This window comes from Streptomyces tibetensis (assembly GCF_040647715.1).
Lineage (GTDB): Bacteria > Actinomycetota > Actinomycetes > Streptomycetales > Streptomycetaceae > Streptomyces > Streptomyces tibetensis_A.
Map to the genome: position 1 here is coordinate 267,843 of NZ_JBEZCR010000007.1, position 55,953 is coordinate 323,795.

At 71.1% G+C, this 55,953-nt stretch carries 53 protein-coding genes, 2 tRNA genes and 3 pseudogenes (1 of these 58 cut by a window edge); 29 read left to right on the forward strand and 29 right to left on the reverse strand.

Annotated elements, in window-relative coordinates:
• Both cydC and AB0B29_RS20630 read left to right on the forward strand, forming a co-directional pair.
• On the forward strand, positions 1 to 1,948 hold a 1,948-nt coding region (gene cydC, locus AB0B29_RS20625), incomplete at its 5' end, for a thiol reductant ABC exporter subunit CydC (protein ID WP_362241598.1).
• 101 nt (positions 1,949 to 2,049) lie between these two features.
• Positions 2,050 to 3,111, forward strand: a complete 1,062-nt coding sequence (locus AB0B29_RS20630; protein ID WP_362241600.1) for a M23 family metallopeptidase — start codon at positions 2,050 to 2,052, stop codon at positions 3,109 to 3,111.
• 19 nt (positions 3,112 to 3,130) lie between these two features.
• Here AB0B29_RS20630 and AB0B29_RS20635 read toward each other — a convergent pair whose 3' ends face one another.
• The 4 genes from AB0B29_RS20635 to AB0B29_RS20650 all read right to left on the reverse strand — a co-directional run bounded on the left by AB0B29_RS20635 (position 3,131) and on the right by AB0B29_RS20650 (position 7,681).
• Positions 3,131 to 4,000, reverse strand: coding sequence for a Cof-type HAD-IIB family hydrolase (locus AB0B29_RS20635; RefSeq protein ID WP_352097382.1), 870 nt, complete (start codon positions 3,998 to 4,000; stop codon positions 3,131 to 3,133).
• A gap of 172 nt (positions 4,001 to 4,172) precedes the next feature.
• Entirely contained in the window at positions 4,173 to 5,075 is a 903-nt protein-coding gene (locus AB0B29_RS20640) for an LLM class flavin-dependent oxidoreductase (RefSeq protein WP_362241604.1), read from the reverse strand.
• Positions 5,076 to 5,185: 110 nt separating this feature from the next.
• On the reverse strand, positions 5,186 to 5,734 hold the full coding sequence (locus AB0B29_RS20645) for an RNA 2'-phosphotransferase (protein ID WP_362241607.1): 549 nt from the start codon (positions 5,732 to 5,734) through the stop codon (positions 5,186 to 5,188).
• Positions 5,735 to 5,923: 189 nt separating this feature from the next.
• Positions 5,924 to 7,681: an SDR family oxidoreductase gene (locus AB0B29_RS20650; protein ID WP_362241610.1), complete on the reverse strand. Its 1,758-nt coding sequence runs from the start codon at positions 7,679 to 7,681 to the stop codon at positions 5,924 to 5,926.
• A gap of 168 nt (positions 7,682 to 7,849) precedes the next feature.
• On the opposite strand from AB0B29_RS20650, the gene AB0B29_RS20655 reads away from it, so the two are divergent.
• From AB0B29_RS20655 to AB0B29_RS20680, 6 genes are all read left to right on the forward strand, one after another.
• Entirely contained in the window at positions 7,850 to 8,818 is a 969-nt protein-coding gene (locus AB0B29_RS20655; protein WP_362242009.1) for an ABC transporter ATP-binding protein, read from the forward strand.
• Positions 8,808 to 9,725, forward strand: a complete 918-nt coding sequence (locus AB0B29_RS20660) for an ABC transporter permease (protein WP_362241613.1) — start codon at positions 8,808 to 8,810, stop codon at positions 9,723 to 9,725. The genes AB0B29_RS20655 and AB0B29_RS20660 overlap by 11 nt, the downstream gene beginning before the upstream one ends.
• Positions 9,722 to 10,633 carry an ABC transporter ATP-binding protein gene (locus tag AB0B29_RS20665; RefSeq protein ID WP_097217810.1) on the forward strand — a complete coding sequence of 304 codons (912 nt, stop codon included), beginning with the start codon at positions 9,722 to 9,724 and terminating at the stop codon, positions 10,631 to 10,633. Before AB0B29_RS20660 ends, AB0B29_RS20665 begins: the two co-directional genes overlap by 4 nt.
• 9 nt (positions 10,634 to 10,642) lie before the next feature.
• Entirely contained in the window at positions 10,643 to 11,362 is a 720-nt protein-coding gene (locus AB0B29_RS20670; protein WP_362241616.1) for an ABC transporter permease, read from the forward strand.
• Between the two features lie 101 nt (positions 11,363 to 11,463).
• Positions 11,464 to 11,727 (forward strand): hypothetical protein, encoded by a 264-nt coding sequence (locus AB0B29_RS20675; RefSeq protein ID WP_362241619.1) that lies wholly within the window; start codon positions 11,464 to 11,466, stop codon positions 11,725 to 11,727.
• Between the two features lie 283 nt (positions 11,728 to 12,010).
• Positions 12,011 to 12,100 (forward strand) — tRNA-Ser (locus AB0B29_RS20680).
• Between the two features lie 86 nt (positions 12,101 to 12,186).
• Here the strand turns inward: AB0B29_RS20680 and AB0B29_RS20685 are convergent.
• The 9 genes from AB0B29_RS20685 to AB0B29_RS20725 all read right to left on the reverse strand — a co-directional run bounded on the left by AB0B29_RS20685 (position 12,187) and on the right by AB0B29_RS20725 (position 22,049).
• Positions 12,187 to 13,005, reverse strand: coding sequence for an HAD family hydrolase (locus tag AB0B29_RS20685; protein WP_362241622.1), 819 nt, complete (start codon positions 13,003 to 13,005; stop codon positions 12,187 to 12,189).
• Positions 13,002 to 14,279, reverse strand: coding sequence for a serine--tRNA ligase (gene serS / locus AB0B29_RS20690; RefSeq protein WP_362241625.1), 1,278 nt, complete (start codon positions 14,277 to 14,279; stop codon positions 13,002 to 13,004). Before serS ends, AB0B29_RS20685 begins: the two co-directional genes overlap by 4 nt.
• A gap of 541 nt (positions 14,280 to 14,820) precedes the next feature.
• Positions 14,821 to 15,753 carry a prephenate dehydratase gene (gene pheA, locus AB0B29_RS20695; protein WP_362241627.1) on the reverse strand — a complete coding sequence of 311 codons (933 nt, stop codon included), beginning with the start codon at positions 15,751 to 15,753 and terminating at the stop codon, positions 14,821 to 14,823.
• A gap of 63 nt (positions 15,754 to 15,816) precedes the next feature.
• Positions 15,817 to 17,112, reverse strand: a complete 1,296-nt coding sequence (efeB, locus tag AB0B29_RS20700) for an iron uptake transporter deferrochelatase/peroxidase subunit (RefSeq protein ID WP_362241630.1) — start codon at positions 17,110 to 17,112, stop codon at positions 15,817 to 15,819.
• A 6-nt stretch (positions 17,113 to 17,118) separates the two neighbouring features.
• Entirely contained in the window at positions 17,119 to 19,125 is a 2,007-nt protein-coding gene (locus tag AB0B29_RS20705; RefSeq protein ID WP_362241632.1) for a copper resistance CopC/CopD family protein, read from the reverse strand.
• 13 nt (positions 19,126 to 19,138) lie between these two features.
• Entirely contained in the window at positions 19,139 to 19,612 is a 474-nt protein-coding gene (locus AB0B29_RS20710; protein ID WP_362241635.1) for a copper chaperone PCu(A)C, read from the reverse strand.
• Complete coding sequence (locus AB0B29_RS20715; protein WP_362241638.1) at positions 19,609 to 20,262, reverse strand: SCO family protein; 654 nt, start codon at positions 20,260 to 20,262, stop codon at positions 19,609 to 19,611. Before AB0B29_RS20715 ends, AB0B29_RS20710 begins: the two co-directional genes overlap by 4 nt.
• 95 nt (positions 20,263 to 20,357) lie before the next feature.
• On the reverse strand, positions 20,358 to 21,101 hold the full coding sequence (locus AB0B29_RS20720; protein WP_362241640.1) for a YcnI family copper-binding membrane protein: 744 nt from the start codon (positions 21,099 to 21,101) through the stop codon (positions 20,358 to 20,360).
• 117 nt (positions 21,102 to 21,218) lie between these two features.
• The gene (locus AB0B29_RS20725) at positions 21,219 to 22,049 is read right to left on the reverse strand and encodes a hypothetical protein (protein WP_362241643.1); all 831 of its coding nucleotides are present in this window, start codon (positions 22,047 to 22,049) and stop codon (positions 21,219 to 21,221) included.
• 244 nt (positions 22,050 to 22,293) lie between these two features.
• Between AB0B29_RS20725 and AB0B29_RS20730 the strand changes: the two genes are divergently transcribed.
• The gene (locus AB0B29_RS20730) at positions 22,294 to 22,758 is read left to right on the forward strand and encodes an ATP-binding protein (protein WP_362241646.1); all 465 of its coding nucleotides are present in this window, start codon (positions 22,294 to 22,296) and stop codon (positions 22,756 to 22,758) included.
• 86 nt (positions 22,759 to 22,844) lie between these two features.
• On the opposite strand, the gene AB0B29_RS20735 is transcribed toward AB0B29_RS20730, so the two are convergent.
• From AB0B29_RS20735 to AB0B29_RS20745, 3 genes are all read right to left on the reverse strand, one after another.
• Positions 22,845 to 25,838 (reverse strand): glycine--tRNA ligase, encoded by a 2,994-nt coding sequence (locus AB0B29_RS20735; protein WP_362241650.1) that lies wholly within the window; start codon positions 25,836 to 25,838, stop codon positions 22,845 to 22,847.
• A 231-nt stretch (positions 25,839 to 26,069) separates the two neighbouring features.
• Complete coding sequence (locus AB0B29_RS20740) at positions 26,070 to 27,527, reverse strand: aminopeptidase P family protein (protein ID WP_362241653.1); 1,458 nt, start codon at positions 27,525 to 27,527, stop codon at positions 26,070 to 26,072.
• A gap of 82 nt (positions 27,528 to 27,609) precedes the next feature.
• On the reverse strand, positions 27,610 to 29,124 hold the full coding sequence (locus tag AB0B29_RS20745; RefSeq protein ID WP_362241655.1) for a PP2C family protein-serine/threonine phosphatase: 1,515 nt from the start codon (positions 29,122 to 29,124) through the stop codon (positions 27,610 to 27,612).
• Between the two features lie 504 nt (positions 29,125 to 29,628).
• Here AB0B29_RS20745 and AB0B29_RS20750 point away from each other — a divergent pair.
• On the forward strand, positions 29,629 to 30,294 hold the full coding sequence (locus tag AB0B29_RS20750; protein WP_362241657.1) for a bifunctional DNA primase/polymerase: 666 nt from the start codon (positions 29,629 to 29,631) through the stop codon (positions 30,292 to 30,294).
• Between the two features lie 55 nt (positions 30,295 to 30,349).
• Positions 30,350 to 31,054: a hypothetical protein gene (locus tag AB0B29_RS20755; protein ID WP_362241660.1), complete on the forward strand. Its 705-nt coding sequence runs from the start codon at positions 30,350 to 30,352 to the stop codon at positions 31,052 to 31,054.
• A 250-nt stretch (positions 31,055 to 31,304) separates the two neighbouring features.
• Here the strand turns inward: AB0B29_RS20755 and AB0B29_RS20760 are convergent, their stop codons facing one another.
• From AB0B29_RS20760 to AB0B29_RS20770, 3 genes are all read right to left on the reverse strand, one after another.
• Positions 31,305 to 32,294 carry a DUF5926 family protein gene (locus tag AB0B29_RS20760; protein WP_362241663.1) on the reverse strand — a complete coding sequence of 330 codons (990 nt, stop codon included), beginning with the start codon at positions 32,292 to 32,294 and terminating at the stop codon, positions 31,305 to 31,307.
• Between the two features lie 322 nt (positions 32,295 to 32,616).
• Entirely contained in the window at positions 32,617 to 33,255 is a 639-nt protein-coding gene (locus AB0B29_RS20765) for an ATP-binding protein (RefSeq protein ID WP_362241666.1), read from the reverse strand.
• Between the two features lie 202 nt (positions 33,256 to 33,457).
• The gene (locus AB0B29_RS20770; RefSeq protein ID WP_362241668.1) at positions 33,458 to 34,285 is read right to left on the reverse strand and encodes a glycerophosphodiester phosphodiesterase; all 828 of its coding nucleotides are present in this window, start codon (positions 34,283 to 34,285) and stop codon (positions 33,458 to 33,460) included.
• Positions 34,286 to 34,570: 285 nt separating this feature from the next.
• Here AB0B29_RS20770 and AB0B29_RS20775 point away from each other — a divergent pair, with 285 nt between their 5' ends.
• Both AB0B29_RS20775 and AB0B29_RS20780 read left to right on the forward strand, forming a co-directional pair.
• Entirely contained in the window at positions 34,571 to 36,004 is a 1,434-nt protein-coding gene (locus AB0B29_RS20775; RefSeq protein ID WP_362241671.1) for a S1C family serine protease, read from the forward strand.
• A gap of 63 nt (positions 36,005 to 36,067) precedes the next feature.
• Positions 36,068 to 36,154 (forward strand) — tRNA-Ser (locus AB0B29_RS20780).
• A 187-nt stretch (positions 36,155 to 36,341) separates the two neighbouring features.
• On the opposite strand, the gene AB0B29_RS20785 is transcribed toward AB0B29_RS20780, so the two are convergent.
• Entirely contained in the window at positions 36,342 to 36,683 is a 342-nt protein-coding gene (locus AB0B29_RS20785; protein WP_362241673.1) for a hypothetical protein, read from the reverse strand.
• A 681-nt stretch (positions 36,684 to 37,364) separates the two neighbouring features.
• Here AB0B29_RS20785 and AB0B29_RS20790 point away from each other — a divergent pair.
• The 5 genes from AB0B29_RS20790 to amaP are packed head-to-tail and all read left to right on the forward strand — an operon-like array spanning position 37,365 to position 39,793.
• A complete protein-coding gene (locus tag AB0B29_RS20790; protein WP_362241676.1) occupies positions 37,365 to 37,796 on the forward strand; it encodes an Asp23/Gls24 family envelope stress response protein in 432 nt (143 codons plus the stop codon).
• A gap of 38 nt (positions 37,797 to 37,834) precedes the next feature.
• The gene (locus tag AB0B29_RS20795) at positions 37,835 to 38,062 is read left to right on the forward strand and encodes a hypothetical protein (RefSeq protein ID WP_362241679.1); all 228 of its coding nucleotides are present in this window, start codon (positions 37,835 to 37,837) and stop codon (positions 38,060 to 38,062) included.
• Positions 38,059 to 38,502: an Asp23/Gls24 family envelope stress response protein gene (locus tag AB0B29_RS20800; RefSeq protein WP_362241681.1), complete on the forward strand. Its 444-nt coding sequence runs from the start codon at positions 38,059 to 38,061 to the stop codon at positions 38,500 to 38,502. Before AB0B29_RS20795 ends, AB0B29_RS20800 begins: the two co-directional genes overlap by 4 nt.
• Positions 38,499 to 39,188: a DUF6286 domain-containing protein gene (locus tag AB0B29_RS20805; RefSeq protein ID WP_362241683.1), complete on the forward strand. Its 690-nt coding sequence runs from the start codon at positions 38,499 to 38,501 to the stop codon at positions 39,186 to 39,188. Before AB0B29_RS20800 ends, AB0B29_RS20805 begins: the two co-directional genes overlap by 4 nt.
• A gap of 11 nt (positions 39,189 to 39,199) precedes the next feature.
• Positions 39,200 to 39,793, forward strand: a complete 594-nt coding sequence (gene amaP / locus AB0B29_RS20810) for an alkaline shock response membrane anchor protein AmaP (protein WP_362241686.1) — start codon at positions 39,200 to 39,202, stop codon at positions 39,791 to 39,793.
• Positions 39,794 to 39,829: 36 nt separating this feature from the next.
• Here the strand turns inward: amaP and AB0B29_RS20815 are convergent, their stop codons facing one another.
• Both AB0B29_RS20815 and AB0B29_RS20820 read right to left on the reverse strand, forming a co-directional pair.
• Positions 39,830 to 39,991, reverse strand: a complete 162-nt coding sequence (locus AB0B29_RS20815; RefSeq protein WP_362242051.1) for a hypothetical protein — start codon at positions 39,989 to 39,991, stop codon at positions 39,830 to 39,832.
• 47 nt (positions 39,992 to 40,038) lie between these two features.
• A complete protein-coding gene (locus tag AB0B29_RS20820; RefSeq protein ID WP_362241688.1) occupies positions 40,039 to 40,395 on the reverse strand; it encodes a PRC-barrel domain-containing protein in 357 nt (118 codons plus the stop codon).
• A 159-nt stretch (positions 40,396 to 40,554) separates the two neighbouring features.
• Here AB0B29_RS20820 and AB0B29_RS20825 point away from each other — a divergent pair, with 159 nt between their 5' ends.
• From AB0B29_RS20825 to AB0B29_RS20860, 8 genes and pseudogenes are all read left to right on the forward strand, one after another.
• Positions 40,555 to 41,388, forward strand: a complete 834-nt coding sequence (locus AB0B29_RS20825) for a ribonuclease BN (RefSeq protein ID WP_362241690.1) — start codon at positions 40,555 to 40,557, stop codon at positions 41,386 to 41,388.
• A gap of 483 nt (positions 41,389 to 41,871) precedes the next feature.
• Positions 41,872 to 42,300 carry an ice-binding family protein gene (locus AB0B29_RS20830; protein ID WP_362242013.1) on the forward strand — a complete coding sequence of 143 codons (429 nt, stop codon included), beginning with the start codon at positions 41,872 to 41,874 and terminating at the stop codon, positions 42,298 to 42,300.
• A pseudogene (locus AB0B29_RS20835) lies at positions 42,276 to 42,452 on the forward strand (ice-binding family protein); the annotation flags it as partial. The gene AB0B29_RS20830 and the pseudogene AB0B29_RS20835, both read left to right, overlap by 25 nt.
• Before the next feature lie 71 nt (positions 42,453 to 42,523).
• Positions 42,524 to 42,868 carry a hypothetical protein gene (locus AB0B29_RS20840; RefSeq protein ID WP_362242053.1) on the forward strand — a complete coding sequence of 115 codons (345 nt, stop codon included), beginning with the start codon at positions 42,524 to 42,526 and terminating at the stop codon, positions 42,866 to 42,868.
• 588 nt (positions 42,869 to 43,456) lie between these two features.
• On the forward strand, positions 43,457 to 43,720 hold the full coding sequence (locus AB0B29_RS20845; protein ID WP_362241692.1) for a hypothetical protein: 264 nt from the start codon (positions 43,457 to 43,459) through the stop codon (positions 43,718 to 43,720).
• A gap of 94 nt (positions 43,721 to 43,814) precedes the next feature.
• Positions 43,815 to 44,558, forward strand: a complete 744-nt coding sequence (locus AB0B29_RS20850; protein ID WP_362242015.1) for a GNAT family N-acetyltransferase — start codon at positions 43,815 to 43,817, stop codon at positions 44,556 to 44,558.
• Positions 44,555 to 44,818: a hypothetical protein gene (locus AB0B29_RS20855; RefSeq protein ID WP_362241695.1), complete on the forward strand. Its 264-nt coding sequence runs from the start codon at positions 44,555 to 44,557 to the stop codon at positions 44,816 to 44,818. The genes AB0B29_RS20850 and AB0B29_RS20855 overlap by 4 nt, the downstream gene beginning before the upstream one ends.
• A 131-nt stretch (positions 44,819 to 44,949) precedes the next feature.
• Positions 44,950 to 45,720 (forward strand): glycosyltransferase family 2 protein, encoded by a 771-nt coding sequence (locus tag AB0B29_RS20860; RefSeq protein ID WP_362241697.1) that lies wholly within the window; start codon positions 44,950 to 44,952, stop codon positions 45,718 to 45,720.
• A 111-nt stretch (positions 45,721 to 45,831) separates the two neighbouring features.
• Here the strand turns inward: AB0B29_RS20860 and AB0B29_RS20865 are convergent.
• The 3 genes and pseudogenes from AB0B29_RS20865 to AB0B29_RS20875 all read right to left on the reverse strand — a co-directional run.
• Positions 45,832 to 46,305: pseudogene (locus tag AB0B29_RS20865) on the reverse strand (PIG-L deacetylase family protein); the annotation flags it as partial.
• A gap of 10 nt (positions 46,306 to 46,315) precedes the next feature.
• Positions 46,316 to 46,534 carry a ferredoxin gene (locus tag AB0B29_RS20870; RefSeq protein ID WP_362241700.1) on the reverse strand — a complete coding sequence of 73 codons (219 nt, stop codon included), beginning with the start codon at positions 46,532 to 46,534 and terminating at the stop codon, positions 46,316 to 46,318.
• A gap of 88 nt (positions 46,535 to 46,622) precedes the next feature.
• Entirely contained in the window at positions 46,623 to 47,090 is a 468-nt protein-coding gene (locus AB0B29_RS20875; protein ID WP_362241703.1) for a hypothetical protein, read from the reverse strand.
• A 432-nt stretch (positions 47,091 to 47,522) separates the two neighbouring features.
• Between AB0B29_RS20875 and AB0B29_RS20880 the strand changes: the two genes are divergently transcribed.
• Complete coding sequence (locus tag AB0B29_RS20880) at positions 47,523 to 51,932, forward strand: nSTAND1 domain-containing NTPase (protein ID WP_362241706.1); 4,410 nt, start codon at positions 47,523 to 47,525, stop codon at positions 51,930 to 51,932.
• Between the two features lie 216 nt (positions 51,933 to 52,148).
• Here the strand turns inward: AB0B29_RS20880 and AB0B29_RS20885 are convergent, their stop codons facing one another.
• The 4 genes and pseudogenes from AB0B29_RS20885 to AB0B29_RS20900 all read right to left on the reverse strand — a co-directional run bounded on the left by AB0B29_RS20885 (position 52,149) and on the right by AB0B29_RS20900 (position 54,527).
• Positions 52,149 to 52,721: a GNAT family N-acetyltransferase gene (locus AB0B29_RS20885; protein ID WP_362242018.1), complete on the reverse strand. Its 573-nt coding sequence runs from the start codon at positions 52,719 to 52,721 to the stop codon at positions 52,149 to 52,151.
• A gap of 168 nt (positions 52,722 to 52,889) precedes the next feature.
• Positions 52,890 to 53,149: pseudogene (locus AB0B29_RS20890) on the reverse strand (hypothetical protein); the annotation flags it as partial.
• Positions 53,150 to 53,158: 9 nt separating this feature from the next.
• Positions 53,159 to 53,623: a hypothetical protein gene (locus tag AB0B29_RS20895; protein WP_362241709.1), complete on the reverse strand. Its 465-nt coding sequence runs from the start codon at positions 53,621 to 53,623 to the stop codon at positions 53,159 to 53,161.
• A 37-nt stretch (positions 53,624 to 53,660) separates the two neighbouring features.
• Positions 53,661 to 54,527 (reverse strand): bifunctional DNA primase/polymerase, encoded by an 867-nt coding sequence (locus AB0B29_RS20900; protein ID WP_362241712.1) that lies wholly within the window; start codon positions 54,525 to 54,527, stop codon positions 53,661 to 53,663.
• Between the two features lie 369 nt (positions 54,528 to 54,896).
• On the opposite strand from AB0B29_RS20900, the gene AB0B29_RS20905 reads away from it, so the two are divergent.
• On the forward strand, positions 54,897 to 55,223 hold the full coding sequence (locus AB0B29_RS20905; protein ID WP_362241715.1) for a hypothetical protein: 327 nt from the start codon (positions 54,897 to 54,899) through the stop codon (positions 55,221 to 55,223).
• A gap of 182 nt (positions 55,224 to 55,405) precedes the next feature.
• Positions 55,406 to 55,953, forward strand: partial view of a bifunctional MaoC family dehydratase N-terminal/OB-fold nucleic acid binding domain-containing protein gene (locus tag AB0B29_RS20910; protein ID WP_362241718.1) — the 5' portion only. Its footprint extends 367 nt past the window's final position; only the first 548 of its 915 coding nucleotides appear in the window; the start codon lies at positions 55,406 to 55,408; the stop codon falls past the right edge of the window.

Below are 55,953 nucleotides of genomic sequence, written 5' to 3' on the forward strand. Positions count from 1 at the left end.
GGCCACCACTGCTCTGCCTGTGGCGGCGCGGCCTTCGGAGCCCGGGGCCACCACTGCTCTGCCTGTGGCGGCGCGGCCTTCGGAGCCCGGGGCCACCGCTGCCCTGCCGGTGACGTCCGACGCGACCCGATCGGCCGACACTCGGATCGCCGTGGCCGAGCCGCCCGCCCCGACCCGGTCCGTCGGGCAGTCGGCTCGGGGCGGTGTCCTCACGCGCGTCCGCGTGATGGCCGGTGCCCGGCGCGGGAGGCTGGGACTCGCGCTGCTGCTCGGGAGCCTTGCCCTGGGGAGTGCCGTGGGGCTCATGGCCACCTCGGGTTGGCTCATCTCGCGGGCCTCGCAGCAGCCGCCCGTGCTGTATCTGATGATGGCCGTCACCGCGACACGGGCGTTCGGGATCGGACGGGCCGTGTTCCGCTATGCCGAGCGGCTGGTGTCGCACGACGCCGTGCTGAGGATGCTGGCGGACACCCGGGTCGCGGTGTTCCGCAGGCTGGAGCGGCTGGCACCGGCCGGACTGCGCCGGGCCCGGCGGGGGGATCTGCTCTCCCGGCTGGTCGCGGACGTGGACGGGCTGCAGGACTACTGGCTGCGGTGGCTGTTGCCGGCCGGGGCGGCCCTGGTCGTGTCGGCCGCGTCGGTCGGCTTCACCGCGTGGCTGCTCCCCGAGGCCGGGGCGGCGCTCGCGGCCGGGCTCCTGGCGGCCGGGGTCGGTGTACCGCTGATCACCGGTGCTGTGGCCCGCCGGGCCGAACACAAACTGGCGCCCGCCCGCGGGGTGCTCGCGACGCGCGTGGCCGACCTGCTCACGGGCACCGCGGAACTGACCGTCGCCGGTGCGCTGCCCTCGCGGACCGCCCAGGCCCGCGAGGCCGACGGGGTGCTGACCCGGATCGCCGCGCGGACCGCCACGGCCACCGCCCTGGGAGACGGCCTCACCGCGCTGATCTCAGGGCTCACCGTCACGGCCGCGGCGCTGGCCGGCGCACAGGCGGTCGCCGCCGGGCGGCTCGACGGCGTGGCCATGGCCGTGGTCGTCCTGACTCCGCTCGCCGCCTTCGAGGCCGTGCTCGGAATGCCGCTCGCCGTGCAGTACCGGCAGCGCGTGCGCCGCAGCGCGGAGCGGGTGTACGAGGTGCTGGACGCCCCTGAACCCGTGGGGGAGCCGGAGCGGCCGCGGCAGGCGCCCGCGTCGCCGTTCCCGGTCGTCGTCACGGGGCTGACCGCCCGGCACGCAGGGCAGAACCGGGAGGCCCTCGACGGGCTCGACCTGACCCTCGACGAGGGGCGCCGGATCGCCGTGGTCGGACCCTCCGGCTCCGGCAAGACCACGCTGGCGCAGGTGCTGCTGCGGTTCCTCGACGTGGAGGCGGGCTCGTACACGCTCGCGGGTGTGGACGCGTCCGCGCTGCACGGCGACGACGTACGAGGGCTCGTCGGGCTGTGCGCGCAGGACGCGCATCTCTTCGACAGCTCCCTGCGCGAGAACCTGCTGCTGGCCAGGAAGGACGCCACCGAGGAACAGCTGCGCACCGCGCTGGGCCGCGCCCGGCTGCTGGAGTGGGCGGACAGCCTGCCCGACGGTCTGGACACGCTCGTCGGCGAGCACGGTGCGCGGCTGTCGGGAGGCCAGCGACAGAGGCTGGCGCTGGCCCGGGCACTGCTCGCCGACTTCCCCGTCCTGGTGCTGGACGAGCCCGCCGAACACCTCGACCTGGAGACGGCCGACGCGCTCACCGCCGATCTGCTGGCCGTCACCGAGGGGCGGACCACGCTGCTCATCACGCACCGGCTGGCGGGCCTCGAAGCGGTCGACGAGGTGATCGTGCTGGACCGGGGACGGGTCGTGCAGCGCGGCCGGTACGCGGACCTGCTGTCAGCGCAGGGGCCGCTCCGGGAGATGGCGGAGCGGGAAGCCGCTGCCGAGTCGCTGGTGGGAGCGCGGTAGCGGCCGGGACCGGTGTGCACTGGGCCGTTCGGCGCAGCCGGTCCCCCAGCCGTAGGACCTGAACAGGACCGGGCCCGCGATGCTGGGCGACGATCGCTGACATGCGTTCATGTCGCCGCCGATGGCTGCTGGTTCCGGTCCTGCTGTGTGCGCTGGCCGTGCTGGCGGCCCGGCCGCCGGCGGCGCCCGAGGAGCCCGGCAGCGGTTCTGGCGCGGAGACCGGCATCAGCGCCGAGGTGGCGCGGCTGTACGAGGAGGCCGCGGTGGCGACGCAGCAGTACGAGGCCGGCCGCAAGGAGGCCGAGGAGCAGCGGGCCGAGGTCCAGCGGGCGGAGGAACTCCTGGACGCGCAGCGGCGGCACATCGCCCTTCTGCACGAGGACCTCGGCCGGATCGCCCGGGCCCAGTACCGCGGCAGCGGGGGCTTGCCGGTGGCCGCGTACATGATCCTCGCCGACAGTCCCGACAGCCTGATGCGAGGTCAGCACGCCTTTTCGCAAGCGGATCTCGCCGTGAACAACGCGATCTCCAAGAACCGGCGCGCCGAGGCGCGGCTGGCGGCGGACGAGGCCAGGGCCGCGGACCGGTGGCAGGCGCTGGAGCGTCGCAACACCCAACTCGCGCGTCTTAAGGCGGACATCGAGCAGAAGCTGGAGTCGGCGCGCTCCCAGCTCCAAGGGCAGGCGGACGCCGCGGCCGCCGCCGGGGCGTGCCAGGGAACCGTCCGGCTCGACCAGCCGGAGACGGGGTTCACCGAGGGCGACTGGGTCGCTCCGGTCGAGACGTACGAGCTGTCGGCGTCCTACGGCAGCGGTGGTGCGCGCTGGTCGAACCGGCACACCGGGCAGGACTTCGCAGTGCCGATCGGGACGCCGGTGCGGGCCGTGGGTTCCGGCCGAGTGGTGAGGGTGTCCTGCGGTGGCGCCTTCGGTATGGAGATCGTGCTCGAGCACGCGGACGGCTATTACACGCAGTACGCCCATCTCGCTTCGGTCGCGGTCGACGAGGGGGAGCACGTCAGCCCCGGACAGTGGATCGGCCAGTCGGGCACCACGGGCAACTCCACCGGGCCGCACCTGCACTTCGAGGCCCGGATCACAGCGGAGTCGGGCTCGTCGGTGAACCCGGTCAGTTGGCTGGCGGCGCGCGGGGTGTCCCTCTGAGACGCCCCGGCTCCGGCGGCTACGGCAGTTCCGTCAGCAACTGCTCGATCACGACAGCGACCCCGTCCTCGTTGTTCGCCACCGTCCGGCCCGAGGCGGCGGCGATCACGTCGGGGTGGGCGTTGCCCATGGCGTACGACCGGCCCGCCCAGGTCAGCATCTCCACGTCGTTCGGCATGTCACCGAAGGCGACGACCTGCTCGTGCGAGATGCCGCGCTCGGCGCAGCACAGCGCGAGAGTACTGGCCTTCGACACTCCCGGGCCGCTGATCTCGAGGAGGGCGCTGGGGCTGGAGCGCGTGACGTTGGCGCGGTCACCGATGGCGAGGCGGGCCAGGGTCAGGAAGGCATCGGGGTCGATCTCGGGGTGGTAGGCGAGGATCTTCAGCACCGGCTCCGCGGCGGCCTGGTGATCCGGGCCCAGCAGCTCTTCGGCCGGGGCGAGACTGTCCGGTGTCTCCATGTGCAGCTTCGGGTACGCCGGCTCCTGGTAGAAGCCGTACGTCTGCTCCACCGCATACACCGTGCCCGGTGCCGCGTCGCGCAGCAGCCGTACCGCGTCCAGGGCGTTCTCCCGGGCCAGCTCCCGCACCTTCACGAAGCGGTGGGCACCGGGGCCGCCGTGCAGGTCGACCACGGCGGCTCCGTTGCCGCAGATCGCGAGGCCGTGACCGTGCACATGGTCGCTGACGACGTCCATCCAGCGGGCCGGGCGGCCCGTGACGAAGAAGACCTCGATGCCCGCCTCCTCGGCGGCGGCCAGCGCCGCGACCGTACGCGGGGACACCGACTTGTCGTCGCGCAGCAGAGTGCCGTCGAGGTCGGTGGCGATCAGGCGCGGCGGGAGGGTCTCGGCCGCGGTCTCGGGCTGTCGGGTCGCTGAGGTCACCCGGCCATTGTCCCGCACATGTCTGCACGGGCGTGCGGGGCACCGCGCAGGTGAGTGGATACCGGTGCCACCGGAGCCCCACATGAGCAACCGCTCCGCAGGGGCCCCGCGGTGAGGCCCCGGCCGAAACTCCGACGCAGGCCTCTGCCGAGCCCCGGCGCATCCGTCCGGCTCAGCGCAGCTGCGCCGGTGCCTCCATCGCGATCTGCTCGAAGACCTTCTCGTCCGCGGCAAAGGGCGAGTCAGGAATCGGCCAGTGGATCACGATCTCTGTGAAGCCGAGCTCCCCGTGCCGTCCTGCGAAGTCCACGAACGCGTCCAGGGACTGGAGCGGGCCGACAGGGTCCGGAGTGAAACCGGTGAGCAGTACCCGGTCGAGATCGGTCATGTCGCGGCCGACCTCGGCACAGATGTCGTCGAGTCGCTCCGCCTGCCCCCGAATGGCCTGAACCGACTGCTCAGACGTGCCGTTCTCGTACAGCTTCGGGTCGCCGGTGGTCACCCACGCCTGCCCGAAACGGGCGGCCAGCCGCATCCCGCGTGGCCCGGTCGCGGCCACCGCGAAGGGCAGCCTGGGGCGCTGCACACAGCCGGGGATGTTCCGCGCCTCGTGGGCGGAGTAGAAGTCGCCCTCGTACGACACGGCGTCCTCGCAAAGCAACCGGTCGAGCAGCGGGACGAACTCGGCGAAGCGGTCGGCGCGCTCACGCGGGGTCCACGGTTCCTGGCCGAGCGCGGTGGCGTCGAAGCCGGAGCCGCCCGCGCCTATGCCCAGCGTGACCCGCCCGCCGGAGATGTCGTCGAGGGAGATCAGCTCCTTGGCGAGCGTCACGGGGTGCCGGAAGTTCGGAGAGGTCACCAGCGTGCCCAGCCGCAGCCGGTCGGTGACGCTGGCGGCGGCCGTGAGGGTCGGCACGGCGCCGAACCACGGGCCGTCCCGGAAGGTGCGCCAGGACAGGTGGTCGTAGGTGTACGCGGTGTGGAAACCGAGCTGCTCGGCGCGCGTCCAGGCCGCGCGGCCGCCTTCGTGCCAGCGGCGGTACGGGAGGATCACGGTGCTCAGACGCAGACTCATGACATCGAGCCTAAGGGAGCGCCGGCGGCCACCCCTGTTTCACGTGAAACAGTCACCGTGCGCGTCCGGGTGGATACGGGTACGGTACGCGGTCGGCCGGATGCGGCAGGTCAGCGCGGTTCGGGAAAGCGCAGGTATCGAGCGGGGACGGCTTCGGTCAACCACACCCCGTTCGCGCTGACCTGGAAGACGTGGCCGTCCCGGTGCATGGCGTTCGCGTCGACCGTCAGCACGACCGGCCGGCCCCGGCGGGCTCCGACCCGGGTCGCCGTCTCCCGGTCGGGCGAGAGGTGCACGGCATGGCGGTTCATGGGACGGAGCCCCTCGGCCCGGATCGCATCCAGGTGGCGGGCGACGGTGCCGTGGTAGAGGTGCGTGGGCGGGGTGGCTGACTCCAGGCCGAGGTCGACCTCGACGCTGTGGCCCTGGCTGGCGCGGATGCGGGTGCCCTCGACGGCGAAACGCCGCTTGTCGTTGGTGGCGACGACATGGTCCAGCTCGTCGTGGGTGAACCGGAAACCGTGCGCGGCTGCTGCGGCGATCAAGGTGTCGATCTCGACCCAGCCGGCCTCGTCGAGTGTGAGCCCGATGCGTTCCGGCTGGTGGCGCAGATGCTTCGACAGGTACTTCGACACCTTCACGGTGCGTCTTTCGTCCATCTCACCAGGGTGCGGGAGAGACCCGAATCACGCGATCGAGTTTCACCTCGGAGGTTTGATCCACAGCGAAGTATGGTTATCCACAGGGAAATTGGCGATTCTGTGGACAACTGGGCGCTGCCGCAGGGGATTTGGGCATCGTGTCGCCTCACTCCGCCTTACATCGGCATCGTGTCGCCTCACTCCGCCTTACATCGGCAGCTTCGTCCGCGCCAGGCTTCGCAGTGCCCCCGGTGCCCACCGGCACAACCACCGCGCACCCCGGGCCTCCGGCGTCACCGGCGCCACCGCCTCGTTGCGGGTGACCGCCCGCAGGATCGCACGGGCGACCTTCTCCGGCGGATAGTTCCGCAGCCCGTACAGGCGGGCGGCGCGCTTCTGCAGCCGCTTCTCCTCCTGGGCGTCGACCCCGGCGAAGTGCGCCGTCGACGTGATGGCGGTGTTCACGAAGCCGGGGCAGACCGCCGTCACACCGATCCCGCGTCCGGCGAGCTCCGCGCGCAGGCACTCGCTGAGCATCAGCACGGCCGCCTTTGAGGTGCTGTACGCGGGCAGCGCCCTGGACGGCTGGTACGCCGCGGCCGATGCCACGTTGACGATGTGGCCGCCCTGCCCGCGCTCAGCCATCCGCCGGCCGAAGAGCCGGCACCCGTGGATGACACCCCACAGGTTGACGTCGAGCACCTTCTTCCAGTCCTCCGGGGTGGTGTCGAAGAAGGAACCGGACAGTCCGATCCCGGCGTTGTTCACGAGGACGTCCACCACCCCGTACTCGGTGGTGACCTTGTCGGCGAGCTTCTCCATGGTCTGCTCGTCGGAGACGTCGGCGGTCTCCGCCCAGACCTCGCGGGCGCCCAGCAGGCGGCAGGACTCGGCCGTGCGGGCTGCCGCCTCACCATTCCGGTCGACGGCCACGAGGCGCGCACCGGCCTCGGCGAACGCGAGCGCCGTCGCCCGCCCGATGCCGCTGCCCGCCCCCGTGACCAGCACGAGCTGCCCACCGAACCGCTGGGCGTGCTCGCCGCTGCCCGTCGGCGTGGGCTGCCTGTTCTCGACGGACGTCACGAACTCCTCGATCCACGAAGCCAGTCGGTCGGGGCGGGTCCGCGGGATCCAGTGGCCCGCCTGGATCGTCCTGCGGGTCAAGTGCGGAACCCAATGCTCCAGTTCGTCGTGGAGCCGCTCCGACAGGAACCGGTCCTCCAGGGGCGTGATGATCTGCACCGGCGCGTGGGCGTGCGCGTCCGGGCGTGGCGCGCGCAGCCGGGGCCGGACGTTGTCCCGGTACAGCCAGGCTCCGTGGGCCGCGTCCGACGGCAGGGACGCGGTGGGGTAGGCGCCCCGGGGCACCTTCTCGGCCCGCTCCAGCATCCGTGGCCAGCGCCTGCCGAGCGGGCCGCGCCAGGCCAGCTCGGGCAGCACGGGGGTGTGCAGCAGGTACACGTACCAGGATCTGGCGCCCTGTCCGAGCAGCTGGCCGACCCGGCGTGGGGTGGGCCGCTTCACGCGCCGGTCGATCCAGTGGCCGAAGTGGTCGAGGGACGGCCCGGACATCGAGGTGAACGAGGCGATGCGGCCCCTGGTGCGCTGCACGGTGGTGAACTCCCAGGCCTGCACCGAGCCCCAGTCGTGCCCGACCAGGTGCACCGGCCGGTCCGGGCTCACCGCGTCCGCGACGGCCAGGAAGTCGTCCGTCAGCTTCTCCAGGGTGAACCCGCCCCGCAGCGGCCGCGGCGCCGTCGACCGGCCGTGTCCGCGGACGTCGTACGCCACCACGTGGAAGCGTCCGGCGAGCCGTCCGGCGACCTCGGACCACACCTCCTTGCTGTCCGGGTAGCCGTGCACCAGGACGACCGTCGGCCGCCCCGGGTCACCCATCTCGGCCACGCAGAGCTCCACTTCGCCGGTCCGCACCCTGCGCTCCCGCGCGCCCGCAAGCAACGTCATCCGGCGAATCTGGCAGTTGTTAGAGAGTTCGTCAATAGGAGCTGCCCGGTGGTGGCAACCCTCAAGGAGCAGCTCCCCTAGGGGCCCGTAATACTCAGGGCTGATCCGAAGACAGCTCTGCGGAGTGACGACCGCCACGCCCACGGCCCCTACCTTCGAGGGGTGACTGTGATCGCGACCGAAAGCCTGAGCAAGCGGTTCCCCCGGGTGACCGCGCTTGACCGGCTCTCCGTGGACGTCGGGCCCGGTGTGACCGGACTCGTCGGAGCCAACGGAGCCGGCAAGTCCACACTGATCAAGATCCTTCTGGGTCTGTCCCCCGCCACCGAGGGCCGCGCCGAAGTGCTCGGTCTCGATGTCGCCACCAAGGGCGCCGCCATCCGCGAGCGGGTCGGCTACATGCCCGAGCACGACTGCCTGCCGCCGGACGTCTCGGCCACCGAGTTCGTCGTCCACATGGCGCGCATGTCCGGCCTGCCGCCCGCCGCCGCGCGCGAGCGCACGGCCGACACCCTGCGCCACGTCGGCCTGTACGAGGAGCGCTACCGCCCCATCGGCGGCTACTCGACCGGCATGAAGCAGCGCGTCAAACTCGCACAGGCCCTCGTCCACGACCCGCAGCTGGTCTTCCTGGACGAGCCGACCAATGGCCTCGACCCGGTCGGACGCGACGAGATGCTCGGCCTGATCCGCCGCATCCACACCGACTTCGGCATCTCGGTCCTGGTCACCTCCCACCTACTGGGCGAGCTGGAGCGCACCTGCGACCACGTCGTCGTCGTGGACGGCGGCAAGCTCCTGCGCTCCAGCTCCACCACGGACTTCACGCAGACCACCACGACCCTCGCCGTCGAGGTCACCGACACCGACGAGCACCCGGACGGCACCCGCGCGGTCCGCGAGGCGCTGCACGCGCGCGGGGTGACCGTCGAGGACGGCAGCGGCCTGCCGGGTGCCGGCCACGTCCTGCTGCTCACGGCACAGGGCGAGGAGACGTACGACCTGGTCCGGGACGTGATCGCGGACCTCGGTCTCGGCCTGGTGCGCATGGAGCAGCGCCGGCACCACATCTCCGAGGTCTTCACCAGCAGCGACGAGCGCGAGCAGCGGAAGGAGGCGGTCGGCCATGGCGGTTGAGCACTCCACGGGGACAGCCGCCCCGGCACAGGGCGACCAGACCCGCATCCACAACATCGGCTACCGCACCTACGACGGCCCCCGCCTCGGCCGCGCCTACGCCCGCCGCTCCCTGTACTCGCAGTCCCTGCGCGGCTCCTACGGCCTCGGCCGTTCGGTGAAGTCCAAGGTGCTGCCGATGCTGCTGTTCGTGGTGATGTGCGTGCCCGCGGCCATCATGGTCGCCGTCGCGGTCGCCACCAAGGTCAAGGAACTGCCCGTCGACTACACGCGCTACGCGATCATCATGCAGGCGGTCATCAGCCTGTACGTCGCCTCACAGGCCCCCCAGTCCGTCTCGCGGGACCTGCGCTTCAAGACCGTGCCGCTGTACTTCTCGCGGCCCATCGAGACCGCCGACTACGTCCGCGCCAAGTTCGCGGCACTGGCCTCGGCGCTGTTCATCCTCACCGCGGCGCCCCTGCTCGTCCTCTACGTGGGCGCGCTGCTCGCCGAGCTCGACTTCGCCGACCAGACCAAGGGATTCGCTCAGGGACTGGTTTCCGTGGCACTGCTCTCACTGCTGTTCGCCGGCATCGGCCTCGTCATCGCGTCCTTCACCCCTCGCCGCGGCTTCGGCATCGCGGCCGTGATCGCCGTGCTGACCATCACCTACGGTGCCGTCTCCACCCTCCAGGCCATCGCCGACGCGCAGGGCAGCGGCGACGCCGTGCCGTGGATCGGGATGTTCTCCCCGATCACGATCGTCGACGGTGTGCAGTCCGCGTTCCTGGGCGCGACGTCCGCCTCGCCCAGCGGGGTGGGCCCGAGCACCGCCGAGGGCATCGTCTACGTCGCCGTCGCCCTGGGCCTGATCGCGGCGAGCTACGGCCTCCTGATGCGCCGTTACAAGAAGGTGGGACTGTGACCACGCTCAACATCGACCACGTCTCCCGCTGGTTCGGCAACGTGGTCGCCGTCAACGACATCACCATGACCATCGGCCCCGGCGTCACCGGCCTGCTCGGCCCCAACGGCGCCGGAAAGTCCACCCTCATCAACATGATGGGCGGCTTCCTGGCCCCCTCCACCGGCACGGTCACCCTCGACGGCCAGGCCGTGTGGCGCAACGAGCAGATCTACAAGCACATCGGCGTCGTGCCCGAGCGGGAGGCGATGTACGACTTTCTCACCGGCAAGGAGTTCGTCCTGGCCAACGCCGAGCTGCACGGCCTGGGCGCCAAGGCGGCCCAGAAGGCGCTCGCCACCGTCGAGATGGAGTACGCCCAGGACCGCAAGATCCAGACGTACTCCAAGGGCATGCGCCAGCGCGTGAAGATGGCCTCCGCCCTGGTCCACGACCCCTCGCTGCTCCTGCTGGACGAGCCGTTCAACGGCATGGACCCGCGCCAGCGCATGCAGCTGATGGACCTGCTGCGCCGCATGGGCGACGAGGGCCGCACGGTGCTGTTCTCGTCCCACATCCTCGAAGAGGTCGAGCAACTCGCCTGGCACATCGAGGTCGTCGTCGCCGGCCGGCACGCCGCCAGCGGCGACTTCCGCAAGATCCGCCGCCTGATGACCGACCGGCCGCATCGCTACCTGGTGCGTTCCAGCGACGACCGCGCCCTCGCGGCCGCGCTGATCGCCGACCCGTCGACGGCCGGCATCGAGGTCGACCTCGCCGAGGGCGCGCTGCGCATCCAGGCCGTCGACTTCGGCCGCTTCACGGCCCTGCTGCCGCGGGTGGCCAGGGACCACGGCATCCGGCTGCTCACGGTCTCGCCGTCCGACGAGTCCCTCGAGTCCGTCTTCTCGTATCTCGTCGCGGCGTAGGAGGCCCTGATGTACGACCCCACAGTCGCCCGGCTCACCTACCGGGCCCTGCTCGGCCGACGCCGGGCCCTCATCCTCGGCGCCCTGCCGATGCTGCTGATCGTGATCGCCGTGGCGGTGCGCGGTCTGGCCGGAGCGGACGACCAGACGGCGTCCGACCTGCTGGGCGGACTCGCCCTCGCGACGATGGTGCCCCTCATCGGAGTCATCGCCGGGACGGGCGCGATCGGGCCGGAGATCGACGACGGCTCGGTGGTGTACCTGCTGTCCAAGCCGATCAAACGGCCGACAATCATCTTCACCAAGCTGATCGTCGCGATCGCCGTGACCATGGTGTTCTCCGCGGTGCCGACGCTCATCGCCGGTTTCATCCTGAACGGCAACGGACAGCAGGTCGCCGTCGCCTACACGGTGGCCGCACTGGTCGCGTCCATCGCCTACGCGGCCCTGTTCCTGCTGCTGGGCACGGTCTCCCGGCACGCGGTGGTGTTCGGACTCGTCTACGCGCTCGTCTGGGAGGCCCTGTTCGGCTCTCTGGTGCCGGGCGCGCGCACGCTCAGCGTTCAGCAGTGGTCGCTGGCGGTGGCCCAGAAGGTGTCCGGCGGGGACCTGGTCTCCTCGGACGTGGGTCTGACCACGGCGACGGTGCTGTTGGTCACCGTCACGGTGCTGGCCACCTGGTACGCCGGACAGAAACTGCGCTCCCTGACGCTCGCGGGCGAGGAGTGACGTGCCCCGGCCCTGACGGAGATTTCATCTCTGTCAGGGCACACTGGGCGAACGGGATGTAGGGGAAACCATACGGAAGTTGGACGACTGGGAGGAAGGGAATGGCGGGCGAGAGCGCTCAGTACGACGACCGCGGGACCTACGGTTCCGGGTCCGGTGACGGCACCCGGGACGAGCTCGACGGGGTCGTACTGGACGAGGACTTCATACGCTCCGCCGGGACCTCCGAGCCGTCCGCCCGTGCCCGGATGCTCGCCGCGAAGTGGAGCCGCGAGGAACCGGAGCCGCAACCCTGGCGCTCCGACGAGCCGCCCGCGGGCTGGTTCTTCAGCAAGGTCCGGCGGCGCAGGTGGCGCAGGAAGTAGCCGGCCGCTCCGCCGGTCCGGCCGCCGATTTATTCGGTGGCGTCCAATTCGCCCGGCAGGCAGAGTGGTTGTCGTCAGCGCCGGGCCCGAGCGGTCCGGAGTCACGAGCCGGGAGAGGAGCGGGACGATGTCCATGCACGGCAGTACGTCCAGCTCCCTTCAGGGCAGCCGGCGGCGGGATCCGGAGTAGCCACTACCCCTCCGTGGACCCCGCCCACACGGGGAGCTGCCCGGGGCGGCCGCTTCGAGCACGCGAATCGCACATCGCGTGGGCCGCCCACCCGGAGGATTGGCCGAGTGGTAAGGCACCGGTTTGCTAAACCGTGGTCGGGTCGAAAGGCCCGCGCACGTTCGATCCGTGCATCCTCCGCCACGCACCATCGAGCCCGAGTGCCGGGGCTTGAGTATGGGTACGAGTGCCGGCCTTGAACCACGGGCTCCGACCACCGGGCCCGGGGTTCAGCCCAGCAACCGCTCCAGCACCACCGCGATACCGTCCTCGTCGTGGGAGGACGTCACCTCGTCGGCCACCGCCTTCAGTTCCACGTGGGCGTCCGCCATGGCGACGCCGTAGGAGGCCCAGGCGAACATCGGTATGTCGTTGGGCATGTCGCCGAAGGCGATCGTGTCGGCCGCCTTCAGACCCAGCCGACGAGCCGCCAGGGACAGCCCCGTCGCCTTGGACAGACCCAGCGGGAGCAGCTCGACGATGCCCGCGCCCGCCATCGTGACGGTGACGAAACCGCCGGCGGTGCGGGTCGCCGCCTCGCAGAGCTCGTCGTCGGTCAGCGTCGGGTGCTGGATGTACAGCTTGTTCAGGGGCGCGGCCCAGAGATCCGACGCGTCCGTGAAGGGCGTGGCGGGCAGGGTGCCGTGCACCGCGTAGCCCGGGCCCACCAGGACCTCGCCGTCGAGGCCGTCGCGGCTCGCCGCCAGGTGGAGCGGGCCCACCTCCGCCTCGATCTTGGCCAGCGCCACCCCGGCCAGCTGCCGGTCCAGCGTCACCGACGTCAGCAGGCGGTGCGCGCCGGCGTCGTAGACCTGTGCGCCCTGGCCGCAGACGGCAAGACCCTGGTAGCCGAGGTCGTCGAGGATGTGCCGGGTCCACGGGACGGCGCGGCCGGTGACGACGATGTGCGCGGCGCCCGCGGCGGTGGCCGCGACGAGCGCGTCACGGGTGCGCTGCGACACCGTGTCGTCGGAGCGCAGCAGCGTCCCGTCGAGATCAGTGGCGACGAGCCGGTACGGGAAGGCGTCCGGGGAAGCCGTGTCGCTCACTTGGCCACCGGCTCCAGGACCTCCCGGCCGCCCAGGTACGGACGCAGCACCTCGGGTACGCGCACCGAACCGTCGGCCTGCTGGTGGTTCTCCAGGATCGCCACGATCGTGCGCGGGACGGCGCACAGCGTGCCGTTGAGCGTGGCCAGCGGGCGGACCTGCTTGCCCTCACGGACGCGGATCGACAGGCGGCGGGACTGGAACTCGGTGCAGTCCGAGGTCGAGGTCAGCTCGCGGTACTTGCCCTGGGTCGGGATCCACGCCTCGCAGTCGAACTTGCGGGAGGCCGAGGAGCCGAGGTCGGCCGACGCGACGTCGATGACCCGGAACGGCAGCTCCAGCGAGGTCAGCCACTGCTTCTCCCACTCCAGCAGGCGCTGGTGCTCGGCCTGCGAGTCCTCGGGAGCGACGTAGGAGAACATCTCGACCTTGTCGAACTGGTGCACGCGGAAGATGCCCCGGGTGTCCTTGCCGTGCGAGCCGGCCTCGCGGCGGAAGCAGGGCGAGAAGCCCGCGTAGCGCAAGGGGAGGCGGTCGGCGTCGAGGATCTCGTCCATGTGGTACGCCGCGAGCGCCACCTCGGACGTGCCGACGAGGTAGAGGTCGTCGTCGGCGAGGTGGTAGACGTCCTGTGCCGCCTGGCCGAGGAAACCCGTGCCCGCCATGGACTGGGGGCGGACCAGCGCCGGGGTGAGCATCGGGGTGAAGCCGGCCGCGGTGGCCTGCGCCATCGCCGCGTTCACCAGGGCGAGCTCCAGGAGCGCGCCCACGCCGGTCAGGAAGTAGAAGCGCGAGCCGGAGACCTTGGCGCCGCGCTCGACGTCGATCGCGCCGAGGAGCTGGCCGAGCGCCAGGTGGTCCTTGGGCTCGAAGCCCTCGGCGGCGAAGTCGCGGATCGTGCCGTGCGTCTCGCGGGTGACGAAGTCCTCCTCGCCGCCCACGGGCACGTCCGGGTGCACGAGGTTGCCGAGCCGCTGGAGCAGCTCCTGGGTCTCGGTCGCGGCCGCGTCGCGGTCCGCGTCGGCGGCCTTGACGTCGGCGGCGAGCTGGCCCGCCTTCTTCAGCAGCTCGGCCTTCTCGTCGCCGGCCGCCTTGGGGATGAGCTTGCCGAGCGCCTTCTGCTCGGCGCGGAGCTCGTCGAAGCGGACGCCGGACGACCTGCGCCGCTCGTCGGCAGACAGGAGGGCGTCGACGAGTGCGACGTCCTCTCCACGGGCGCGCTGCGACGCGCGCACACGGTCGGGGTCCTCACGGAGCAGGCGAAGGTCAATCACGCGCCCAAGGCTACCGGTGCGGGATGACCGCCCACGACTCACTATCCTGCTCGCGCCTTACATACCGTTATGAGCGAATTGCGCACAGTGTCAATAAAGAGGGTGCCTCTCCCCGGAACGTGGCATCCGATGGGAGGCATCTTGACTCTAATTCCTTGGGCGCAAAGGGACTTGGGGCCTGAAGTTGTCCACAGCGATCCACGTCCGGCAATGAGTTATCCACAGGCTGTGTGGAAGATCTGTGGACTACGGAATTGATCACTCCGAATGGTCGGACCGTCCCATGAATTCCCGCGACAAACCCCCTCCACTTTCACTTTCGAGTGGAAGTGGGTCACCTCTAAGGGTTACGCAAGGGAAAACAGTGGACGAAGGGTGACCTGCCCGATGATGGGCGCATCAGGGGCCTGTAGGGCGATTTGTCGACTGACTCACGGTTCGTTGTCGACTTGTCCCCAGGTCGAGAAGCGGACCTGTGGATAACTTCTGTGGATAACGACAATCGGCAGGTACGACCAGCGCCGAACGGGCGGGACCCGGACTAGAAACGTCCGTCCTGGCACCGCGCGACCCAGTCCGCCGCCCCCGCGAACTCCTCGTCCGACGTCCCCAGCCGCGGCGGCTGCACATCCGCCGGCCTCATGTCCGCGCGCGGGTAGGAGCCCAGGTAGCGCACCTGGAGACAGATCCGCTTCAGGCCCATCAGGGCGTCGGCCACCCGGCGGTCGGAGATATGGCCCTCGGCGTCGATGCAGAAGCAGTAGTTGCCGATGCCGGCGCCGGTGGGCCGGGACTGGAGCAGCATGAGGTTGATGCCGCGGGTGGCGAACTCGCCCAGCAGGTCACGCAGGCCGCCGGGGTGGTCGTCGCGCTGCCACAGCACGATCGAGGTCTTGTCCGCGCCGGTCGGCGCCGCGGGCCGGGCGGGCCGGCCCACCAGCACGAACCGCGTCTGGGCGTTCTCCGCGTCGTGGATCTGGGTCTCCAGGGCCTCCAGACCGTAGCGGGCGGCCGCGAACTCGCCTGCGAAGGCGGCGTCGTACTGGCCCTCCTGGACCAGCCGTGCGGCGTCCGCGTTCGAGGCGGCGGACTCCCAGTGCGCGTCCGGGAGGTGCTTCCTCAGCCAGTTGCGAACCTGCGGCTGCGCGGCCGGGTGGGCCGAGACGGTCTTGATGTCCGACAGCTTCGTGCCCGGGCGGACCAGCAGCGCGAAGGTGATCGACAGCAGCACCTCGCGGTAGATCATCAGGGGCGCGCCGGCGACCAGCTCGTCGAGCGTGGTGGTGATGCCGCCCTCGACGGAGTTCTCGATCGGCACGAACGCGGCCTCGGCCTCGCCGGCGCGTACCGCGTCGAGTGCGGACTGAACGGACACGTACGGGATGAGCTCCCGGGTGGCGGCCTCGGGAAGCGTGCGCAGGGCGACTTCGGTGAAGGTGCCCTCAGGGCCGAGATACGCATAGCTCGCTGGCATGACCTCACCCTAATGGGCTCGCGGAAGCGCTATCCCCCCACAGGCACACGCAGGGGTGAACTCTCATCCCTCCAGCAACTTCTGCCCCACGTACTCTCCCTCGGCGGCCCCGCCCGGCACAGCGAACAGTCCGCTCGACTCGTGCCGGATGAACTGCGACAGGGCGTCACCGCGGTCGAGCTTGCGCTGCACCGGCACGAAGCCGCGCAGGGGATCGGCCTGCCAGCAGATGAAGAGCAGACCCGCGTCGGGCACCCCGTCGGCGTCGATGCCGTCGTGGAACGAGAAGGGGCGGCGGAGCATCGCCGCGCCGCCGTTCTGGTCGGGTCGGGTGATGCGGGCGTGGGCGTTGATCGGGACGACGAGGTTGCCCTTGGCGTCCGTCTTCTCCAGGTCCATCGCCGTCGTCTCGGTGCCTCCCGACAGGGCTGCCCCGTCGGACTTGCGGCGCCCGATCACGTCCTCCTGCGCCTTGACGGAGAGCTTCTCCCAGTCGTCGAGGAGCATGCGGATCCGGCGTACGACGGCGTAGGAGCCGTTCGCCATCCAGGCAGGGACGCCCTTCTCCGGCTTCTCCGGCACGAAGATGCGCTGGTCGAAGTCGGACTCGGACGGCTTGGGGTTGCGGGTGCCGTCGATCTGGCCCATCAGGTTGCGGGCCGTCATCGGGTGGGAGGTGGCGCCCGGGGAGCGGTTGAAGCCGTTCATCTGCCAGCGCACCTTGGCGGCCCGGCCCGCGTCCTTCTGGATCGCGCGCAGGGCGTGGAAGGCGACCAGGGCGTCGTTGGCACCGATCTGCACCCACAGGTCGCCGTTGCTGCGGTTCTTGTCGAGGTGGTCGGAGGAGAACTCGGGCAGCGGGTCCAGGGCGGCCGGGCGCTGCTTCTCCAGGCCGGTCCGGGCGAAGAAGCTGTGGCCGAAGCCGAAGGTGATCGTCAGCGACGAGGGCCCGGCGTCGCGGGCGACGTCCGTGTCCTCGTGGGGGCTCGGCTCACCGGCCATCAGCCGCCTGGCCGTCTCCGACCAGCGGCGGAGCAGGGCGGCGGCCTCCTTGCGGCCGGCCCCCGCCGCGAGGTCGAAGGCGACGAGGTGGCCGCGTGCCTGGAGGCCGTCGGTGATGCCGGGCTGATGTTTCCCGTGAAACATCGCCCGGTCCCTGCCGAGGGAGGTGAGCGGAGCGGCCGCTTCGGAGGGGGCGGCGGCGTAACCCACGGCGGCGCCCGCCGTGCCGAGGACGAGTCCGGTGGCGCCGGCGGTACCGAGCAGTCGCCGCCGTGAGATGCCCTCGTGGGCGGGGGCCGTTTCGCTCTTCCCCGAGCCGGCCTCGGTGGCGGCCTTCGGATGGGACTGGTCAGGCATGGTCGTTCAGCCGATCTGCGCGTGCTTGGAGACGGTGACCTCGTCGATGTCGGAGGTCCGCACGGTCACGTCGACCTGCCAGTCGCCGGCCATGGGGATCTGCACTCCGTTCGCCGACCAGTGGCCGGTCGCGAGGTGGTCGGGGACGACGGGCAGGGGCCCGATGTCCTTGGCTTTCAGGGTGAACTCGACCTTGACCTCGGGGATGTCGAAGGCCCGGCCGTTGGGACGCTCCACGTAGACGTGCATCTCGTTGTCGCCCACCCGTGCGGGGTCGAGGTCGATCGTGACGATGCCCTTGCCGTCCTCGCCGCCGGTGTCGAACGGCATGTTCAGGGTCAGCGCCCCGGAGGCACCCGTGTCGGCGGAGGCGGACGCCGAGGACGAGGTGGCTGCCTTGGCCTCCTGCTCGGTGCGTCCCGGCTCGGTCTGCGTCAGCACGGTGGTGACGGCGAGCAGCACGACCGCGACGCCGGCTTCGGTCAGGACGGAGCGGCGCAGCCCGAAGCGGTTCGGATCCGCGTCCCGGATCCGTTTGCGCTGTGCGGCGTCCCGGGCGGCCTTCTGCCGGGCGAGCTGCGCGGCGCGTTCGGTGTCGGCGGCTTCGGTGGCTTCGGTGGCTTCGGTGTCGGCGGCTTCGGAGCCGGTGGCTTCAGTGTCGGTGGCTTCGGTGTCCGCGGCTTGGGAGCCGGTGGGCTCGGGGCCGGGCCGCTCATCGGTGTCGAGGCCGGGTGCCCCGACCCGCTCCTTCTCCCGTACCTCCGGCGCCTCCACCGATGCCGTCTCCGCCAGTCGTCCCGTCCATCGGCGCGAGATCCAGGCGACGCCGACCAGGACGACGACGAGGGCGATCTTGGCGAGGAGGAGCTGGCCGTAGCGGGTGCCGGTGAAGGCCGACCAGGAGCCGAGCTGGCGCCAGGACTGGTACGTCCCGGTCGCGATCAGGGCGAGGACGCTGCCGAAGGCGACCTGGGAGAAGCGGCGTACGGCCGGTGCGTCGACGGGCGTCTCGGCGGGCGCGCGGTACAGGGCGACCAGCAGCGCGCCGAGTCCGCCGAGCCAGACGGCGACGGCCAGCAGATGGAGCACGTCGACCGGCATGGCGATGCCCGCCTGGAGGCCGACGGAGGCGTGCTCGGACATCGCCCAGCTCGCCGCGAGCCCGGCCGCCACGACGACGCCGCCGATCGACAGTCCGAAGGTCAGGTCCCTCTTCTCCCGGGCGTCTTCCCGCTTGTCGTACGCGCCGAACAGCACCGCGATGAACAGGGCCGCCGCGGCGAGCAGCAGCAGCCTGGACACCAGGGCCGCGCCGGTCTTGGTCTGCAGCACCTGCCCGAGCAGGGACAGGTCGAAGATGTCGGCGACCTTTCCGGAGCCCGTGAAGGAGCCTCGAAGCAGCAGCAGCGCGAGGGTCGCCGCGGTGAGCGCGACCCATCCGGAGACGACGTACCGCTGGACCGGCCGCACCCCGGAACCGCGCTGCCAGCAGGCGAGTACGAAGGCGGCGCCGCCGGCCATCACGATGAACCCGGCGTAGGACACGTACCGTCCGAAGCCGTACAGCCAGCCCACGACCCCGTCGTCCGTCGACTGCCCGGAGACCGACACGGAGGTCTTGGAGGGGGCGCCGATGGAGAAGGTGTAGGCGCCGGCGACGGGATGGCTGTCCGCCGAGACGACCTGGTAGGCCACGGTGTACGTGCCGTCGGGCAGCCCCGAGTGGAGCGGCACGGCGTACGTCGTGCCGCTGACGTTGGCCGGTTTGGCGGTGTCGACGCGCTTGCCCTCGGGGTCGAGCACGCGCAGCGAGTCGTCGGAGAGCGCGACCTGCTCGGAGAAGGTGAGCGAGATCCGGGCCGGGGCCTTGTCGACCACCGCCCCCTGCGCGGGGTCGCTTCCGGTCACCGCGGCGTGCGCCGAGGCCGGGCCGGCTCCGGCGAGGAGTGCGCACGCCGCGGCCAGGAGCAGCAGCACCAGTGTCCGGACGCGGGGGGCGATGGTCTGTGTCACGGAGGTCCCTCCCTCAGTGTCCGGTCGTCGGGGTGTAGGTCGGCGGCTTCACCGGCATCTCGACCTTCACCGGGGCGGAGTGCGCGAAGTGCAGCTCGACGGAGACCGTCTGGCCTTCCTTCGGCTTGTTCTTCAGCTGCTCGAACATCAGGTGGTCGCCGCCGCTCTTCAGCTCCAGCCGGCCGCCCGCGGGGATCTTGAGGCTCTTGACCTCCTGCATCGCCCCGTCGACGGTCTCGTGCACGGTGACCTGTCCGGCGATGTCACTGGTGACCGAGGTGAGCTCGTCGGCGGCGCCGCCCTTGTTGGTGACGGTGAGGAAGCCGGCCGCCATGTCGTCGGACACGGGCTGCGGCATGTAGGCGGAGCCGGCGGCGAGGTCCGGTTTCCCCGAGTCGTTTCCGTCGCCGGAGTCCGAGCCGCCGCAGCCCGCCAGTGCCAGGGCTCCGGCTATGACGAGGGCCGTCGGGACGAGTCGCCGCCTCACGGGTTCTCCCCCTTGACGATCTTGGGGAGGTCCTTGGTGTAGTCGTCGACGGTGGCGTCCTCGCCGTAGAGCACATAGCCGCCGTCGGTCTTCGGGGAGAAGGCGATGACCTGGGTGCCGTGCTCGGAGACGAGCTTGCCGTTCTTGTCCTTGCGTGTCGGCTCGATGGAGATGCCGAGGGTGCGGGCGCCGGCCTGGATGGTCGCGAAGTCGCCGGTCAGGCCGATGAACTGGCTGTCGATGCCCTTGAGCCACTTGCCGAGCTCGGCGGAGGTGTCGCGCTTTGGATCCGTCGTGACGAAGACGACCCGGAGTTCGTCCTGCTCGGCCTTGGGCAACTGCTTCTTGGCGACGGCGATGTTGTTCATCGTCAGCGGGCAGACGTCGGGGCAGTGGGTGTAGCCGAAGTAGATCAGTGTGGGCTTGCCCGCGGTTTCCTTGCGGAGGTCGTACTTCTTGCCCTGCGTGTCGGTGAGGACCAGGTCCGGCTTCTCGAAGGGCTTGTCGAGGACGGTGGCGGCCTTGTCGGAGCCGGCCTCCTCGGACACCACGGAGACGGGCTTGTCGCTGTCGTCGCCGCTGCCGCAGGCGGTCAGGGTCAGGGAGGCGGCGGCGAGCAGCGCGGCCGCGGCGAAGGTCTTGGTGCGCATAGAGAAATGTCCCAGATGTCGGTGGGCCCGGCGCGCACCGGGGGTGCCCCGCCCGGAGGGCGGGGGCCCGGCGCGCGCCGTCAGCGGAAGCAGCCTCAGGCGTCGGACCGCCGGCGCCCGGCGAGCACGCCGTAGGCGACGCCCGCCGCGCCGACCACGATGCCGACGATGCCCAGCACGCGAGCGGTGGTGTCGGTGCCGGCGGAGGAGGTGGAGTCGGAGGCGGCGGTGTCGGCGGAGGTCTTCTCGGCCGACTTGGCGTCGGAGTCCTCATCGGCGGACGAGCCGTGGTGCCCGTCCTCGGAGGCCGCGGACAGCTCCAGCACCGGGGCCGGGTTGTCGGGCTCCTCCTGGCCCTCCTGCGGCACCTCGATCCAGCGGACGACCTCCTTGTTGGAGTACGTCTGGAGGGCCTTGAAGGCCAGCTGGTCGGTGTCCTCGGGCAGCTGGCCGACGGAGAGCGGGAACTTCTCGAAGTAGCCCGCCTGGATCCCCTTGCCCTCGGCGGTCCAGGTGACCTTGGTGACGGCCTCGGTGATCTTCTCGCCGTGCATCTCCAGTGGCTTGTCCAGCTTGGACTTGGTGACGTCGATCTTCCAGCCCGGCATGGCCTGCGGCATGACGGAGGCCAGCGGGTGGTCGGTCGGGAAGTTGACCTCGAGCTTGGTGGTCGAGGCGTCGTCGCGCTCGTTGGGGACCTTGAAGTCGATGACCGCGTAGCCGCCCTTGGCGGCCGTGCCCTCGGGCTGCACGGTGACGTGCGCGAAGGCGGGGGCGGACAGGGCGAGAACGGTGATACCGGCGGCGGCACCGGCCGCGACGATACGGGAAGCCTTCATGGAAGGGGCACTCCGCTGTGAGTCGGTCTGGATGTGGAAGGAGGAATGCGCACACGCGCGTGCCGCACGACGGCGGCCCCTCCTCCGCGGGAGCGGAGTGCTGGTGGTCGCGTCGCGTCAGGCGGCGAGGGCGAGTGCGGTGGCGGAAGCCGTGGCGGTCGGCGGGCCGCGCCGGATCACCGTGTGCTGGAGCGCCGTGATGCGCGGCATCAGGGGCGCGGTCCGAGTGGTGAGCGCAGGGCGCGGGCCGGCTTCCGGGGCTCCGGGGAGCCCGGCGCGCAGGGCGCGGACCAGGGCGAGAGCGGCCCGCAGGGAGCGCATGAGCGCACCCTCGGCGACTCCCTGGGCCGACAGTGCCGACAGCTCGGAGAGCCGCAGCAGAGCCAGGTCGCCGTGACGCAGCAGCCACCCGGCGGCGAGCGCCGCGAGGAGGTGGCCGAGCAGCATGGGCAGGGACGGCCACAGCGACGCCGACGACCCGGACACGGTGTCCGCGGCCGGATGCGTGTGCACGCCGGCGGGCGGCTGGATCCGGGCGTCGGTGAGGATCCTGTGGGCCTGCGCCGGGCTGATCGCCGCCGCCGTCGTGCCGCACACGAACCGTGCGGCCTGCTGGACCAGGGCGGCGTCACCCCCGCCCGTCGGCGCCGAGGGCGTGACGGCGGCCGTACCGTGCTGGCCGAGGCCGAACAGCGTGTGCAGCACCGTCTGGCCGATCGCCAGCAGCGCCGTGATCCCCACCAGCGAGCGCACCCGCCCGGCGAGCGGAGCCGCCACCGCTGCCGCTGCGAGGAATCCGGCGCCCAGCGTCCACAGCGGGATGGCGTCGCAGGAGGCGAGCGCGTGACCTGCCCCGGCCAGCACGACGCAGACCGCGGCGAACACCGCGGCCCGCAGGATCCGGAGCGTGTGTCCGGAGCGCGTCGCGCGCGCGTGGGGGGCAGTCATGGCGGGCTCATCATCGCACTGGGCCCGCAGGCGCCGTACGGCAGGTCCACAAGATGCCGTACGACCGGAACGTCATGCTCTGACCACGAGCGCCCCTGGATGCGGCGATACCTTCCCCCACATACACCGATCAGGACCAGCGCGCATCCGCCGTATGGGCGGCGTCACGTCAACTTCACGCTTACACAGGGGGACTCAGGGCAATACGTAACGGTATGTCGAGCCGCAGCCAGGAGGCTGGAGCATGAGCATCTGGTGGTCACTCCATCTGCGGCGCGAAGCTGCGAGCGTGCCGCTCGCCCGCCGCCTCCTGATCGGCACGATGGAGACCGCGGGCGTCGACCCCGACATCTCCTACGACCTCTCCGTCGCCCTCAGCGAGGCGTGCGCGAACGCCGTGGAGCACGGCGGGGACACAGGGCGCGGCCCCGGCTCGGAGGCGTACCGGGTCACCGCGTACCTCGACGGCGAGAAGTGCCGGATCGAGGTCACCGACGCGGGGCCGGGCTTTCCCGCGGTCTCCGCCGGCCCCTCCCGCCCGCCGATCCGCCCCGCGCACTCCGACGCGGAGAACGGCAGGGGTCTGTGTCTCATCGAGGAGCTGGCCGACCACGTCCACATCGGCAACAAGCCGGGCCGGGGTGGAGCCGTGGTGAGCTTCGACAAGGTGCTGAAGTGGCGTTCCGACGCGCCGCTGATGGCTGTCTGATCTTCCCGGCGGCACGGCGTTTCACGTGAAACAGCCACGTTTCACGTGAAACACCGCTTGTGATCGGCAGTCCTTACGGGCAGCCCCTACAGCGCTCCCCAGTCCAGCGTCGTGCGCGCCAGGCTCGCCACGTCCGTCAGCAGCGCCAGCCGCGCCGCCCGGACCGCCGGGTCGGGGTCCATGACCAGCACCTCGTCGAAGAAAGTGCCGATCGCCTCGACCAGCGGGGCGGAGACCTCGATCAGCGCGCCGAGATCGTCCTCCCGCCCCTGCAGCGCCTGACGCACGCCCTGCGCGCCCTCGGCGAGAGCAAGCTCGGCGGGCGCGGTCAGCAGGGACCCGTCGGCCGGCTCGACACCGCCCTCGGGCAGGATGCGCACCACCCGCTGGAAAGCGGCGGCGAGCGCCTGGAACGCCTCGCTGTCGATGTGCTGCTCCAGCGTGGCGAGCGTGCGGTCGCCATGGGCGGGCCGGTCTGCCCACACCAGTACGGCCTGGACGAGCCGGTGCTCGTGCCCGGCGTCGGTGAGCTGCTGCTCGTAGCGCCGGGTGATGAGCTCGGCGGCTTCGGCCACCCGCTCCGCGGGCACCTCGACGCCTTGCGCGGCGTACCGTACGGCCGCCGCGCGCAGACCCTCGCTCACCCGCACCCCGGCCACGGCGGGCACGCTCCGCAACACGTTGAGCAGTCCGATCGCCGCCCTGCGCACCCCATAGGGGTCGGAGCTCCCGGTCGGCGCTGCGCCGATCAGGAACATGCCCGTGACCAGGTCGAACCGGTCGGCGAGGGACAGCACGGCCCCCGCGTCCCCGGCCGGCAGGGCGCCACCGGCGGAGCGGGGCAGTTCCATCTCGGCCAGCGCGCGGGCGACCTCGGCGGACTCCCCGGCCCGGCGGGCGTACTCCGCGGCCATGACTCCGGCCAGACCGGAGAATTCGATCACCATCTGCGAGGCCAGGTCGAACTTGGCCAGCGCGCCGGCCCGCCGCACGACCCCCACCGACTCCTCGGGAAGACCGGCCCGTCCGGCCAGGTCCTGGGCGAGGGAGGCGAGCCGGACGGCGCGGTCGGCGACCGTCCCCAGCCGGTCCTCGAAGGTCAGCTTGTCCAGCCGGCTCCGGAACTCCTCCGGCGCCACCTTGAGGTCCGCCCGCCAGAAGAACGCGGCATCCTCGTACCGGGCCCGCAGCACCGCCTCGTTGCCCGCCCGCACCACGTCGTCGTCGCACAGGGCATTGGCGAACGTCACGAAGTGCGGCATGAGCCGGTCGCCGTCCAGCACCGGCAGATAGCGCTGGTGCTTGCGCATCACGGTGGTCAGGACACTCGCGGGCAGTTCGAGATAGCGCTCGTCGAACGAACCGCGCACGGCGTACGGGAACTCCAGGATGTCGGTGATCTCGTCGATCAGCCCGGCCTGGTCCTCCACGTCGATGCGCCCGCCGACCTCGGCGGCCGCCTCCAGGGCGCCGCGCACGACGGCGCCGCGCCGGGCCTCACGGTCGAGCAGGATGCCGTGCATGTGCAGGAAGTGCGGGTAGCCCTCGGCGGAGGTCACCCGGACCTCCGGGTAGGGCGCCTGCCGCTGCACCCGCGTGGTGTCGCCGGACGACAAGGAGGAGACCACCACGGGCAGCGGTGTGCGCCCCAGCAGCGCGAGCAGCCAGCGCACGGGACGCGAGAACGACAGCCCCGGGTCGCTCCAGCGCATGTTGCGCCCGGCCCGCAGCCCGGAGACGACCTCGGCCAGCAGCTCGCTGAGCACCTCGACGGCCGGACGCCCCTCTTCGTGACGGGTGACCGCCACGTACTCCACCCCGTTGGCCTCGACGACCCGCACGTCGGCCGGTTCGGCGCCCTGGCTGCGGGCGAATCCCAGCAACGCGGGGGTGGGGGCACCGTCCTTGTAGGCGGCGGCGACCTTGGGCCCGCGCACGGTCCGCATGGTGTCGCGCTCGCGCGGCTGCACGCCGTCGATCGTGATCACGATCCGGCGCGGGGTGGCCATCACGTTGATCGCGCCGTGCCCGAGCCGGGTCGCGGCGAGCTTGGCGGTGACCGACTCACGCACCGCTTCGGTGGTGGCGGGAACGTCGGCGTACGGCAGTTCCTCCACGCCGATCTCGAACAGCAGCGTCTCGACGCCGGGCACCTTGGGCAGCGGGCCCCGCTCGGCCGGAACCGGCGTGGGCGCCAGCCCGAGCGGATGCTCCAGCGCGGCCCGCCGCCGCTCCCACAGCTTGGCCGTCTCGTGCGTCAGTCCGCGCATCAGCGAGAACGCCTTGGCTCGCTCGGTGGTGCTGATCGCCCCGCGTGCGTCGAGCACGTTGAAGGTGTGGCTGCACTTCAGCACGTATGTGTACGCCGGGACGGGCAGCTCCAGGTCCAGCAGGCGCCGGGCCTCGGCCGCGTACGACTCGAACAGCCGGTGGTTGGTGTCGATGTCGGCGTCGTCGAGGTAGTAGCGGCTCATCTCGTACTCGTTCTGCCCGAACACCTCGCCGTAGGTGATCCCCGGCGCGTAGGCGATGTCCTTGAAGTGGGACACGCCCTGAAGGTTCATCAGGATGCGTTCGAGCCCGTACGTGATCTCCACCGACACCGGGTCCAGGGCGACGCCGCCGACCTGCTGGAAGTAGGTGAACTGGGTGATCTCCATGCCGTCCAGCCAGACTTCCCAGCCCAGCCCCCAGGCACCGAGCGCGGGCGAGGCCCAGTTGTCCTCGACGAACCGCACGTCGTGCGCGTTCAGATCGACACCCAGGGCGCGCAGGCTGCCCAGGTACAGCTCCTGAGGGTTGCCCGGATCGGGCTTGAGGATCACCTGGAACTGGGTGTGGGTCTGGAGGCGGTTGGGGTTCTCGCCGTAACGCGAGTCGTCCGGCCGCACGCTCGGCTCCACGTAGGCGACGCTCCACGGCTCGGGACCGAGCACCCGCAGCGCGGTGGCCGGGTTGGCCGTACCGGCTCCGACCTCGGTGTTCAGCGGCTGCGTGATCATGCAGCCGTTGTCGCTCCAGTACCTCTGCAGGGTGAGGATGGCGTCCTGCATGGTCAGCGCCGTCGATACGTTCTTCATGATGATCGCGCCTGTTCCCCGAGTCGGACCGGCAAGGTCGGCCATGATCTCATACGTCAACTACCGCTGACCTGGTGTTTCTTGACCGACCGGTCGGACGCGGCCCGGGACGGGGCGCGGGGGTGGGTGCCACGGGTTCGCCGTGGGCGGGCTCGGGTCGTGCGTGGCTGGTCGCGCAGTACCCCGCGCCCCTTCGAGGCGCCACCAGCCCCCCGCACCCGCGGACGACACTCAGCCCTTGACGGACGCCATCCAGGCCTCGACCTCATCCGACCGGCGAGGCAGCGCCGCACTCAGATTCCGGTTCCCGTCCTCCGTCACGAGGATGTCGTCCTCGATCCGCACGCCGATGCCCCGGTACTCCTCCGGCACGGTGAGGTCGTCCGCCTGGAAGTACAGCCCCGGCTCGACAGTGAGGCACATGCCCGGCTCCAGCGTGCCGTCGACGTACGTCTCCACCCGCGCCGCCGCGCAGTCATGGACGTCCATGCCGAGCATGTGCCCGGTGCCGTGCAGCGTCCAGCGCCGCTGCAGACCCAGCTCCAGCACCCGCTCCACGGGCCCCTCGACGAGCCCCCACTCGACGAGCCGCTCGGCCAGCACCCGCTGCGCGGCGTCGTGGAAGTCGCGGTACTTCGCGCCCGGCTTGACCGCCGCGATCCCGGCTTCCTGGGCCTCGTACACGGCGTCGTAGATCTTGCGCTGGATCTCGTCGAAGCGGCCGTTGATCGGCAGCGTGCGCGTGACGTCGGCCGTGTAGTACGTGTGCGTCTCCACACCCGCGTCGAGCAGCAGCAGCTCGCCCGAGCGGACGGCTCCGTCGTTGCGCACCCAGTGCAGCGTGCAGGCGTGCGGCCCGGCCGCGGCGATCGTGCCGTAACCGACGTCGTTGCCCTCGACCCGGGCGCGGAGGAAGAACGTGCCCTCGATGTACCGCTCGGAGGTCGCCTCGGCCTTGTCGAGGACCTTCACCACGTCCTCGAAGCCGCGCACGGTCGAGTCGACCGCCTTCTGCAGCTCGCCGATCTCGAACTCGTCCTTGACCAGGCGCGCCTCGGAGAGGAAGACCCGCAGCTCCTCGTCGCGCTCGGCGGTGACCTTGTCGGTCAGGGCCGCCTCGATGCCGGTGTCGTACCCGCGCACGACCCGAACCGGCCCGGTGGCCTCGCGCAGGGACCCGGCCAGCTCGCGCACGTCGGAGGCGGGGATGCCGTACAGCGTCCCGGCCTCCGTGAGGGAGTGCCGGCGGCCGACCCACAGCTCGCCCTGGCCGTCCAGCCAGAACTCGCCGTTCTCCCGGTCGGAACGCGGCAGGAGGTAGATCGTCGCCTCGTGGCCCTCATCCCTGGGCTCCAGGACCAGGACGCCGTCCTCGGTCTGGTTGCCGGTGAGGTAGGCGTACTCGACGGAGGCGCGGAAGGCGTACTCGGTGTCGTTCGAGCGGGTCTTCAGATTGCCCGCGGGGATCACCAGACGCTCACCCGGGAAGCGCGCGGACAGCGCGGCCCGGCGGGCGGCGGTCTCGGCGGCCTGGGGGATGGGCTCGAGGTCGCGCAGCTCGGTGTCGGCCCAGCCGCTCTTCATGTTCTCGGCCAGCTCGTCGGACACGCCCGGGTACAGTCCGTTCTTCCGCTGCTTGATCGGCTCTTCGCTCTCGTCCGGGGTCGCCGGTGTGAGCTCCTCGGCCACGGTCATCCTCCTCGATACGCCACTGGACCACCGTCCACTGTACGGCGGCGGGGAAGGGCGCCCAGAGCGATGACGAGGAGCGTTATTCGAACCGGACCGCCAGCAGGACGACGTCCTCCGCACCGTCGGCCGCGTCCCGCCCGTCCGGCAGCACGCTCCGCAGCACGTGGTCGGCGATCGCGCCGGGATCACCGCGCAGGGCCCGCGGCACCGAGGCCGCCGCAGCGTGCAGCCGGGCGAAGGCGCGGTCGGTGCCCTCGCCGGTGCGGTGCAACAGTCCGTCGGTGTAGAGCAGAACCGTCTCTCCGGGTTCGGCGAGGATCTCCACGCTGGGCGCCTCCCAGCAGGCGAGCATGCCCAGCGGGGCGGAGACGGAGGTCTCGACGAACTCGGTGCGGCGCTGTCCGATCAGCAGCGGCGGGCTGTGCCCGGCACCGGCCAGCGTGATCTTGCGCGCGGCCGGTTCGCAGTAGCCGAACAGCGCGGTGGCCGACCTGGCCGGTTCGGTCAGCCGCAGCAGCAGCTCCAGGTCGGACAGGACGGCGACCGGGTCCTCGCCCTCCATCACGGCGTACGCGCGCAACGATGCCCGCAGCCGCCCCATCGCGGCGACCGCGCTGGGCCCCGAGCCGGTGACGGATCCGACGGCGAGACCGAGGGCGGCGTCCGGCAGCGGCAGCGCGTCGTACCAGTCGCCGCCGCCGCGCGGCCCCGTGCGGTGCCGGGCCGCGAGCTGGACGCCGCCGACCCGGGGCAGCCGCGTGGGCAGCAGTTCGTCCGACATCGTGGCCATGGACGTGCGGGTGCGTTCCAGTTCGAGGAGGCGGGCCAGGTGCTCGGCGGCGTACCGCACGTAGAGGCCGGCGAGATGGCGCTGCCGCTCGCCCGGTTCGGCGGGCTCGTCGTAGAGCCAGACGGCGGCGCCGAGGCGGACGGCGGTGTCGGCGGTCAGGGGGAGGGCGTAGCTGGCGGCGTAGCCGAGGCGGGCCGCGACCTCGCGGTGGCGGGGGTCGAGTCCCTCCTGGGCGAGGAGGTCGGGGTCGGCGATGCCGCCCTCGTCGCCCGGCAGCCCGTCGAGGATCCGGCCGTAGGACAGGGCGCTGCGCGGCACGGTCTCGATGTGGCCGAGATCGGCGCGGGCGAGGCCCAGCCCGATGGTGCTGTCGGGGCCGAGTCCGTCGCCGGGTTCCATGACGACGAGGCCGCGCCGGGCACCCACCAGGGCGGCGCCGGCCCGCAGGACCTCCTGGAGCGCCTCGTCGAGCGTGGTGGTGCGGGCCAGACGTTCGGTGAGCTCGTGCAGGGTGGTGAGGTCGGAGACCCAGCCGGCGAGACGGTCCTGGAGCACGGCTCCGGCGGGGGCCGGGGGGTTCGTGGGTACGGCCGGGGACGAGTCCGCCGTCACGGGCGCGACAGTGTGTGCGGGTGCCGGAACCGTTGAATCGATTCCGGCCACTTTCGGAGGGTGCGGAGCGTTCATGGCGTCCGGCCTTCCAACCGGTACGTACTGCTCAAAAGCATCGCAAACCCCCATGTCATTCTGCGTCGCTAGCAGTGTCTCCACATGTACACGCACTCGTGAGGAGATGTCCAGCATTGTCCTGCCGGGATTCCTGGTGTCCGTGAGGTGCGAGGGAACAACTCTCCTTCCTCTTGCGGAAATGCGAAGTTGGCTTAAAACTGCCTCAGGGGACGGCTTATTGCGGTCGACTGGGCTTGCTCGACGGAGCGTCACAACGGTCGTGATGGGTACCTACTCGGTGAAGGCCAGGGGTGGTTGAGAGCCACCCGGAACCTGGTGACGGAACCGGGCGTCCTATCCACCGACGACCGTGCCCCATCCTCCCGTGGCGGAGGCGGAGAGAAATACGCGCGACGGCAAACGCCATACTTCGCCACCCCTGCGCCACGCCCGTGCTTTCGACAGACGCAGTATGGGCGGGACAGCCGCGGAGGCGGCCCAAAGCTCGACCCATAGGGGTTCCCCTTGCTTCAAGCAGGGGTGTGATGCGCCAACAGGTACGCACAGTGAAGTGATCGACACATGATGTGATGTGGACCACGGTGTTGCCAGGCGTGCAACGGAAAGGAACGAGCGCTCATGCGCGAGATCCTCGGAAAGCGACGCAGGCTCTTGTCTCAGCGCAGCGACGGGAAGCCAGAGCTGATCGACGCGGCCCTGACCTACGCGACGCAGTGGCAGTGGCCCGTACTTCCGGGCGTGGCGGCGGACCCGCAGGGGCGCTCCCGCTGCAGCTGCCCCGACCCCGACTGCACGGTGCCCGGCGCGCACCCCTTCGACCCCGGCCTCCTCGCGGCCACCACGGATGGACGCATGGTCCGCTGGTGGTGGGGCAACCGGCCGATGGCGCCGATCGTGCTGGCCACCGGCGGTCACGCGCCCTGCGCGGTATCGCTGCCGGCCCTGCCGGCGGCCCGCGCACTCAAGGCGCTCGACCAGATGGGCATGCGGCTCGGCCCGGTGGTCGCCTCCCCTGCCCGCTGGGCGATCCTCGTCAAGCCGTACTCGATGGAGCAGCTCGGTGAACTGCTCTATGCCAAGGACTTCGTGCCAGGATCGCTCCGCTTCCACGGCGAGGGCGGCTACCTGGCCCTGCCGCCCTCCGAGACGGGCCAGAGCGAGATCCGCTGGGAGCGCGCGCCGCTGCCCGGCTCCGCCTCGCCGTGGGTGCCCGATGTCGAGGCCGTGGTGGACGCCGTGGTCGAAGCCCTCACTCGTACGGGTGTGAGCGCGCCCGAGTTCTAGGGCTGTCGGGCGCGTTGAGCCCGGCGCCCGTCCCGGCGCGTTAAGTTCCGGAACCATGCGGCGTCACGCCCGGGGCCGCTCCCGGGACCCTCGAAAGACCAGACTGCTCGCCCTCGCGGGCGTCGTCGCGGCATGCGCGATCGCACTGCCGCTGGCGGTGGCGTCCGCGGGCCCGGTGGAGTCGGCGAAGGCCGAGCGGGCGGCGGCTCTGTCGAGCACGGGTGCCCACACGTCCGATTCCGGTGCCGGCTCCCGCTCGTCGGGTCCCGGTTCCGGCTCCCGCGCGGCCGGTTCCGGCGCGGACTCCCGTGCGCCGGGTTCCGGTTCCCGCTCGTCGGGTTCCGCTGCCGTGCGGCCTTCCCAACGTGCCGACGGCAAAGCACCCGGGGCATCCTCTGATGCCCCCGGTCTTCCGGTGCTCGGCCCAGGCCTGGCGACCGCCGTGCGCTGCGGCCCCGAACTCTCCTCACCCGACGGCGTCGAGGCGCAGACCTGTGTGGTGACGCAGGGTGTCGAGACCTGGGCGCGGACCTACTACCGCAATACGACGGGCGAGGCGCTGGACGCCGCGCTGAGCCTGATGGGCCCGGGCGACCGCACGGTGCGGATGACGTGTGCCCTGGGGGCGGAGGACGAGCCGGGGACGTGCGAGACGCCCAGGGAGCCCGCACGCGGGAATCCGGCGGCGTACACGGCCGTCGCGGAGTTCGCCGAGCGGGGCGGGCGGGGACCGCTGCTGCTGCGGTCCGGAAGCAACTAGCCTGCGAATGCGAGTAGTTGAAGAGGCGCTGCGTTCCGTGGACAGAAGCGGAGACGCAAAGACCCGGTTGCTGGCGACGGGGGATGCACCAGCAACCGGGCTACAGAAACGGTAACAAGAGATCGGCGGTTCGCAAATTCGAACTCGCCTTTCCAGTCACCGACTGGCTTGTCCCCGACGGGAGTTGTGACCGCGGGGGTGCCGGGGGCCGGCCGGCCGGTGGGCCGGCCGACCGTACTCCGGGGCGGGGTCAGCTGAGCGTGACCTGCCGGTTGGTGAGGCCGCCGCGGGCGCGGCGCTCGTCCGCGGTGAGCGGCGCGTCCGTCGCCAGGGCGGCGGTGAGGCGCTCGGCGAACTCCGCCGCGGGCTTCTCCACGTCCTCGGCGGTGACCCCGCTGGGCAGGTCCCACACCGGCACCGTCAGCCCGTGAGCGCGGAAGGAACCCACCAGCCGGGTGCCCTCGCCGAGGCTGGAACGGCCCGCGGCGTGCAGCCGGGCGAGAGCGTCCAGAAGCAGCTCCTCGGCGTGCGGCATGACCCACCGCAGGTGGTTCTTCTCCGGCGTCTCGCACCAGTACGCGGCGTCCACGCCCTGGAGCTTGACGGTCGGGATGGCCGCGGCGTTGGCCCGCTCCAGGGAGGCGGTCACGTCGGGCGTGGCGTTCTCCGGGTCCGGCACCCAGAACTCGAAGCCGCTGTGCACTTCTGGCTCGAAGGCGCCCTCGGGGTCGAGCAGATCCTGCAGCCGCGGGCTGTCGGCCGGGGCGCGGCGGCCCTGGACAGGCGTGCCGGGCTTGGCCTCGAGGGCGCGCTGCAGGGTGTCGGCGAGGTCGCGGCTGATGTCGCCGGACGAGGTGTCGTTCTGCAGGCCGAGCAGGACCGAGCCGTCGTCGCGGCGCAGCGCCGGCCAGGCCATGGGAAGGACCGTGGCCAGGGTGACCGCCGGGACGCCCTCGGGCAGGCCGTCCTTGAGGGTCAGCCCGACCGTGGCCGCCGGGACCAGCTCACGCAGGGCCACCCAGTCGCACTCACCGGGCAGGCCCTCGAAGGGGCGGTGCACCAGCTCGGTCGCGGCGTGCGAGGCGGCTCGGCCGTGACAGGCCTTGTAGCGGCGGCCGCTGCCGCAGGGGCAGGGCTCACGAGCGCCGACGACCGGAACGTCTCCCTCGGCACCAGCGGTACGGGCGCCGCCCGTCGTCTGCGGGCGCTTGGCCTTCGTCTGGGGTCGCTTCTTGGCCATCGATGGGTCTCCCGGTTACGGCTGGTCTCGTACGGTCGCGAGCCTAGCCGCTCGTGCCCCGGCCCACGGGGTCCTGTGGACAACACCCGACCCACGCGGCGTACGCGCCCGGCCCCTCGGCCGCTGCCCCGACGGCATCGGTCCTGACCCCGCCGGTCCGTGTTCGCGCCGGTCGCCGTCCCCGACGTTCCTGTCCTCGCCGGTTCCTGCCTTCACCGGTTCTCGCGGGCTCCGGTTCCCGTCGGTCCCGGTCCTCTGGCCTCAGTCCCCCCGGGTCTCAGTCCCCCCGGTCTCAGTCCCCCCGGTCTCAGTCCCCTTGGTCTCAGTCCATGTCGTCGAAGGCGTCCGCGAAGTCCAGCCCGGGTATCTGGGAGACCGCGGGGGCGGCGACACGCGTCGCGAAGTCGTCGCGGCGGTGGCCGGCGTCCGGATCGTGCACGTCGTCGTGGACGATGACCCACACGGTGACCTCGCCGCGGATGTCGTCCCGTACGCCCCAGTCGTCGGCGAGGGCGGTGATGATGTTCAGCCCGCGGCCGCCGTGCGCCGTGACCGAGGGGGTCGCGGGGGCGGGGCGGGTCGGGCCGCCGCCGTCCGTGACCTCCACGACGAGCCGGCCGGCCGGCTCCACGCGCCACGCGGCACGCACGTCACCGTCACCGGACAGTGCGTCGCCCAGGGGTCTGCCGTGCTTGCAGGCGTTGCTCAAGAGCTCGGAAAGGATCAGTACGGCATCGTCGATGACCGATTCCGCGACTCCACCTCCGCGCAACTGCGCACGCATCCGGTGTCGCGCTTCCCCCACGCCCGCAGGGCCATGGGGAACGGCCATGCTCGACGACGTGGGCACCTCCTGTGCCACCACCAACGCCACCCCCGAGACCTCCTTCGCCCCACGCCACGGTGTGGATGCCCCATTGGCCTGTACCGGAAACCGGCCAATCCACGTCCGGTGACGCATTCACCACGACCGAATACGGATCGAACGCGCCGGAGCACTCCCTGTAACCGCTGGCTGAAAATCATCGGTGTGGCCGAGAGGGGAGGATCCCGCCCGGCAGGGCGCGGGGTCAAGAGGTGTGCGTGGGTCTGATGGGACTTGAGAGGTTGGTCGAACCGGGTTCGGACGCCAGGTGCCGAGCCGACTCAGCGGCCGGGCCGGCTCAGCGGCCGAGCTGCTCGAGCACCGCGCGTGGGCGGTTGGTGATGATGGCGTCGACGCCCAGCTCGACGCAGTGGTCCACGTCCCCGGGCTCGTTCACGGTCCACACGTGCACCTGGTGGCCGGCCTGCTTCAGCCGCTCGACGTACGTGGGATGGTTGCGCACGATGCGAAGGGAGGGGCCGGCGATCCGCACGCCCGGGGGCAGCCGCCCGTCGCGCAGCCTGGGTGAGAGGAACTGGGTCAGGTAGACCGTCGGCAGCATCGGCGAGGCGGCGCGCACGCGGTGCAGCGAGCGGGCGGAGAAGCTCATGACCCGCACCTGTGACTGCGCCGCGGAGGCCGGGGCGTCGAGGCCGAACCGCTTCAGCAGCTCCAGCAGCCGGTCCTCGACCTGCCCGGCCCAGCGCGTGGGGTGCTTGGTCTCGATGGCCAGTTCCACGCGGCGCCCGGCGTCGGCGACCAGTTCCAGCAGCCGCTCCAGGGTGAGTACGGAGGTCGCCTCGCGGTCCTCCGGACGGTGCTCCCAGTCGGGTTCCTCGTCGCGTCCCTTCCAGGCCTCGCCCGTCTTCCAGGAGCCGAAGTCCAGGGCGGCGAGGTCAGCCAGTTCCAGCGCGGAGACCGCGCCGCGGCCGTTGGACGTACGGTTGATCCGGCGGTCGTGTACACACACCAGGTGGCCGTCGGCGGTCAGGCGCACATCGCATTCGAGGGCGTCCGCGCCGTCCTCGATCGCCTTGGTGTACGCGGCCAGGGTGTGTTCCGGGGCGTCCTCGGAGGCTCCGCGGTGGGCGACGACTTGAATCACGTGCTGTCGTGCGTGGGTCACCGCGTCATGGTGCCACCGAGTGCGGGTACGCGTCCGGTCGGACGGACTCGACGGAGACGCAGGTCCGGACGGAGGCGTTGGGATTGCATCCTTTTCGCCTTTAATGACCTATATAAAGAATGGCCTCGGACGCACAGCCACCGCTTATGGTGCCCTGACGGCCTGTGGGAAAAGCTGACGGCATACAAAGGGACAAGCTCAGCTGTATCGCGCCGGACCCGTCGACGGCGTGAAAAGCGTGAACGCATGCGACCCGGAAACGGCCGTGGATCTAGGAGAGAAGCTGTGAGCACCGAGAACGAGGGCACCGCGGTACCCCCCGCCCCGTCCGCACCCCCCGTGCCGGTGGACGCTCCCGCTGCTCCGGCGCCCCAGGGACAGGCCCACCAGGGTCCGTACGGACAGGACGCCCAGGGGCAAGTCCCCCAGGGGCAGGTCCCCCAGGGGCAGGGCGGCGCCGGACACCCCGGCGCATCTTCTTCGGCCCCCGACCCGTCCTGGCCGCCGCCCCCGCCGCCGACCGCCCCGTACGGCGACGGCGGTTCCGGGTCGGGCTCGGGCGGCTGGGGTTCGTCGTACCAGCAGCCGGCACCGGCGTCCGGTCGCAGGCGCGGCGGTCTGGTGGCCGCGGTCCTGGTGGCCGCGCTGGTCGCGGGCGGCGCGGGCGGCGGGCTCGGCTACGTGCTGGCGAAGGACAACGACGAGAGCACCGGTTCGACGACGGTCTCGGCCTCCTCGAACGGCGGCGACGTCAAGCGCGACCCGGGCACGACCGCGGGTGTCGCCGCCAAGGCGCTGCCGAGCACGGTCACGATCGAGGCCGAGAGCACCAGCGGCGAGGGCGGCACCGGCACGGGCTTCGTCTTCGACAAGCAGGGCCACATCGTCACCAACAACCACGTGGTGGCGGACGCGGTGGACGGCGGCAAACTCTCGGCGACCTTCCCGAGCGGCAAGAAGTACGACGCCGAGGTGGTCGGTCACGCGCAGGGCTACGACGTGGCCGTCATCAAGCTCAAGAACGCCCCCTCCGACCTGAAGCCGCTCACCCTCGGCGACTCGGACAAGATCGCCGTCGGGGACGCGACCATCGCGATCGGCGCCCCGTTCGGGCTGTCCGACACGGTGACGACGGGCATCATCAGCGCCAAGAACCGCCCGGTGGCCTCCAGCGACGGCAGCGGCAGCCAGGCGTCGTACATGAGCGCCCTGCAGACCGACGCCTCGATCAACCCGGGCAACTCCGGCGGTCCGCTGCTGGACGCGCAGGGCAACGTCATCGGCATCAACTCCGCGATCCAGTCCACCGGCAACGGCGGCTTCGGCACGGGGCAGTCGGGCTCGATCGGCCTGGGCTTCGCCATCCCGATCAACCAGGCCAAGTACGTCGCCCAGGAGCTGATCAAAACCGGCAAGCCGGTGTACGCGAAGATCGGCGCGTCCGTCTCCCTGGACGACGGCTCCGACGGTGCGCAGATCACCGACCAGGGCGCGGGCGGTGCGGCACCGGTCGAGCCGGGCGGCCCGGCGGCCAAGGCGGGCCTCAAGCCGGGCGACGTCATCACCAAGCTGGACGACCGGGTGATCGACTCCGGCCCGACCCTGATCGGCGAGATCTGGACCCACCAGCCGGGCGACAAGGTCACGATCACGTACGAGCGCGGCGGCAAGCAGCACACGGTCGACGTCACGCTCGGCTCCCGCGTCGGCGACAACTGACCCCCACCCGCCCGCACCGACCCGTTACCCTTGTCCCCGCGCCGCCGATCACGGCCGGCGCGGGGAGGCGTGCCCGAGCGGCCGAAGGGAACGGTCTTGAAAACCGTCGTGGCAGCGATGTCACCGTGGGTTCAAATCCCACCGCCTCCGCGCAGGTCATAGATGTTGCAGGTCAGAAGGGGTGCTTCTCGCTGAGGGGCACCCCTTCGGCGTGGGTCCTGTCTCACCTTGATCCGGCTGTGTCGCATTGTCGCCCAGTGCATGTGGACCGGCTTGGGCCTGTGGGACAGCCCTGCTTGCCGGTAGTCGTCCTGACGCGGAACCACCACGTTGACGATCAGGCGGGGTGCCGTGTTCCGTAGCCCCCTTGAGCAACCTGACGCCTGGCCGGCGGTGCCGCGGTCTCTGTGATGAGGACGGCGGCGGTGACCGGGCCCGGGGTGTCGGTGGTGGCTGTGGCGGCTACGGCGGCCCGGACGGCGCGAGCGACTTCCAGCGGATGGTGTTCGCGGGCGACCGCGAGCTGGACCTCGATGTGGCGGCCGGGGGGATCGTCATGGTCCTCCACCTTGACCGGGCGGCTTCCCAGCACGGCGGTGAGGCGGGCGACGCCCGGAACGTCCGCTGCGACGTCCGCCAGCTCACCGACGAGCCCCCACAGGAATTCTGTACCGGCCACCGGAGGTGAACTTCGCGCGGCGGCAGCTTCCGGCGCGGGCCTCGTGGCCCTCGCTGCGGTCCGTGACCGTACGCCTGTCCCCGAGCCGTCATGGAGATCCGTGACGCGCAGGTCGGCTGTCAGGGTGGCCAGGCCGAGCCGGTCAGTTGCCGTTTTGAGCAGTGCGCTCCTCAACTGTTCGGCGGACTCAGGCAACGGCTGCCCGGGGGATGCTGTGAATGCGGCTTCGATCCTGAGTGGGCCGGGCGGTAGCGCGCCGACCGGCGGACGGACAGCAGGCTCGGACACGGCCTCGAGCGGCGCCGCCCCGATGCGCACAGACTCCAGCCAGACACCGGGAATCTCGGCTGCCGCACGTCTGAGGGCCCGTACCGCTGCTTGCTCGGTGATCCATGTCCCGTCATCGGGCCCGCCGAGCGGGAGCAGTCGGCTCAGGTCGATCTGGTGCCGTGCTGCCGGCGTCCATGCCTCGGTCACCGGCTTCTCACCCTCTCTCTTCCCTGGCCACGGTTCTCTTCCTGCCGCACTGAACCCGCAGTGTCCCCGAGGGCTCCCGGCGGGGACGTTCGGGCCATCCGTCGGACCACCCCGCCACGGTCCGGGCTTCGGTCAAAACGTCCTGATGTGAATATAATATGAACAAATGGTGCCAGGTGGGCTTCTTAAGGGAGGAATGTCCCTATGACTGAGAACACCGGCCTGATGCACAGTGGTGCCCCCGAGTCTCGTGGCCGGACGACCATCGCCGATGTGGTGGTGGAGAAGATCGCCGCAATGGCGGCACGGGACGTGCGCGGCGTCTATGCCCTGGGCAGCGGATTCGCCCGCTCGATGGGATCCATGCGGGAGCGGATGCCCGGCGCCGGCAGTGGCAAATCCGCCACGCGCGGGGTCAGCGTCGAGGTCGGAGAGAAGCAGGCGGCCATCGATCTGGAGCTCGTCGTCGACTACGGCGTCTCCATCACGGACGTGGCCGGTGAGGTGCGGGAGAACGTGATCTCCGCGGTGGAGCGGATGGCGGGCCGGGACGTCGTCGAAGTCAACATCATGGTCAGCGACGTGAAGCTGCCCGACGAGGAGGACGAAGGCGAAGAGCGGCCCCGGATCCAGTAGCCGGGGCGGTGCAGCCCGCTTGACTGAAGGAGCGCGTGATGAGCAGGGCCGTGGTGGGCTTGATGGCCGGAATGGCGCTGGGTTTCGCCGCGTATTTCGGCAACTTCTGGGCTTTCCTGCTGGTGCTCGGGCTGGGCGTCGTCGGACTCTTGGTCGGGCGGTTCATGGAAGGTGATCTCGAACCGGGCGACTTCGTCCGCCGCCGGGACCGGCAGGAGCGGATCCGCGATGACCGGCGACGGGCTCGGGGAGACTGGCGGCAGTGACCGGTGGAGTCGACCGGCGTCCGGGCATTCCCCGCGGGGAGCGCGGTGCGATCACCGTCACCGACCGGGTCGTCGCGAAGATCGCTTCCTACGTGGCGCGTGAGGCGCTGAGCCGGTTCCCCGAGTCGGCCGGCCACGTACCGCCCGGCCGCCGTACGCCACACGTGGCCACATCCGTGCGGCGGGCACCGGAGCGGAATACCGCCGGAGGAGACGACGAGTCCGCCGCCGGACGGCAGGCCATCGGCGAGGTACGTATGCGCATCACCGTCGAGCTCGGTTATCCGTCCGACATCGGGGCGCAGTGCGCCGCAGTGCGCCGGGAGGTCACCGAACGGCTCAGGACATGGGTCGGCATGGAGGTGTCCGACTTCTCGGTGTCGGTGGAGAGGCTGCACTCGGAGCATGCGCGGCACACGGACCAGGCGAGGGTGAGATGAGCGCGAACACCTGGCGTCAGCCGACCGGTGACAGCGACCTTTCCTCCGATCCCGGGCAGGCAACTCCGTCCGCCGATGGCGCCCCCGGGGCGGACGCGGGCTCGACGGCATCGGTCGGCGCATCGGGCCGTTCGGCGCGCCGTTTCTGGTCTGCGCGGCTGCTCCCTGCGGCCTTGGTCGCCCTGCTGTCCGTCGCAGCCACTGGCCTGTTCCTGTACGACGTGGTCTCGGTGCGGGTCGGCGGGCCCGCGATGGACTGGCGGCGTCGGCTCGCCGATGAACTGGCCACACGGCCCCTGGATGACACCTGGATGATCGTCGGGGCCGCGGTGGCGATGGCCCTCGGCCTGTGGCTTTTCCTGCTGGCGGTGACGCCGGGGCTGCGAAGGCTGCTGCCCATGCGGCAGCCCACCGGTAACCCGGGGACAGAGGAGGTCCGCGCCGGGCTCGATCGCCGTGCGGCCGCCCTTGTTCTGCGCGACCGTGCCGTGCAGGTGCCCGGTGTCCAGTCGACGCGGGTCGCTGTCGGCCGCCGGAAGGTCAAAGCCCGGGCAGAGGCACACTTCCGCGATCTCGAGGAGGTTCGCGCGGACCTGGACGCCACGCTGGGCGAAGCCGTGACGTCCTTGGGCCTCGCCCGGAAACCCGCGCTGACCGTGCGCGTCCGGCGCCCGAAGAAGGGCTGAGGTGATTCTTGATGCTCACGGGAGTGAACCGGGTGCTGCTGGGGCTGCTCGGCCTTGGGCTCTTCGCCCTGGGCGGCGGGGTGCTGCTGGGCGGACTGGATCTGCAGCGCCACTGGGGTTTCGGCGTGCCGGGGTGGTGGCCCTTCCGCGGGCCGGACGATGTGGTGCTGGGCGCCGAGGGACGCACCCGGTGGCGGGAAGAGGGCTGGTGGTGGCCGACCGTGATCGCGGTGCTCGCCGTGCTGCTGGCTTTGCTGCTGTGGTGGCTCTTCGCACAGCGCAGACACCGCCTGGGCCAGGTTCTCGTCGACAGCGAAGAGGGCGCGGCGACTCGACTCGACGGCCGCGCGCTGGAGGACGCCATCGAGGAGGAGGCGCAGTACCTGGACGGGGTGGCGCGGGCCCGTGTACGGCTGACAGGCCGGCGTACTGCTCCGGCCGCACGTGTGCGGCTGTTGCTGGAGCCTCACGCGGATCCGGCACGGATTCTGGGGCGACTGACCCGGGAAACGCTCGTACACGCGCGGGACTCGGCCGGCTTGGACCGCCTCCCGTCGAAGGTCAGACTCCGGGAAGCCCGCCACCACGCCGACCGCGTCGCCTGACTACGGGCCAAGGGGGACGCGGGTGGGCTGCCGGTGTTATCGGATGGGACGCCGACCGGTGCGCTGGGACCAGCGGACTGCGATGAGGGCCAGCGCGACCCCGAGAATCGCGATGCCGATGATCAACAAGTAGCCCAGCCCCTCGGCCGCCACTCCGATGATTCCCAGCACGACGGCGACCAGAACGAGAAGCAGCAAGAAGGCCATGACGCGTTCGCCCTCCCAGGGGTGGATGAGCGCGGGAGTCAGCGGCGCGCGAGTTGCCGCTCGCCGCCTGCTCCCGTCCGGTAGGGCATGTCGTAGTGCTGGAAGATCGCTTCCTCCGACTCGGCGGGCAGGATGTCGTCCATGCCGAGTGAGGGCGCCCTCTTCACCAACGTCTTGGCGTAGGAGACCTTGATGTAGCCGGGCCCGAGGATTGCCTCGTCGAGGGGTACGAAGGCCAGGTGGTGGCGGGTGGGCAGTCCGGTGCGGACTGTGGCCATGGCCGGTTCGTCGGTGGTGGTGTCCACGTAGACCGCTTCGAGCACGCCGATCTTGTGGCCCTTCGGGTCGACGACGCTGCGGTTGCGCCACTCGCGGATATCGGCTGAATGGATCATGGCCTGCCTCCTGAGCCGTTGATCCGGGCCGGGTCGAGCCGCCCTGCGGGCAGTCACAGCCTGCTGAACCTCGGTGGCCCTTTGTTCGTTCAGGCTATCCGCGAATCTTCGCTTCGCGCCCTCGCGTGGCAAGGGTTTCGAACGTGGTAGTCGGCAGGCATGCCGATACAGCCTTCCGGTGATGCGGACCGTTCGTCTCGGTCCGGGCGGCTGCACCGCGTGGTCAGCCGTTCGCCCGTCGGGCGGGGATGGAGGCGGAGCAGGGATATCGAGCTGTGGTCGCGTTCGCTGGGCTTCGCGGCGCTGGGGCTGCTCACGTTGGTACCGCTGCTGATCATTGTCTCCGCTGCCGACGTCGAGCACGGGCGGGGGTTCGCGCAGTGGCTGGGGGAAGGGCTCGGCGTGTCGACGGCTTCCAGGCGGCAGGTCGAGCAGTTGTTCATCCGGCCCGGTCAGGCCCTGCGGACCACGACCGCGTTCGGTATCGCCGCCCTTGCCGTGTTCGGCCTGACCTTCGGGGCGGCGGTGCAGACCGGCTACGAGAAGGTCTGGGACCTGCCACCGGCCCGCTGGTGGGCCCGATGGCGGCATGTGGTGTGGCTCGGCGTCCTCACCGGATACCTCTACGTCTCCGCCACCACCACGCTGCGGCGCGAACCTCTGGCGGGTGGGGCCGTCGCATCGCTGAGTGCCGTGTTGTTCCTGTGGTGGTCCCAACGTCTGCTGCTCGGCGGGAGGGTCCGCTGGCGTGCCCTGCTGCCCGGCGCCGTGGCCACCGTGATCGGACTGCTCGGCCTGAGGGTCTTCTCCAGGCTGGTCTTCTCGCCGTTGATCGCATCCAACGCCGTCAGTTACGGGCCCGTCGGAACCGTCCTGGTCATCGAGTCCTGGCTGGTCGGCGTGGGTGTCGTGGTCTTCGGCGGCGCGCTGGTCGGCCGGCTGCTGTGGGAAGAACTCCCCCGGATGGCACACCCACTGAAACGGCGCGAGTGAGGCGTGGAGCCAGGGAACACCCGACTCAAGGCAGCCCGTGGCCGCCGCTGCTCCTTGTCTCCGTCATCGAGCTTTATGGGTGGCCGCCCAAATAGGTGAGAACGGCTGCCAACGAACTTTTCGCGAGATTCGAGATCGTGAGCATCTTCGCCCCCACGTCGGGCACGCTGGGAAATTGCGATTCTTGGTGCCGTTTCCGAGGTGCCCGTCCGGAGCAGAGCAGTGAGCGCCATCCGGCCCATTAAGCATTATTAAGAATTTCGCGATTGGTTGGTCAATTCCAGCGAAGACCCTTGAGGTGACCGTGAATCGATCGCTTCCTCGAATAATATGCCGCTGTCAGAACCGCCGATGTAGGCATCACCCCTCACAGGAATTGGCCCCTCGATGACACTGAATCTCCTTGGTGCGTCACGATGGCGCTCCATGTCACTTTGGATCACTGCGGTAGTAACCGCGGTGATCGCCGCTGCTGTGATCGCGATGTCGCCGACACGCGCTGAAGCCGTTGCCACGGCCGTGCCTCTGGGTACGGCAGGCAATTTCGGAGTACTGGCGGGTTCGACAGTCACCAACACCGGCCCGACGACGGTCGAGCGCAACGTCGGGGTGGCTCCGGGTTCGGCGATCGTGGGGTTCCCGCCCGGCGCAGTGCTGCCGCCCGGAACCATCCACGCTGGTGACGCCGAGGCTCTCCAGGCCCAGAACGATCTGACCACGGCGTACAACCAGGCCGCCGGGCAGGCACCGGACGTCACGTACACCGGAAACCCCGTGGAGCTCGGCGGCCAGACACTGGTTCCGGGCGTCTACAAGGTGCCCGTCAGCGCGCCCAGATCACCGGCACCCTCACCCTCAACGGCCAGGGCAACCCCAACGCCGTCTGGGTGTTCCAGGTCGGCTCGACGCTGACGACGGCTTCCGCAAGCTCGGTGAGTTTCACCAATGGCGCCAACCCGTGCAACGTGTACTGGCAGATCGGCAGCTCGGCCACCCTCGGTACCGGCACCAAATTCGTGGGTAACGTCCTGGCCTTGACCTCGATCACTGCCAACACGAACACGACCGTCAACGGCCGGCTGCTGGCCCGCAACGGCGCTGTGTCGCTGGACTCCAACACGATCTTCCAGGGTGAGTGCGGGACCAGCCCCACCGGGACTCCGACGGGGACTCCCACCGGGACTCCGACGGGGACTCCCACCGGGACTCCGACGGGGACTCCCACCGGCACTCCGACGGGGACTCCCACCGGGACTCCGACGGGGACTCCCACCGGGACTCCGACGGGCACTCCCACCGGCACTCCGACGGGGACTCCGACGGGCACTCCCACCGGCACTCCGACGGGCACTCCCACCGGGACTCCGACGGGCACTCCCACCGGGACTCCGACGGGCACTCCCACCGGGACTCCGACGGGCACTCCCACCGGGACTCCCACGGACGGCGGCCACCACGATGGGGGCAAGAAGGACGATGAGCACGGCCACCACGACGAGGGCAAGAAGGACGATGAGCACGGCCACCACGACGAGGGCAAGAAGGACGATGAGCACGGCCACCACGACGAGGGCAAGAAGCACGATGAGCGCGACGGTCATGGCTGGGCAGACACCCCGTCATGGTCTGGGCATTAGCTGACCCGGCCATGTGCCTGGTAGGGATTGCCCGGCTTCTGATGTAGAGATCAGCAGCCAGGGGAACAAACGGCGCGCGGCGGATCGCCATCGATTCCGTCGCGCGCCGTAGGCAGTTCTGGGGGCGCGGGCATCGCCAGGAGTAAAACGTCAATCCTCGAAGCCTTGCAGCCGGGACTGACCGCTCATTCGGGGCCGACGGCAACGGTGGTACAGAGGCCCGTCGGGCTACAGGCACCTGCTTCTTCACCCTGTCGGCGTGCGGTCCTGAGCGGGTCAAGCGGGGGGCCTTCCTCCGTTCGGCCGATGCGGCCCACGGTTCTACTCGCGTATTCGGGTGATGAAGATGATAATCCTCCTTGTTGCGGGAAGCATGAGACTGCCGTGCCTCACGAATTCCGTCGGCGTCCACTCGCGTCAAGGAGACAGAAATGCGTCGTAGTGTCAGTGTGCTGATCGCGTCAGGGGTTCTTGTTGCCGCCCTCGGGGCCCCGGCAATCGCCGACGACAACATCGCCGCTCTGATTCCCATCAAATTGGACAACACTACTAGCGTCCTGAACAACCCGAACGTCCTGAACAACCCGAGCACTCTGAACAACCCGAACGTCCTGAACAACCCGAGCACTCTGAACAACCCCGGCACTCTGAACAACCCGAGCACTCTGAACAGTCCGAACGTCCTGAACAACTGACGTGGATGACGACGCTGTGGTTCTGGACCAGGATTGACAGGTCGGTCGGTCCGAGCGGCCTGAGGGACTGGTCCAGAGGACCGTCGTGGCAGCGATGTCACCGTGGTTCCCACCCACCACCTCCGCGCAGGTCATAGATGTTGCAGGTCAGAAGGGGTGCCTCTCGTCCGAGGCGCCCCTTCCGCACACGTGGGCCCTGAAGGCCCCGACGGGCAACGCAGACTTGCTGGTCGTCGGAGTGTCTGGCGAGGCAAGGAACCGTGGATCTCAGTGGCTGCGTCACGTGATCGTGACGACTTCTCGGACCTCCTTGCGAAACGCGAACCTCGATGACGTGGAAAGGATCACTGACCTGCACACGCTGGCCCGCACGGCGTATTACCAGGCAGGTGGCGTGGCGGAGAGGGAGCTCACGTCGCCCGAGGCGCGCTCACGTCGGCGGGAGAGCTGGATGCGTGCCGTCCAGTCCGACGACAGGACTGTGTTGTGCGCCGAACGAGAGGGCGAAATGGTGGGCCTCATAGCCATGGGCCCTCCCTACGACGCGGATGTCGACGCCGACTCTGTGGGGCAGCTCTACCAGATTCACGTTCTCCCCCACCTCTGGGGACGAGGTGTCGGCGGCTGCCTGCACGCCGCATTCGTGCACTTTCTCCGAGAGGCGTCACTGACCACGGGCATCCTGGAAGCTTGGGACCGCAACAGCCGCGCCCAAGCCTTCTACTCCCGCCATGGATGGAGTCCGGACGGACACCACCGGCCCGGCCCAGCTGACTCGACCTACGTTCGCATGCGTATCAGCCTGGCTCCGGGGCCTGAGGACAGGTCGGTGCGATGAGCTGCTTCAGCGCTCCGGGGACCGGCATCGAGGTGCCGTCGGGTCGTCTCATGGTTCTGGGCTGCACGGACTACGCCCCCGACGCGGCTACGTTCGAGGTTCCGCCGGGCTGGAACCGGGTCCGCGTGTCCCGCAGCAACCTGGGCCGGGCGGTTCGGGCCGACATCGACTCCGGCAAGAGCCGCGAAACCATGGAGAAGATCCGTATCCCGGTGTGGCCCGCCCCTCCATCTCCCGCAGAGATCATCAAGCGTTGGTGAGGACAGTGTCGCCGACGGAGCGGATGACCCTTGCGTCTGTTCCTGCCGACACCTCGTTCTCGAACTGGGCGGCGAGCCGGGTCCGCGGTGAGCACTACGATCACCAGGGTGTGCCGGTCGGAGAAGGGTGGGTGAACGCCGCCGTGAGTCGGCGCATCGTCGTCGTCACCGCAGTGCACGGCCCTCACGCCCGGTTTCTTCCGGAGGCCTACGCGTCGTTGTGCGCGCAGCGGCTTCCCGAGGGCTGGGAGTGGCACTGGGTCGTGCAGGAGGACGGGGAGAGCGACAGCGTCAGACCGTATGTGCCCGTGGACGCCCGGGTGACGTTCCGGCAGGGGCGGGCCGGGGGGCCCGGCGTCGCCAGGACCATGGCGCTGGCACACGGGGACGGGGCGTACGTGAAGGTCCTCGACGCCGACGACCGGCTGACGCCGGGCGCGCTCGCGCGGGATCTCGCCGTGCTGGAAGGGGACCCGGACCTCGGGTGGGCCACCTCGCGGGTGCTCGACCTCATGCCCGACGGGTCGACCGTCGGCTTTCCGGGCGATCCCGACCAGGGGCCGATCGAGCGTGGGGCCGTGCTCGCGCACTGGAAGAGCAACGGCTTCCTCGCGCAGGTGCACCCCGCTTCGCTGTGCGTGCGCCGGGAGTTGCTGCTCGCCCTCGGCGGCTGGATGGCGCTGCCCGCCTCGGAGGACACCGGGCTGTTACTGGCGCTGAACGCGGTGAGCCGGGGGTGGTTCTCGCGGGAGGTGGGCCTGCTGTACCGGAAGTGGGACGGGCAGGTGACCGGGCAGGCGGCCCACACCGACCGGGCCGAACGCGAGGTGCGGATGGCTGTCGTCGAGGCCAGGGCCAGGGCGTTGTCCCGGCTCCGGTGGGGCGCGCCGGCCGCGCCTTGAGAGCAGGTCGGTCTGGGCCGGGGAGCGTCGGTGCGGGTCGTGGTGGATGTAGCCCGCGCGCTATGGGAGCAGCTCGGTCTGCGCGGGGGTCGTTGGCGCCGGGTCGTGGCGGGTGTAGAACTCCGTGCCGCTGGGCTGCCAGGGTGCCCCGGCGTCCGGGTAGAGGCGTTCCAGGCCGGCGGCGTGGAACGCGAGGGTGGTCACGCGGTGGGTGTGCACATGGTCCTCGTGGCCGGTCAGGTTGCCGTAGGCGTCGTGGGTGACGACGACCTCCGGGCGGAAGTCGCGCAGGTGCGCGACCAGTTCCCCCACCGCCGCGTCCAGCGGTACGTCGCACCAGCGCGGCCTGCCCGGGGCCGAGTGCGGCACGCGGGCGTCGGCGTACCCCAGCATGCGTGGCGGCTCCGCGCCCAGGATGCGCAGTGCCTCGGCCAGTTCCCCGGCGCGCGGGGTGTCCGGCGACCAGGTCGCCGTGACGACCGCCGTGCGCGCGCCCGCGGCCGCGTGACGGGCGAGGACGCCGCCCGCCGTCAGGGACTCGTCATCGGGGTGGGCGAAGACCGCGAGCAGGTTCGGTACCGGCATGCCGCTCCCGCTACGCCCCGTGCGGAGCCGAACGCGGCGCCGGACCGGTGATGCCGATCGCCTGGCTCGGACACTTCTCCGCCGCCTCCAGGACCTCGGGGTCCTCGCCCGTCTCCTCGCGGCCCGGTCGGACGACCCCGAAGCCGTCGACGAACTCGAAGACGGCCGGGGCCCGGTGGGCGCACTCGGCGGAGCCGTAGCAGAGCTCGCGGTCCACGAAGACCTTCATGGTTCCTTGTCCCCCTCCTGACGGCGTCGGGGTCCCGGTGGCCGTCCGGAGTTGACTGCCCAGCGGGGCACCGGCTGAACCGGCCCGGCTAGCGCGCGCTCCCGGCGGTCGCCAGCCAGTGGGCCACCCGGCGTACGGCGGCCTCATCGAGGTGTTCCACCAACGTCTGCACGGTCGTGTCGTCCTCGGGGGAGAGGTCGTAGAGGCCCGCCTTGGTCAGGCCTGCCAGGAGGATCTGATGGCGGCGGCCGGTCATCCGTTCCGCCAGCTTGGCCGGTTCGCCGGGGGAGGGCTCGGCTTCCGGCCGCGGGGCAGCGGGCTGCTTCAGCGGGGTGTCGAACCGGTGCCACGCGCCGTCCTTCGGCCCCCACAGGGCGACGGCCACGTCGTCGCCCCGGGCGCGCAGGGTCTGGGTCATCTCGCCGAGGGCGTACAGTACGGGCGCGCGGTGGGGCGACTGGGCGGCCGTCCGCCAGGATCCCTCGGCCGGCCGGTAGAACATCGCGACCCAGCGCGGAGCACCCTGCGGTCGTGGGCTCTCGGGACGTGACTCCACTGCGCTCACCCCTGTACGTCGCTGATGCGTCGCCCGGCCGCTGCTTGCGCCTCGCTCGTCCGTGCTCGTCCATCGCTCCGGGAGCGGCGCGGGAGGGCGACCATAGCTGACGTGCCGTCAGTTTTCCAGGGTCGTCCGAGGGCGCGGTCCGACGGGTACCGGGGTTGCGGGGCCGGGGGTACTGGGGAGGATCACCACATCGTCCGGTACCGGTCCCTCCCCTCGTGGGGACCGGTACCGAACGGTGGAGCCTCATCGTCCGCTTCGGACGGAAGCTGGCCGGATGGGTGCGCCGCTGCGTCCGGATCCTGCCATTTCCGGCCATGGAGGAGGAGGTTCCGTCGCTCAGCGGACGGTATCGCCGCAGGTCAGCCATATAGAGTGAGTTTTCCGGTCCGGACGTCCAGGCGTGGGAAGTAAGGAGCTGAGACCTTGGGTTCCGACTCGGGGGCACGCACCGCCTTCGCGGAACGCCTCGCACTGCTGTACAGGGAAGCCGGCAACCCTCCTCTGAAGCGGGTGTCCGAGGCGGTCGTCCGGCTCCAGCGGGTCGACGAACGCGGGCGGCCCGTGCGGGTGTCCGCGCAGCGCATCAGCGACTGGCGGCGGGCCCGGAACGTCCCGGCCCAGTTCCCCGCCCTCGCGGCGGTGCTGCACGTGCTGATCCCCGAGGCGCGGCGCTCGCGGCCCACGCCGGTCTCCCCCGGTCTGTACGACCTCGGCCAGTGGCAGCGGCTGTGGGAACGCGCGGTGGCCGACCCGGTCGGTGAGCGCCCGGCGCCCGACGCGGCCGAGGAGCGGCCCACCGACGAGTCCCCGTCAGCCCCGGGCGGGGTGTGCCCCTACCGGGGGCTGGCCTCCTACCGCCGGGAGGACGCCCGGTGGTTCTTCGGCCGGGAGCGGAGCACGGACGCGCTCGTCAAGCAGCTCGGGGCCGTCGCGCGCACCGGCGGGCTGGTCATGCTCGTCGGCGCGTCGGGCGCGGGGAAGTCCTCCCTGCTGAACGCCGGCCTGGTGCCCGCCCTGCGGGACGGCGCGCTGGGCGGTGACGGTGACGGCGGTGACGGTGGTGGCGGTGACGGGAGCGGCCGGCCGCGGGAGGTCGTGCAACTCGTACCCGGAGGCGATCCGCTGGCGGAGCTGACCCGGTGCATACCCGAGCTGGCCTCCGTCATCCCGGTCTCGATCCCACGGAGAGAAGCCTCTGCTCGGCCACGGACGGAGGGACGGGACGCGGCCGCCGGGGAGGGGCCGGGTGCGGCCTCCGCGGCGGGGTCCGGTGCGGCCCCGGCGGCGGGATCCGGTGCGGGGTCCGGTGCGGCCTCCGAGGAGAGGTCCGGTGCGGCCTCCGAGGAGGGGGCGGGTGCGGTCCCCGCGACGGTGGCCGGCGTGGCCCCCGCAGGGGGACCTGACGTCACCCCCGCAAGGAACCCGGGGCCGGTCCCCGCACGGTCGGCAGCGGGACCTGACGTCACCCCCGCAGCGAACCCCGGCCCGGCCCCCGGAACCTCCGCCGACACCCCAACCTCCCCCGGCACCCCAACCTCCCCCGGCACCCCAACGGCCTCTGACACCGCAACCTCCCCCGGCACCGCGCCCTCCCCCGACGCCGTCCGTGCCGCCGTCGGTGCCTGGGCCCGGCGGCAAGCGGCTTCCGGGGTCCGTCCGGTCGTCATCGTGGACCAGTTCGAGGAGACGTTCACCCTCTGCCCCGACGAGGCAGACCGGCGCACCTTCATCGAGGTCCTGCACGCCGCCTGCTCGCCCGGCGGCCCCGGTGAACCCGCCCCGGCGGTCGTGGTGCTGGGCATACGCGCCGACTTCTACGACCGCTGCCTGCGGTACCCGGAGCTCGCCGACGCGCTCCAGCACCGGCACATGGTGCTCGGGCCGCTGACCACCGCGGAGCTGCGTGAGGCGGTGAACGGACCGGCCAAGGCCGTCGGCTTGGAGCTGGAACCGGGGCTGGCGGAGCTGATCGTCCGGGAGGTCAGCGCCGACGGCCCGGGCGGGGCGCACGACGCCGGTGTGCTGCCGCTCCTCTCGCACGCCCTGCTCGCCACCTGGCAGCGCCGGAAGGCGGGCCGCCTCACCCTGGCCGGTTACCGCGCGGCCGGCGGCATCCAGGGAGCGGTCGCGGCGACCGCCGAACGGGCCTGGACCGGCCTCGACCCGGCCGCGCGCACCGCCGCCCGGCTGTTGCTGCTGCGCCTGGTACGGCTGGGCGAGGACACCCAGGCCACCCGCCGCCGCGGAACCCGGCGTCAGTTGGCGAAGGAGTCGGCCGACCCCGGCAAGACGGAGGAGTCCCTCGAAGCGCTGGTCCGCGCCCGGCTGGTGACGCTCGACGCGGAGACCGTGGAGATCACCCACGAGGCGCTGCTGCACGCCTGGCCGCGGCTGCGCGACTGGATCGACGAGGACCGGCAGGGCAATCTGCTGCGCCAGCGCCTGGAGGAGGACGGCCGGGCCTGGGAGGAGTCGAACCGCGACACCTCGCTGCTCTACCGGGGCTCCCGTCTGGAACAGGCCCACGGCTGGGCGAGATCCGCCGGGGACACGTTCCTGACCCGCAGCGCGATGGAGTTCCTGGCCGCCTCGGTCCGGCTGCGCAGGAGGATCATCTGGATCAGCCGGGGGGCGGTCGCGACGCTGGTCGTCCTGGCGATGCTGGCCGTCGGGTCGGCCGTGGTCGCGTGGAAGCAGCGGGACGAGGCCGTCTTCGAGCAGGTGCTCGCCCAGTCCGACCGCGTCCAGGACACCGACCCGTCGCTGTCCGCGCAGCTCGACCTGGTGGCACACGGACTGCGGCCGGACGACAAAGGCGCGAACAGCCGCCTGATCTCCATCGTCAACGCCCCGCTCTCCACGCCCCTCACCGGCCACACGGGCGCCGTCTACCTCACGACCTTCAGTCCGGACGGAAAGGTCCTGGCCACCGCCAGCTACGACCGGACCGTACGGCTGTGGGACGTCGCCGACCCCAAGCGCCCCAAGCCCCTGGGCAAGCCCCTGACCGGGCACACGAGCTGGGTGAGCAGCGCGGTCTTCAGCCCGGACGGCCGGACGCTCGCCAGCGCCTCCGACGACGGCACCATTCGGCTGTGGGACGTGACCGATCCAGCGCACCCGAGGCCGCTCGGCCGCCCCCTGACCGGCCATGACGGCACGATCTACCTGATCGCCTTCAGCCCGGACGGGCGCACCCTGGCCTCCGCGGGCGACGACCACACCGTGCGGCTGTGGAACATGGCCGACCGGCGCCGGCCGCGGGCCCTGGGCAAGCCCCTGACCGGGCACAGGGCCGCCGTGCGCTCGGTGGCGTTAGCCCCGGACGGCCGGACGCTCGCCGCAGGGGGCGACGACGGGACGATCCGGCTGTGGGACGTGTCCGACCCCGCGCGCCCCGAACCGGCCGGGACGCCGCTGACCGGCCACACCACCACCGTGCACTCGGTGGCCTTCAGCCCCGACGGCCGTACGCTCGCCAGCGGCAGCGCGGACGGCACCGTACGTCTGTGGAACATGGCCGGTCCGGGTCGCCCGGCGCCGATCGGCGCGCCGCTGACCGGTCACACCGGGCCGGTCTGGTCCGTGGCCTTCAGCCCCGACGGGAACATGCTCGCCGCGGCCAGTGCGGACAGCACCGCGAGCCTGTGGAAGGTCAGCGATCCGCAGTACCCCTCGCAGGTCGGCGCGCCCCTCGCGGGTAGCAGCGGGGAGATGTACGCGCTCGGCTTCAGCCCCGACGGGCGCACCCTCGCGACCGGGGCGGGCGACAACAAGGTCCGTCTGTGGTCGCTGCCGACGTCGGACATGACCGGCCGGACAGGGGTGTTCCGGCCGGACGGGCGGCTGCTCGCGACGGCTGCGCGGGACGGGCGGATCCGGCTGTGGGACGTGCGCAGGCCCGGCAGGCCCGTGCGCTTGGGCGAACCGTTTCACCCGGGCCGGGGCGACGTGCGCTCCCTGGAGTTCTCCCCGGACGGCCGCACCCTCGCGGTCGTGACGGGCGAGAGTGTGGTGGAGCTGTGGAACCTCGGCGACCCCGAACACCCCGTCCGCCACGGCTCTCCCGCCCCCCTGCGCATCCGGTACGCCGACCCCCTGGCGTTCAGCCCCGACGGGAAGGTCCTGGCCACCGCCTACGACGACCGCACCGTCCAGCTGTGGAACATCGGCGACCCGGCCCGGCCGCGGCCGCTCGGCAGCCCCCTCACCGGTCACAAGGGCTACGTCAACCACCTGGTGTTCAGCCCCGACGGCCGGACGCTCGCCAGCGGCAGCGCGGACGGCACGATCCGGCTGTGGAACGTGACCGATCCCGGCCGGGCGACCCTGATCGGCACACCGCTCCGGGGCCACCTCGGAGCCGTCAACACGCTCGCCTACAGCCGCGACGGCCACACGCTGGCCAGCGCCGGCGACGACAACTCCGTCCGGCTCTGGGACATCACGGACCCCGCCGAGGCCTCCGAGGAGGCGCTGCTCACGGGCCACACGGAGGCGGTCGTGTCGCTGACGTTCAGCCGCGACGGCCGCACCCTGGCCAGCGGCGGAAGCGACAGCACCGTCCGGCTGTGGAACGTGGCCGACCCCTCGCACGCCACCGCGATCGGCCAGTCGATGAGCCCCAACTCCACGACCGGCACGTTCCTCGCGTTCAGCCCGAACAGCCACACGCTGGGGGTGTCGAGCGGGGCGGACACCATCCGGCTGTGGAATCTCGACGTCGACACGGCCGTCCGCCGCATCTGCTCGATGACCCGGGGCGTGCTGACGCAGGACACCTGGCGGGAGTACCTGCCCCGGCTCTCCTACGACCCGCCGTGCGACGGCTGACGCGACCGTTTCGGGCAACAGGCCGGGTTGCCACGGCAGTTGAGTGAGACGAGTCACAACCGGGCTTTCCCGGCGGCCGGTCGGCGCGCGGTGGGCAAGCGCTTGTTACCCTTGGCCATAGCTCGACCGCTGGTGCATCCCCCGTCGCCAGCGGTCGAGCCTTTTTTGAGCATGCCGAGGCGCGTGTTTGCAGGTCTCAGGTTGAGGCGCGTCTTCTCAGCGCAGGTCGAGGCGCATCAGGATCCGGGGATGACCGGCCAGGACCGAGGTCGTGTCGGCCGCGTGGACGAAGCCGGCCCGTTCGAAGTTCTTCCGCAGACCCGCGTACGCCATCGTCAGGTCGACCTTGGCGTCGCCGTTGTCCAGCGGATACGCCTCGACCACCGGTGCGCCCCGGTCCCGGGCGAACGCGACCGCGCCGGCGATGAGGGCGTGCGAGATGCCCTGCCCGCGGTGGCCGGGGCGCACCCGGACGCACCAGAGCGACCACACCGGCAGGTCGTCGACGTGCGGGATCTTGCGGTTGCGGGCGAACGAGGTGTCCGCACGCGGGGCGACGGCGGCCCAGCCGACCGGCTCGTCACCGTCGTGGGCGAGCACACCCGGGGGCGGCTCCGCACGGCACAGCCCGGCGACGTACTCACCGCGGGCCGGGCCGCGCAGTTCCTTGTTGAGTTTGGAGGGGATGCGGTAACTCAGGCACCAGCAGACGTTCGCCCCGGGCGACTTCGGCCCGAGCACGGCACGGACGTCCTCGAAGTCCGTGGCCGGGCGCACGTCGATGCTCACGCCCCCACGATGCCACGCACCGGCCGAGCACACCCCTCGGGCCGGGCCGGGAACACGTCTTGGTGGAGCACATGGGCCCGGGGTGGGGAACAGGCCCTCGTGGAGCACCCGGGTCCGGTGGGGAACAGGCCCTCGTGGAGCACCCGGGCCCGGCCCCGCGTTCCAAGCGGAGGCCGCCCGCAGCAACTGCAGCTGGCCGATCTCACCGACGTTCTTCATCAGCTCCGCGTTCACCCAGGCCAGCATGTGCTCGACGGTGTGCTCGGGATCGTTCGCCCAGGGGAACGGGGCCCCGGCGCATCGTCCAGCAGAGCTACGCAGGCTCCCAGAGGAAGTCGCCGGGCTCCAGCCGCTCCAGGTGGTACTCGAAACAGGGACCAGGTGAACTCGAACTGCCAGCGCGGAAGTTCGACGCGGGAGGCGATCATCGGACGACCCTACGGCGGCGCCGGGGCGTCGCGGGCCAGTACCGTCCAGTCGAGGTCCCGCAGCGCCGGTTCGGTGTCGCAGTCCGAGGGGAGACGGGGCGTGGGCTGGAACCAGACGACGGTCAGGCGCGAGCGGTAGGCGACCGGGTCGTGGGCCGGGTCCAGGGCCGTGGAGTGGAACGTGCCGAGGCAGGCCACCGCGGGCAGCACCTCGACCGGTCCGAGGCCGCCCGCGTACTGGTCGGGGTACTCGCGCCGCGGCGGGACGAGGTGCACCGGCCTGCCCGGGTGGGACCGTTCGGCGGCGTGCAGGAGGCTCCGGATCCGCAGGTCGTTCAGCGGCTTGCAGGGGTAGCCGTCCAGCAGATCGCCGTACGTCGACGAGAACCGCAGCTCGGCGAGGTCCACCGGGCGGCCGGAGGCCAGGACGAGGCGGGCGAGCGTCAGGGCCGGCGTCTTTGCGTGGTGTTGCATCGAGGTCTTTCGGTGGTGGTCATGGGCGCGGCCGTGCTCACGGCCGGCGCCCCGTCATCCGTGCCGCCGAGGCGATCGTCGCCCTGGCCTCCCGTTCGGACAGGCCGGTGTTCAGGGCCGCGGTGACCAGGGGGTCCACCAGCGCCGGGCCGATGCCGTCCTCGTAGGCCCGGCAGGCCGCCCAGAACAGGCGGGTGTTGCGCTGGCCCTCGTGGGCGGCCAGCACGAACTGGACCAGGCCCTGGCCGTGCCCGCCGGTCGCCGCGGGGGCGGGGTGGTGGGCGCGGGGCGGCGGGATCAGCAGCCGCAGCAGGGAGCGCGGGCAGGGGGCGGGGGCCAGGTGCGCGGTGCCCGGGGCGGCGGCGTAGACACCCTGGGCCGTGCGGGAGCCGGGGCCGACCAGGTAGCCGCCCGCGCCCCGGATGTCGATGCCGGGGGCGAGCCGGCCCGCGGAGTTGGGGACGACCATCTCGGGCGGGCCGCTCAGCCACAGATGCCGCCCGCCGGACGGGGTCACGACGACCACGGTCGGCGGGATCGTGAACAGGTGCCGCAGTGCCAGCTCGCGCAGGGCGGCCGAGGAGTCCGTTCCGGTCTTCACGTCCAGGTCGAGGCCGATCAGATGGTGCGGGGGCAGCCCGCAGGCGATGCCGTAGCCGGTCGCCCAGGGCGCGGCGGCGAACAGCTCGCGGATGCGGTCGGGGGCGCTGGAGGCGTCGTAGACCCCGTGCCCGGGCCGGCCACACCCGCCGTGACAGGGGGAGGGGGCGGGGTCGTCGCGGTGCGGGGAGGGCAGTGCCGGGAGCTTGGTGCGGGACAGGGGGATGACGGCCAGTCCGCGTTCGGCGGCTGACAGGGCGTGTGCGAGGGCCAGCGTCGTGGCCTGCCGGTCGGTGGTGGCCATGACTCTAGTTTCGTACGTACGTTCGAAAAAGGAAAGAGGGAACGGGTGCGACGCGCCGGGGGCGGGCGGCGGCAGGGAGAAGCGCTGGAACGCTGCGTCCCTTGCGGTATCCGGGTTCGAGCGCCCCTTTCGCTCCCGTCCGGTACGGAAGTGACAGATAGGGGTTTATCGACTTGTCCTCACGCTTGCGTGCGAAAGGCGGCTTCCGGGGTGGTTCGCCGGGGATTCGGTGGGCAACCCTGGAATCGCGACGTCGAGCACCGCACCGGGGCGGTCGGCCAACTTCCCCGGGACAGCAGTGGTTCACGCACCGAGCGGTCACGAAGCCGGTGCGTCCTCGGTTCGATCAGTCCTGGAGGGACAAGAAACATGGCAAGCATCCGTACCGCCCGCGTCATCGCAGCCGTCTCCGCCCTTCCGCTCGCGGCCGTCCTCTTCACCGGTGCCGCGGCGGCGGACAACGGCGCCTTCGCGGACAACGGATCCATCGCGTCCGTCACGGAGACCGAGCAGGGCAACCTCGGCAGCGGCGTCGGCGGCGACAACTTCGGCAACGCGGCCACCACCCAGCAACAGGCTCTCGGCGACGGCACCTCGAACCAGAGCAACACCGCCCAGGTCAACGGCACCGAGCCCACGGCCGTCAACCAGGGCAACGGCAACACCGCCGTCAGCTTCTCCCCGCTGTGGTGGTGAGCTGAGCGGGCCGGTGCGCCGGCACCGGCCCGGGTGCTGTGGGGGTGTGCTTCGTGGGGTCACAAACGTCTGAGCGGCGGTACTCCGGTACTGCCGCTCAGACGTTTCTCGCGTCCCGGCAGGTCCTGGCGGGACGCAACAGGCCTTGACTGGTGAGCCGATCTGACGGACAGTCAGAAACCGTGAGTGGTGAGCCGGAGGTCCACGAGGAGTTCGAGGCGCGCCTGAAGGCCTACGAGGGCCTGCCGGCCGCCGCCACCGGGGTCGGTCACGACCCCGTCAACCTGCCGATGATCAGGCACTGGTGCGAGGCCATGGGCGACACCAGCCCCGCGTACACGGGCCCGGACGCCATCGCTCCGCCCACCATGCTCCAGGCCTGGACCATGGCCGGCCTCACCCGCCGCCCGGAACGCACGGCGGCCTACGACGAACTCCTCGCCCTGCTCGACGCGTCGGGCCACGACGCGGTCGTCGCCACCGACTGCGAACAGGAGTACCTGCGCCCGTTGCGCCCGGGCGACGAGATCACCTTCGACTCGGTGATCGAGTCGGTGTCCGGCCGCAAGACGACGAAACTGGGGGCGGGTTACTTCGTCACGACCCGCACGGAGGTCCGCGCGGGCGGCGAACCGGCCGGAATCCACCGCTTCCGCATCCTCAAGTACGCCCCCGCTCACCGGCCTTCAGTACCGGCGGAACGCCGCCCCCGCCCCGTCGTCAACCGCGA

Bases quoted from the DNA above. Each gene is read 5' to 3' on its own strand.
- AB0B29_RS20805 (WP_362241683.1), top strand. From the start codon at position 38,499: ATGAGCGCGAACACCTGGCGTCAGCCGACCGGTGACAGCGACCTTTCC.
- AB0B29_RS20795 (WP_362241679.1), top strand. From the start codon at position 37,835: ATGAGCAGGGCCGTGGTGGGCTTGATGGCCGGAATGGCGCTGGGTTTC.
- AB0B29_RS20750 (WP_362241657.1), top strand. From the start codon at position 29,629: ATGCGCGAGATCCTCGGAAAGCGACGCAGGCTCTTGTCTCAGCGCAGC.
- AB0B29_RS20645 (WP_362241607.1), bottom strand. From the start codon at position 5,734: ATGGACGAAAGACGCACCGTGAAGGTGTCGAAGTACCTGTCGAAGCAT.
- AB0B29_RS20755 (WP_362241660.1), top strand. From the start codon at position 30,350: ATGCGGCGTCACGCCCGGGGCCGCTCCCGGGACCCTCGAAAGACCAGA.
- AB0B29_RS20735 (WP_362241650.1), bottom strand. From the start codon at position 25,838: ATGAAGAACGTATCGACGGCGCTGACCATGCAGGACGCCATCCTCACC.
- AB0B29_RS20855 (WP_362241695.1), top strand. From the start codon at position 44,555: ATGAGCTGCTTCAGCGCTCCGGGGACCGGCATCGAGGTGCCGTCGGGT.
- AB0B29_RS20725 (WP_362241643.1), bottom strand. From the start codon at position 22,049: ATGACTGCCCCCCACGCGCGCGCGACGCGCTCCGGACACACGCTCCGG.
- pheA (WP_362241627.1), bottom strand. From the start codon at position 15,753: ATGCCAGCGAGCTATGCGTATCTCGGCCCTGAGGGCACCTTCACCGAA.
- AB0B29_RS20670 (WP_362241616.1), top strand. From the start codon at position 10,643: ATGTACGACCCCACAGTCGCCCGGCTCACCTACCGGGCCCTGCTCGGC.
- AB0B29_RS20850 (WP_362242015.1), top strand. From the start codon at position 43,815: ATGTCACCGTGGTTCCCACCCACCACCTCCGCGCAGGTCATAGATGTT.
- AB0B29_RS20745 (WP_362241655.1), bottom strand. From the start codon at position 29,124: ATGCTGGACATCTCCTCACGAGTGCGTGTACATGTGGAGACACTGCTA.
- amaP (WP_362241686.1), top strand. From the start codon at position 39,200: ATGCTCACGGGAGTGAACCGGGTGCTGCTGGGGCTGCTCGGCCTTGGG.
- efeB (WP_362241630.1), bottom strand. From the start codon at position 17,112: ATGCCTGACCAGTCCCATCCGAAGGCCGCCACCGAGGCCGGCTCGGGG.
- AB0B29_RS20760 (WP_362241663.1), bottom strand. From the start codon at position 32,294: ATGGCCAAGAAGCGACCCCAGACGAAGGCCAAGCGCCCGCAGACGACG.
- AB0B29_RS20650 (WP_362241610.1), bottom strand. From the start codon at position 7,681: ATGACGTTGCTTGCGGGCGCGCGGGAGCGCAGGGTGCGGACCGGCGAA.
- AB0B29_RS20905 (WP_362241715.1), top strand. From the start codon at position 54,897: ATGGCAAGCATCCGTACCGCCCGCGTCATCGCAGCCGTCTCCGCCCTT.
- AB0B29_RS20720 (WP_362241640.1), bottom strand. From the start codon at position 21,101: ATGAAGGCTTCCCGTATCGTCGCGGCCGGTGCCGCCGCCGGTATCACC.
- AB0B29_RS20715 (WP_362241638.1), bottom strand. From the start codon at position 20,262: ATGCGCACCAAGACCTTCGCCGCGGCCGCGCTGCTCGCCGCCGCCTCC.
- AB0B29_RS20790 (WP_362241676.1), top strand. From the start codon at position 37,365: ATGACTGAGAACACCGGCCTGATGCACAGTGGTGCCCCCGAGTCTCGT.
- AB0B29_RS20870 (WP_362241700.1), bottom strand. From the start codon at position 46,534: ATGAAGGTCTTCGTGGACCGCGAGCTCTGCTACGGCTCCGCCGAGTGC.
- AB0B29_RS20820 (WP_362241688.1), bottom strand. From the start codon at position 40,395: ATGATCCATTCAGCCGATATCCGCGAGTGGCGCAACCGCAGCGTCGTC.
- AB0B29_RS20830 (WP_362242013.1), top strand. From the start codon at position 41,872: ATGTCGCCGACACGCGCTGAAGCCGTTGCCACGGCCGTGCCTCTGGGT.
- AB0B29_RS20640 (WP_362241604.1), bottom strand. From the start codon at position 5,075: ATGAGTCTGCGTCTGAGCACCGTGATCCTCCCGTACCGCCGCTGGCAC.
- AB0B29_RS20895 (WP_362241709.1), bottom strand. From the start codon at position 53,623: ATGCAACACCACGCAAAGACGCCGGCCCTGACGCTCGCCCGCCTCGTC.
- AB0B29_RS20825 (WP_362241690.1), top strand. From the start codon at position 40,555: ATGCCGATACAGCCTTCCGGTGATGCGGACCGTTCGTCTCGGTCCGGG.
- AB0B29_RS20765 (WP_362241666.1), bottom strand. From the start codon at position 33,255: ATGCGTCACCGGACGTGGATTGGCCGGTTTCCGGTACAGGCCAATGGG.
- AB0B29_RS20845 (WP_362241692.1), top strand. From the start codon at position 43,457: ATGCGTCGTAGTGTCAGTGTGCTGATCGCGTCAGGGGTTCTTGTTGCC.
- AB0B29_RS20730 (WP_362241646.1), top strand. From the start codon at position 22,294: ATGAGCATCTGGTGGTCACTCCATCTGCGGCGCGAAGCTGCGAGCGTG.
- AB0B29_RS20630 (WP_362241600.1), top strand. From the start codon at position 2,050: ATGCGTTCATGTCGCCGCCGATGGCTGCTGGTTCCGGTCCTGCTGTGT.
- AB0B29_RS20660 (WP_362241613.1), top strand. From the start codon at position 8,808: ATGGCGGTTGAGCACTCCACGGGGACAGCCGCCCCGGCACAGGGCGAC.
- AB0B29_RS20900 (WP_362241712.1), bottom strand. From the start codon at position 54,527: ATGGCCACCACCGACCGGCAGGCCACGACGCTGGCCCTCGCACACGCC.
- AB0B29_RS20675 (WP_362241619.1), top strand. From the start codon at position 11,464: ATGGCGGGCGAGAGCGCTCAGTACGACGACCGCGGGACCTACGGTTCC.